The sequence below is a fragment of the Pokkaliibacter sp. CJK22405 genome, from assembly GCF_046614695.1.
Classification (GTDB): domain Bacteria; phylum Pseudomonadota; class Gammaproteobacteria; order Pseudomonadales; family Balneatricaceae; genus Pokkaliibacter.
In genome coordinates this window covers 115,344-172,170 of sequence record NZ_JBKKHQ010000021.1, presented here as the reverse complement: position 1 = coordinate 172,170, position 56,827 = coordinate 115,344, and the positions used below count along the sequence as shown (strand labels likewise).

At 56.2% G+C, this 56,827-nt stretch carries 54 protein-coding genes (2 of these 54 only partly in view); 41 read left to right on the top strand and 13 right to left on the bottom strand.

The genetic code is table 11. From position 1 onward, the window contains the following. Positions 1-144, top strand: the 3' portion of a protein-coding gene (locus ACKC9G_RS15710) for a PLP-dependent aminotransferase family protein (RefSeq protein WP_411407089.1). 1,242 nt of this gene lie to the left of the window's left edge; the window shows 144 of its 1,386 coding nt (coding positions 1,243-1,386); its start codon lies beyond the left edge, outside the window; its stop codon occupies positions 142-144. Positions 145-214: 70 nt separating this feature from the next. Here the strand turns inward: ACKC9G_RS15710 and znuA are convergent, their stop codons facing one another. Further along, a complete protein-coding gene (gene znuA, locus ACKC9G_RS15705; RefSeq protein ID WP_411407087.1) occupies positions 215-1,198 on the bottom strand; it encodes a zinc ABC transporter substrate-binding protein ZnuA in 984 nt (327 codons plus the stop codon). A 94-nt stretch (positions 1,199-1,292) separates the two neighbouring features. On the opposite strand from znuA, the gene ACKC9G_RS15700 reads away from it, so the two are divergent. The 6 genes from ACKC9G_RS15700 (at position 1,293) to ACKC9G_RS15675 (ending at position 9,404) form a co-directional block, all read left to right on the top strand. Further along, on the top strand, positions 1,293-1,787 hold the full coding sequence (locus ACKC9G_RS15700; protein ID WP_411407085.1) for a Fur family transcriptional regulator: 495 nt from the start codon (positions 1,293-1,295) through the stop codon (positions 1,785-1,787). A 10-nt stretch (positions 1,788-1,797) separates the two neighbouring features. Further along, positions 1,798-2,583 (top strand): zinc ABC transporter ATP-binding protein ZnuC, encoded by a 786-nt coding sequence (gene znuC / locus ACKC9G_RS15695; protein WP_411407083.1) that lies wholly within the window; start codon positions 1,798-1,800, stop codon positions 2,581-2,583. A gap of 94 nt (positions 2,584-2,677) precedes the next feature. Beyond that, entirely contained in the window at positions 2,678-3,475 is a 798-nt protein-coding gene (gene znuB, locus ACKC9G_RS15690) for a zinc ABC transporter permease subunit ZnuB (protein WP_411407081.1), read from the top strand. Further along, positions 3,476-4,807: an MATE family efflux transporter gene (locus tag ACKC9G_RS15685; protein ID WP_411407079.1), complete on the top strand. Its 1,332-nt coding sequence runs from the start codon at positions 3,476-3,478 to the stop codon at positions 4,805-4,807. 279 nt (positions 4,808-5,086) lie between these two features. Continuing rightward, positions 5,087-9,022 carry an RHS repeat-associated core domain-containing protein gene (locus tag ACKC9G_RS15680; RefSeq protein WP_411407077.1) on the top strand — a complete coding sequence of 1,312 codons (3,936 nt, stop codon included), beginning with the start codon at positions 5,087-5,089 and terminating at the stop codon, positions 9,020-9,022. Continuing rightward, entirely contained in the window at positions 9,009-9,404 is a 396-nt protein-coding gene (locus ACKC9G_RS15675) for a hypothetical protein (RefSeq protein WP_411407075.1), read from the top strand. The genes ACKC9G_RS15680 and ACKC9G_RS15675 overlap by 14 nt, the downstream gene beginning before the upstream one ends. 50 nt (positions 9,405-9,454) lie before the next feature. Here ACKC9G_RS15675 and ACKC9G_RS15670 read toward each other — a convergent pair whose 3' ends face one another. Next, positions 9,455-9,772 (bottom strand): hypothetical protein, encoded by a 318-nt coding sequence (locus ACKC9G_RS15670; RefSeq protein ID WP_411407073.1) that lies wholly within the window; start codon positions 9,770-9,772, stop codon positions 9,455-9,457. Positions 9,773-9,868: 96 nt separating this feature from the next. On the opposite strand from ACKC9G_RS15670, the gene ACKC9G_RS15665 reads away from it, so the two are divergent. Both ACKC9G_RS15665 and ACKC9G_RS15660 read left to right on the top strand, forming a co-directional pair. Beyond that, positions 9,869-11,212: an RHS repeat-associated core domain-containing protein gene (locus tag ACKC9G_RS15665; protein WP_411407071.1), complete on the top strand. Its 1,344-nt coding sequence runs from the start codon at positions 9,869-9,871 to the stop codon at positions 11,210-11,212. Then, on the top strand, positions 11,212-11,571 hold the full coding sequence (locus tag ACKC9G_RS15660; RefSeq protein ID WP_411407069.1) for a hypothetical protein: 360 nt from the start codon (positions 11,212-11,214) through the stop codon (positions 11,569-11,571). Before ACKC9G_RS15665 ends, ACKC9G_RS15660 begins: the two co-directional genes overlap by 1 nt. On the opposite strand, the gene ACKC9G_RS15655 is transcribed toward ACKC9G_RS15660, so the two are convergent. Together ACKC9G_RS15655 and ACKC9G_RS15650 are read right to left on the bottom strand one after the other, a co-directional pair. Next, positions 11,568-12,125 carry an RNA 2'-phosphotransferase gene (locus ACKC9G_RS15655; protein ID WP_411407067.1) on the bottom strand — a complete coding sequence of 186 codons (558 nt, stop codon included), beginning with the start codon at positions 12,123-12,125 and terminating at the stop codon, positions 11,568-11,570. The genes ACKC9G_RS15660 and ACKC9G_RS15655 overlap by 4 nt on opposite strands. After that, positions 12,125-12,478, bottom strand: a complete 354-nt coding sequence (locus tag ACKC9G_RS15650) for a helix-turn-helix domain-containing protein (protein WP_411407065.1) — start codon at positions 12,476-12,478, stop codon at positions 12,125-12,127. The genes ACKC9G_RS15655 and ACKC9G_RS15650 overlap by 1 nt, the downstream gene beginning before the upstream one ends. A gap of 131 nt (positions 12,479-12,609) precedes the next feature. Here ACKC9G_RS15650 and ACKC9G_RS15645 point away from each other — a divergent pair, with 131 nt between their 5' ends. The 3 genes from ACKC9G_RS15645 to ACKC9G_RS15635 all read left to right on the top strand — a co-directional run bounded on the left by ACKC9G_RS15645 (position 12,610) and on the right by ACKC9G_RS15635 (position 14,574). Further along, positions 12,610-12,810: a CHC2 zinc finger domain-containing protein gene (locus tag ACKC9G_RS15645; protein ID WP_411407063.1), complete on the top strand. Its 201-nt coding sequence runs from the start codon at positions 12,610-12,612 to the stop codon at positions 12,808-12,810. 400 nt (positions 12,811-13,210) lie between these two features. Further along, positions 13,211-13,573 (top strand): SseB family protein, encoded by a 363-nt coding sequence (locus ACKC9G_RS15640; protein WP_411407061.1) that lies wholly within the window; start codon positions 13,211-13,213, stop codon positions 13,571-13,573. A 503-nt stretch (positions 13,574-14,076) separates the two neighbouring features. Further along, positions 14,077-14,574: a rhomboid family intramembrane serine protease gene (locus ACKC9G_RS15635; protein WP_411407059.1), complete on the top strand. Its 498-nt coding sequence runs from the start codon at positions 14,077-14,079 to the stop codon at positions 14,572-14,574. Between the two features lie 181 nt (positions 14,575-14,755). Here ACKC9G_RS15635 and ACKC9G_RS15630 read toward each other — a convergent pair whose 3' ends face one another. Then, positions 14,756-15,445 (bottom strand): GntR family transcriptional regulator, encoded by a 690-nt coding sequence (locus ACKC9G_RS15630; protein ID WP_411407057.1) that lies wholly within the window; start codon positions 15,443-15,445, stop codon positions 14,756-14,758. Between the two features lie 398 nt (positions 15,446-15,843). Between ACKC9G_RS15630 and ACKC9G_RS15625 the strand changes: the two genes are divergently transcribed. The 8 genes from ACKC9G_RS15625 to ACKC9G_RS15590 all read left to right on the top strand — a co-directional run bounded on the left by ACKC9G_RS15625 (position 15,844) and on the right by ACKC9G_RS15590 (position 24,221). Next, positions 15,844-16,953, top strand: a complete 1,110-nt coding sequence (locus ACKC9G_RS15625) for an ABC transporter ATP-binding protein (protein WP_411407055.1) — start codon at positions 15,844-15,846, stop codon at positions 16,951-16,953. A gap of 21 nt (positions 16,954-16,974) precedes the next feature. Beyond that, positions 16,975-18,324 carry an ABC transporter substrate-binding protein gene (locus ACKC9G_RS15620; RefSeq protein WP_411407053.1) on the top strand — a complete coding sequence of 450 codons (1,350 nt, stop codon included), beginning with the start codon at positions 16,975-16,977 and terminating at the stop codon, positions 18,322-18,324. 144 nt (positions 18,325-18,468) lie between these two features. After that, positions 18,469-19,323: an ABC transporter permease gene (locus ACKC9G_RS15615; protein ID WP_411407051.1), complete on the top strand. Its 855-nt coding sequence runs from the start codon at positions 18,469-18,471 to the stop codon at positions 19,321-19,323. Between the two features lie 2 nt (positions 19,324-19,325). Then, complete coding sequence (locus ACKC9G_RS15610) at positions 19,326-20,141, top strand: ABC transporter permease (protein WP_411407049.1); 816 nt, start codon at positions 19,326-19,328, stop codon at positions 20,139-20,141. Between the two features lie 15 nt (positions 20,142-20,156). Further along, entirely contained in the window at positions 20,157-20,852 is a 696-nt protein-coding gene (locus ACKC9G_RS15605; RefSeq protein ID WP_411407047.1) for an aspartate/glutamate racemase family protein, read from the top strand. A 230-nt stretch (positions 20,853-21,082) separates the two neighbouring features. Then, a complete protein-coding gene (gene katG / locus ACKC9G_RS15600; RefSeq protein ID WP_411407045.1) occupies positions 21,083-23,260 on the top strand; it encodes a catalase/peroxidase HPI in 2,178 nt (725 codons plus the stop codon). 136 nt (positions 23,261-23,396) lie between these two features. Further along, complete coding sequence (locus ACKC9G_RS15595; RefSeq protein WP_411407043.1) at positions 23,397-23,789, top strand: BPSL0067 family protein; 393 nt, start codon at positions 23,397-23,399, stop codon at positions 23,787-23,789. 3 nt (positions 23,790-23,792) lie between these two features. Beyond that, positions 23,793-24,221, top strand: coding sequence for an STY0301 family protein (locus ACKC9G_RS15590; protein WP_411407041.1), 429 nt, complete (start codon positions 23,793-23,795; stop codon positions 24,219-24,221). Positions 24,222-24,301: 80 nt separating this feature from the next. Here ACKC9G_RS15590 and ACKC9G_RS15585 read toward each other — a convergent pair whose 3' ends face one another. Further along, positions 24,302-25,918: a methyl-accepting chemotaxis protein gene (locus tag ACKC9G_RS15585; RefSeq protein ID WP_411407039.1), complete on the bottom strand. Its 1,617-nt coding sequence runs from the start codon at positions 25,916-25,918 to the stop codon at positions 24,302-24,304. Positions 25,919-26,160: 242 nt separating this feature from the next. Then, complete coding sequence (ppnP, locus tag ACKC9G_RS15580) at positions 26,161-26,442, bottom strand: pyrimidine/purine nucleoside phosphorylase (RefSeq protein ID WP_411407037.1); 282 nt, start codon at positions 26,440-26,442, stop codon at positions 26,161-26,163. A 443-nt stretch (positions 26,443-26,885) separates the two neighbouring features. Here ppnP and ACKC9G_RS15575 point away from each other — a divergent pair, with 443 nt between their 5' ends. The 4 genes from ACKC9G_RS15575 (at position 26,886) to ACKC9G_RS15560 (ending at position 32,765) form a co-directional block, all read left to right on the top strand. Further along, complete coding sequence (locus ACKC9G_RS15575; RefSeq protein WP_411407035.1) at positions 26,886-28,343, top strand: circularly permuted type 2 ATP-grasp protein; 1,458 nt, start codon at positions 26,886-26,888, stop codon at positions 28,341-28,343. A gap of 3 nt (positions 28,344-28,346) precedes the next feature. After that, positions 28,347-29,279 (top strand): alpha-E domain-containing protein, encoded by a 933-nt coding sequence (locus ACKC9G_RS15570; RefSeq protein ID WP_411407033.1) that lies wholly within the window; start codon positions 28,347-28,349, stop codon positions 29,277-29,279. 78 nt (positions 29,280-29,357) lie between these two features. Further along, entirely contained in the window at positions 29,358-31,838 is a 2,481-nt protein-coding gene (locus ACKC9G_RS15565) for a circularly permuted type 2 ATP-grasp protein (protein ID WP_411407031.1), read from the top strand. Positions 31,839-31,874: 36 nt separating this feature from the next. After that, positions 31,875-32,765, top strand: a complete 891-nt coding sequence (locus tag ACKC9G_RS15560; RefSeq protein ID WP_411407029.1) for a transglutaminase family protein — start codon at positions 31,875-31,877, stop codon at positions 32,763-32,765. A gap of 125 nt (positions 32,766-32,890) precedes the next feature. On the opposite strand, the gene ACKC9G_RS15555 is transcribed toward ACKC9G_RS15560, so the two are convergent. The 3 genes from ACKC9G_RS15555 to hexR form a co-directional block, all read right to left on the bottom strand. Next, positions 32,891-33,496, bottom strand: coding sequence for a MarC family protein (locus ACKC9G_RS15555; RefSeq protein WP_411407027.1), 606 nt, complete (start codon positions 33,494-33,496; stop codon positions 32,891-32,893). Positions 33,497-33,795: 299 nt separating this feature from the next. Continuing rightward, complete coding sequence (locus ACKC9G_RS15550) at positions 33,796-33,990, bottom strand: PA3496 family putative envelope integrity protein (RefSeq protein WP_411407025.1); 195 nt, start codon at positions 33,988-33,990, stop codon at positions 33,796-33,798. A 336-nt stretch (positions 33,991-34,326) separates the two neighbouring features. After that, on the bottom strand, positions 34,327-35,199 hold the full coding sequence (gene hexR / locus ACKC9G_RS15545; protein WP_411407023.1) for a transcriptional regulator HexR: 873 nt from the start codon (positions 35,197-35,199) through the stop codon (positions 34,327-34,329). Positions 35,200-35,539: 340 nt separating this feature from the next. Between hexR and ACKC9G_RS15540 the strand changes: the two genes are divergently transcribed. From ACKC9G_RS15540 to ACKC9G_RS15470, 15 genes are all read left to right on the top strand, one after another. Next, entirely contained in the window at positions 35,540-36,631 is a 1,092-nt protein-coding gene (locus ACKC9G_RS15540; protein WP_411407021.1) for a TRAP transporter substrate-binding protein, read from the top strand. A 257-nt stretch (positions 36,632-36,888) separates the two neighbouring features. Continuing rightward, entirely contained in the window at positions 36,889-37,617 is a 729-nt protein-coding gene (locus tag ACKC9G_RS15535) for a sugar transferase (protein WP_411407019.1), read from the top strand. Positions 37,618-37,619: 2 nt separating this feature from the next. After that, the gene (locus ACKC9G_RS15530) at positions 37,620-38,246 is read left to right on the top strand and encodes a CpsD/CapB family tyrosine-protein kinase (RefSeq protein WP_411407017.1); all 627 of its coding nucleotides are present in this window, start codon (positions 37,620-37,622) and stop codon (positions 38,244-38,246) included. After that, on the top strand, positions 38,233-39,258 hold the full coding sequence (locus ACKC9G_RS15525; protein ID WP_411407015.1) for a polysaccharide biosynthesis/export family protein: 1,026 nt from the start codon (positions 38,233-38,235) through the stop codon (positions 39,256-39,258). The genes ACKC9G_RS15530 and ACKC9G_RS15525 overlap by 14 nt, the downstream gene beginning before the upstream one ends. 8 nt (positions 39,259-39,266) lie before the next feature. Further along, positions 39,267-40,799: a GumC family protein gene (locus tag ACKC9G_RS15520; RefSeq protein ID WP_411407013.1), complete on the top strand. Its 1,533-nt coding sequence runs from the start codon at positions 39,267-39,269 to the stop codon at positions 40,797-40,799. Between the two features lie 5 nt (positions 40,800-40,804). Further along, on the top strand, positions 40,805-41,902 hold the full coding sequence (locus ACKC9G_RS15515) for a glycosyltransferase family 4 protein (protein ID WP_411407011.1): 1,098 nt from the start codon (positions 40,805-40,807) through the stop codon (positions 41,900-41,902). Beyond that, complete coding sequence (locus ACKC9G_RS15510) at positions 41,899-43,263, top strand: O-antigen ligase family protein (protein ID WP_411407009.1); 1,365 nt, start codon at positions 41,899-41,901, stop codon at positions 43,261-43,263. The genes ACKC9G_RS15515 and ACKC9G_RS15510 overlap by 4 nt, the downstream gene beginning before the upstream one ends. Further along, the gene (locus ACKC9G_RS15505) at positions 43,260-44,252 is read left to right on the top strand and encodes a glycosyltransferase (protein WP_411407007.1); all 993 of its coding nucleotides are present in this window, start codon (positions 43,260-43,262) and stop codon (positions 44,250-44,252) included. The genes ACKC9G_RS15510 and ACKC9G_RS15505 overlap by 4 nt, the downstream gene beginning before the upstream one ends. Continuing rightward, positions 44,245-45,384 (top strand): glycosyltransferase family 2 protein, encoded by a 1,140-nt coding sequence (locus ACKC9G_RS15500; RefSeq protein WP_411407005.1) that lies wholly within the window; start codon positions 44,245-44,247, stop codon positions 45,382-45,384. Before ACKC9G_RS15505 ends, ACKC9G_RS15500 begins: the two co-directional genes overlap by 8 nt. 8 nt (positions 45,385-45,392) lie before the next feature. Further along, a complete protein-coding gene (locus ACKC9G_RS15495; RefSeq protein ID WP_411407003.1) occupies positions 45,393-46,415 on the top strand; it encodes a polysaccharide deacetylase family protein in 1,023 nt (340 codons plus the stop codon). After that, complete coding sequence (locus ACKC9G_RS15490; RefSeq protein ID WP_411407001.1) at positions 46,412-47,746, top strand: oligosaccharide flippase family protein; 1,335 nt, start codon at positions 46,412-46,414, stop codon at positions 47,744-47,746. Before ACKC9G_RS15495 ends, ACKC9G_RS15490 begins: the two co-directional genes overlap by 4 nt. Further along, complete coding sequence (locus tag ACKC9G_RS15485; RefSeq protein WP_411406999.1) at positions 47,743-49,722, top strand: hypothetical protein; 1,980 nt, start codon at positions 47,743-47,745, stop codon at positions 49,720-49,722. Before ACKC9G_RS15490 ends, ACKC9G_RS15485 begins: the two co-directional genes overlap by 4 nt. Continuing rightward, positions 49,719-50,381, top strand: coding sequence for an N-acetyltransferase family protein (locus ACKC9G_RS15480; RefSeq protein WP_411406997.1), 663 nt, complete (start codon positions 49,719-49,721; stop codon positions 50,379-50,381). The genes ACKC9G_RS15485 and ACKC9G_RS15480 overlap by 4 nt, the downstream gene beginning before the upstream one ends. Next, on the top strand, positions 50,378-51,517 hold the full coding sequence (locus ACKC9G_RS15475; RefSeq protein WP_411406995.1) for a GNAT family N-acetyltransferase: 1,140 nt from the start codon (positions 50,378-50,380) through the stop codon (positions 51,515-51,517). Before ACKC9G_RS15480 ends, ACKC9G_RS15475 begins: the two co-directional genes overlap by 4 nt. Continuing rightward, positions 51,517-52,716 carry a lycopene cyclase family protein gene (locus tag ACKC9G_RS15470; RefSeq protein ID WP_411406993.1) on the top strand — a complete coding sequence of 400 codons (1,200 nt, stop codon included), beginning with the start codon at positions 51,517-51,519 and terminating at the stop codon, positions 52,714-52,716. The genes ACKC9G_RS15475 and ACKC9G_RS15470 overlap by 1 nt, the downstream gene beginning before the upstream one ends. On the opposite strand, the gene ACKC9G_RS15465 is transcribed toward ACKC9G_RS15470, so the two are convergent. Continuing rightward, positions 52,677-53,333, bottom strand: coding sequence for a thymidine kinase (locus ACKC9G_RS15465; RefSeq protein ID WP_411406991.1), 657 nt, complete (start codon positions 53,331-53,333; stop codon positions 52,677-52,679). The two genes, ACKC9G_RS15470 and ACKC9G_RS15465, sit on opposite strands and share 40 nt — an antisense overlap. Before the next feature lie 216 nt (positions 53,334-53,549). Between ACKC9G_RS15465 and ACKC9G_RS15460 the strand changes: the two genes are divergently transcribed. Next, the gene (locus tag ACKC9G_RS15460; RefSeq protein ID WP_411406989.1) at positions 53,550-54,518 is read left to right on the top strand and encodes an aldo/keto reductase; all 969 of its coding nucleotides are present in this window, start codon (positions 53,550-53,552) and stop codon (positions 54,516-54,518) included. A gap of 57 nt (positions 54,519-54,575) precedes the next feature. Here ACKC9G_RS15460 and ACKC9G_RS15455 read toward each other — a convergent pair whose 3' ends face one another. Further along, positions 54,576-55,334 (bottom strand): TVP38/TMEM64 family protein, encoded by a 759-nt coding sequence (locus ACKC9G_RS15455; protein ID WP_411406987.1) that lies wholly within the window; start codon positions 55,332-55,334, stop codon positions 54,576-54,578. Positions 55,335-55,435: 101 nt separating this feature from the next. After that, entirely contained in the window at positions 55,436-56,053 is a 618-nt protein-coding gene (locus tag ACKC9G_RS15450; protein ID WP_411406985.1) for a MauE/DoxX family redox-associated membrane protein, read from the bottom strand. Positions 56,054-56,303: 250 nt separating this feature from the next. Between ACKC9G_RS15450 and pip the strand changes: the two genes are divergently transcribed. Then, a protein-coding gene (gene pip, locus ACKC9G_RS15445) for a prolyl aminopeptidase (RefSeq protein ID WP_411406983.1) crosses the window boundary here: on the top strand, positions 56,304-56,827 show its 5' portion. The gene runs 439 nt beyond the window's last position; only the first 524 of its 963 coding nucleotides appear in the window; it begins with the start codon at positions 56,304-56,306; its stop codon lies beyond the right edge, outside the window.

The following is a 56,827-nucleotide window of genomic DNA, read 5'->3' as shown; positions in this document are numbered from 1 at the left end:
TTCTCTGCCGGCAGGCAGATCGTGCATCAGGGGGTACGTTTGTCACTGAGCCACCCGGCCACGCTGGCAGAGCTGGAGCTTGGGCTCACGCGGGTGCGGGAGATTCTGAAGCGCGGCCCTGAACCGGCGCCCGGCGTACGCTAGCAACCGCCATAAAAAAGCCCGCTGAAGTGTGAACCTCAGCGGGCTTTTTTAGTTTTGAGCTGACTCGGACTTACTGCAGGCAGCTTTTGAAGCGACCGGCGATGTCATCCAGGAAATGCACATAACCCTGCGCGCTGACAGGAATATCGGTCGCCAGCGGGTCCAGCGCCGCCTGTTTAACATTCAGCCCGTGGGTGATGGACTCCACCACCGCAGGCACAAATTGCGGCTCGGTGAAGACACAACGCGCTTTACCTTCTTCCAGCTCATGACGAATTTCCGCCAGATGCTTGGCGCCGGGCTGGCGCTCAGGGTTGACCGTAAACTCACCCAGATGATTCAGGGCGTAGTGCTCTTCAAAGTAGTGATAAGCGTCGTGGAAGACGAAGTAGCCCGTGCTCTTGACCGGCGCCAGCTCAGCCTTGATCTTGGCATCTTCGGCATTTACCGCTTCTTCGAAGGTTTTATAGTTCTCGACATAGCGTTCGGCGTGCTCAGGGTCGAGCTCACGCAGACGATCGGCCAGTGCATGTGCCGCCTCTACGGCGAATTCCGGACTGGTCCACATGTGCGGATTGTAGCCGCCATGATGGTGATGATGGCCTTCTTCAGCCTCTTCCTCATGGTCATCGTGCCCATCATGATCGGCGTGTTCGTCATGGTCGTGGTCTTCATGATCCGCATGCTCATCGTGATGCTCGTCATGGTCTTCCTCTTTGCCACGCTCTTTGAGGTTCAGCACCTCGGCCAGTGTCAGCAGCTGCTCAGGTTTTTTCTGCTCGGCACTGCGAGCAACAAAGGCCTCCATATCCGGCCCCACCCACACCAGCAAATCGGCAGACGCCAGCTTGCGGCTATCGGAAGGCTTAAGGGCGTAATCGTGAGGCGATGCACCGGGCGCAACCAGCAATTCCGGCGCGGAGACGCCATCGGTAATGGCCGCAGCAATCAGCTGAAGGGGTTTCAGGGTAGTGAGAACCTGTGGCGCATCGGCGTGAGCACTGCCACTGGCAGCCAAAAGCGCAGCAAGTGCCATTCCGGCGGGGATCTTCATGTGAACTCCAGGGTGCAATGTAATAACATAGAGAGCGAATCGACGGTCCATATTTAATGTTATAATATTGCATTATTGCAAGAGGTATTTGGTCATGGCTGCAACAACACCCTGTTTTACGCCGCATAATCATCAGCGCTGCATTGATGGTGCGCTGAATACGGCGAAACAGTTATGCCATGATCGCGGCGTGCGCTTTACCCCCATTCGTGAACGCGTCCTGGAGCTGATCTGGCAGAGCCACAAACCACTGGGTGCCTATGAACTTCTGCCCCAGCTGGCTGCCGATGGTTTTAACTCTGCACCACCGACGGTCTACCGCGCGCTGGACTTCCTGCAGGAGCAAGGCCTGGTTCACCGTATTGCCTCGCTGAATGCCTTTATTGGCTGTAACTCCCCTGCCCATCAGCACACCGGCTATTTCTTTCTCTGCTCCAACTGCGGCGCCGCGCTGGAGATTGCCAGTGATGTGATCGAAACGGCTATTCAGCAGCAGGCTGACAAACAGTCGTTTAAGGTAGAACACCAGACACTGGAAGTGGTGGGTCTTTGCCCTGCCTGCCAGAAAGCAGCCAGCCCCTCGGCCTGAGTCGTTAGCCATGACAAACCCCTTACTTTCACTGGAAGGCATTGCCGTTCGCTATGGCGAGGATGCGGTGCTGGAAAATATCAGCCTGACCGTCCATCCCGGTGAAATCACTACCCTGATTGGCCCGAATGGCGCCGGTAAAACCACCCTCGTGAGAGTGGTGCTCGGTCTGTTAAACCCCACTCAGGGCAAACGCGAGTGCAGCGCCGGCCTGCGCATAGGCTATATGCCGCAGAAACTGCATCTGGATAACACCCTGCCCCTGACGGTGACGCGCTTTTTGCGCCTGTCGAAAGCATCACGCAAGCAGGATCTCACCGCGATTCTGGAACGCGTCGGCGCAGCCCATCTGCTCAATAAGCCCATGCACGGCTTATCCGGCGGCGAAACCCAGCGCGTGCTGCTGGCCCGCGCTCTGCTGCAACAGCCAAACCTGCTCGTACTGGATGAGCCGGTACAGGGTGTCGATGTGAACGGGCAGGTGGAGCTTTACGCCCTGATTGGCCAGCTGCGCCGTGAAACCGGCGTCGCGGTATTGATGGTATCTCACGATCTGCATCTGGTGATGGCGGAGACGGATCAGGTGATTTGCCTTAACCGGCACGTCTGCTGCTCTGGTTCGCCAGCGCAGGTCAGCAATGATCCTTCCTTTATTGATCTCTTTGGTCGTCGTGCCGCCGACACGCTGGCGCTGTATAACCACCATCACGACCACCAGCATGATGATCATGGCAACGTGATTGTCGATCATCCGGAATGCTGCCATGTCGAGGGGCACGAACATCACCATCACTGACGCTGAGTCAGAAGTAACCGCAATTCCGATCCGTTCTGGCATCCGCTGCGTGACCGCGTGATGCCCTCGCCTGCCGTATGAGGAGAATACCCAGGTGGATACATTTTTACTGCTGGCCCTGCTGGGCGGTCTTGGCGTTGCGCTGGTAGCGGGGCCATTGGGCTCATTCGTGGTGTGGCGGCGCATGGCTTACTTCGGTGACACCCTCGCCCACTCGGCCTTACTGGGTGTGGCGCTGGGGTTTCTCTTCAGCATCAATCTCAATCTGGCCGTGGTGCTGTGCTGTATCGGCCTCGCTCTGGTGCTGGTCAGCCTGCAACACAAGCGCTGGATCGCCACCGACACCCTGCTCGGCATTCTCGCCCATACCAGTTTGTCCCTGGGTCTGGTGGCGGTGTCTCTGCTGGATAATGTGCGTATCGATTTGATGAGCTACCTGTTTGGCGATCTCCTCGCCGTGCAAGCAGTCGATCTTTACTGGATTTACGGTGGCGGCGCCGTGGTGCTGGCGCTGCTGTCCTGGCTCTGGACACCGCTCCTTGCCATCACCGTGAATGAAGATCTTGCCAAAGTCGAAGGGGTTCCCGTTGAGCGCGTGCGTTTGGCACTGATGCTGCTGGTCGCGATGGTCATCGCCGTGGCGATGAAGATTGTCGGCGTGCTGCTGATCACGTCACTGATGATTATTCCGGCGGCGACAGCACGGCGCTTTGCCCACACCCCTGAGCAAATGGCCATTTTCTCCAGCATTATCGGCATGCTGGCCGTCTGCCTGGGGCTGGCCCTCTCCTATTACCACGACACGCCCGCCGGGCCGTCGGTGGTGGTTTGCGCTTTCCTGCTGTTCCTTATCAGTAATCTGGCACCCCAACGCCTGAGCCGCGCCAGTTAAATGCAGGCGGACAATTCAACAGCGCTGGAGGATCAGGCACCGGCTAAACGCCTGTGGCAATTGTCCTGGCCGATCATGCTCAGTAACGCCAGTGTGCCTTTACTCGGGCTGGTGGATACCGCTGTGGTCGGCCATCTGGATGACAGCCGTCACCTGGCTGCGGTGGCCCTCGGCGCCTCCGCCTTCAGCCTGCTGTTCTGGGCCTTCGGCTTTTTACGGATGGGCACCACCGCCACCCTGTCCCAGGCCTTTGGCCGACGTGACGGCACAGAACTTCGTCTTGGTCTGGCGCAGGCCATCGTTACGGCACTGTGTCTGGGCCTGCTGATGATCCTTCTGCAGCTGCCCTTAATGGCGCTGCTAAAGCTGATCTACGCGCCGGGCGAGTCCATCGCCGGTACCGTCGATACCTATCTGCATATCCGCATCTGGTCAGCACCCGCGACCTTGCTCAACTATGTGCTGCTCGGCAGCCTCCTCGCGCTGCAACAGGCACGCGCACCGGTGCTGATGATGCTGAGCGTCAATCTCACCAATATCGTGCTGGATGCCTGGCTGGGCCTCGGCCTTGGCTGGAACAGCGCTGGTGTGGCGGCCGCTTCGGTGATCGCCGAATATGTCGGCAGCCTTTGTGGCCTCTGGCTGGTCATGGGTCAGCTCAAACGCTTGCCCGGCGCATGGCCGACACGTCAGGCGCTGCAGCAAAGCCCCTGGCGTCGGCTGTTTAAAAGCCATCGGGATCTGTTTATTCGCACCCTTTGCCTGCTCGGCGTACTGACCTGGATGACCCGACAAGGCAGCCTGCTCGGCGCCAACGTCCTCGCCGCCAATGCCATTCTGCTGCAGGGCATGAGCCTGACCTCGTATGTGCTGGACGGTTTTGCCCAGGCCGTTGAAGCCCTGACCGGTGCAGCGTGGGGCCAGCAAAACCGTGAGCGCCTCACCCGCGTCATCAAGGCCGCAGCCTGGCTCTCCGGCCTCACCGCCCTTGGCTGGACATTACTCTTCGCCGTCGCGGGTTTGCCGCTGGCCCATTTACTGACCAGCGTGCCGGAAGTACTGGCGCTTATTGATACCTACCTGCCCTGGCTGATCCTGATGCCATTGGTCGCGGTGTGGAGCTATCTCTTTGATGGCTTACTGATCGGCACCAGTCAGTTCCGGTTGATGCGCGACTCCATTCTGCTCGCCAGCGCGGGCTTCATCCTCTGTTGGTATTGCACCCAATCCTATGAAAACAGTGGCCTTTGGCTGGCCTACTGGGTGTTCTTCATTATCCGAACAGGCGTCGTCTCTGTAATGAGTCTGCGACTGATTCGTCGCGGTGCGTAAAAAAGGAATTACAGAAGGGAACTTTCGGATACAAAATTTGACACACTTCCCTGAGCTATCTATTCTGCAGCTCCTTTTGAGGGTCCGGCCGGACGCCTGACCACCGCCACGAATCGCGCTTGTGGCCTCGAAAGTCTCGATACCACCTCACACTCAAGGAAGATCGCCCATGCTGAGGACGCCCGCCTGCACCTCGCTCTTTCGCCCGTTTTTCGGTGCTGACAAGCACCGCTTCTGTACTTGCGTCACTGGCGCTGAGCAGGTGAAGGAGGCACGGGTATGAGCTTTTTCCCTGACGATAAAAATACCTTCAAGAATTACGTCGAGAAGAGTAATCAGGAGAAAAACCGCGGCGCAGGTTATGCCTCGATCTCCTTTGATCCGGTTGATTACACCAGCTACGTCGTAAGTAGCGACAAGCAGGGCGGCTGCTGGGGTGTTTCATCCAATCCCATGCAGACCGGCCCCAGCAGTGCCGTGTTCAAAAATGTAGCGTCTGTCGCAGGCACTGACTCCGCCACCGCCCTTCCAGTCGGTGCAATGACGCTGGCGGGCGACCCGGTTTCCCTCGTTACCGGTGAAGAAATTCTGTCTCTGACGGACTTCAACCTCCCTGGTCTTTTCCCGCTGGAGTGGAAACGCACCTACCGTACTGCCCTTTGCACTCAGGATATTGGCCTGGGTAAAGGCTGGCTGACCCCCTTCCATCAATATGTACAGCTTATTCAGGGCGATAGCGATTCTCGCCAGCTGGTCTTTGTCGATCACGATGGCCGACAACATCTGTTTGGCTGGGTGGGTGCAGGCGGCATCAGCTACCAGCAGGCGGCGGGACTGGCACTGGAGCACCTGTATGACGACAGCGAAGAGCGCTCCTATTTCCGCCTCTTCCTGCCCAATGGCCAAAGCTGGGACTTTACCTGTCTGGAAGACGGTAGCGACCGCTTCCTGCTGACCCGTCTCTGCTCACCCCAGGGCCACATGCTCTACTGCCGCTACGATGATCAGTTCCGTCTGCATCTGCTCGACTACACCTATGGCAAAGCCGTGGAAGTCCAGTACGACGAGCACAACCGGATCACGGCGCTGCAAGCGGTACGCATGAGTAGCCACCAGATTGCCGAGCACCATCAGGTATTGGCGCGTTACAGCTACTCTGACCGGGGCGACCTGCTGACCGCGACGGATGCCTTTGAGCGCACTGAAAACTATCGCTATGAGCAGGGCCTGCTGATTCAGCGCCGCCGTGCATCGGGCTTCAGCCACTTTTTCCGCTGGGATTATGACGGCGCCAATCCGGTGGCCGCACGCTGCGTAGAGCAGTGGGGTGACCGGGATATTTACCACTACCACTTCGAGTACGACCGCGCGAACCGCATCACCACAATGACGGACAGCCGCGGCGGCCGCTTTATCTACACCCATAATGAGCAGTGGATGCCGGTGCGCATCGAGACGCCTTCAGGGGCCGTCACTCTTAAAGACTATGACGAGCAGCTGCGCGTTATCCGCGAGATTGACCCGCTCGGCCGTCAGACCCTGCACCGTTACAGCCCGCAAGGCCTGTTGCTGGAAACCCGTCATGCCGATGGCCACAGCGAGCTCTTTGATTACAACGAGCGTGGTCAGCTGGTCGCCCATCAGGACAGCGAAGGCCTGCGTATCAAGCGCGAGTTCAATAGCCTCGGCAAACTGCTGTGGGAAGAAAATGCCGATGGCCTGCGCACCGATTACCTCTACGATGAGCGCGGCCGTCTTTATCAGGTCGAGAGCGATCACCAACCGACGCTGACCTACCTCTATGAAAAGCAGCAGCCTGATCGTCTGGCAGCGGTACGCATTGGCGAGGCCCAGTGGCGCTACGGCTACGATGAACAAGGCCATATCAATGCGATTCTGAACCCGGATCAGCGCATCACCACCTTGCGCTATGAGCGGGGTCTGGTGGTTGAGCGGGCCGAGTTTCCCCAGGCCACACCGGATGAGCGCCTGGTCACTCGCTATGAGTACAACGAGGCAGGGCAGCTGACCCGCCAGACCGATCCTGATGGCAAGATCACCCAGATGGAATACGACGGCCTGTCGCAGCCAGTGGCTCAGCAGCTACCGGACGGCAGCCGTTTAACCCTGGAATATGATCAGGAGCGTAACCTCACCGCGATTCAGCGCAATGACGGCAGCCGCTACCTGCTCGACTACGATGGCGAGGAGCGCATCAGCCGCACTCAGGGCTTCGATGGCCGCGAGCAACACTACCGTTACGATGCCGCAGGCCAGCTACTGGCGTTAAGTGAGCAGGAGCGCCGGATTACACTGGAGCGCGATCTGGCCGGAAAAGTCACTCGTCGTATCGCGACGCTGAATGATCAGCAGCAGGAAGACCACTTTACCCCACGCCTGCGTCAGGGTTCCTCACAACTGGAAAACCCTCATGCGCGCTGGAACTACAGCTACAGCCCTGCCGGTCAGCTGCGTAACGCCACCCTGACCTCGCCTTTCCTCAGTGAAGCCCAGCGTTTTGAGCAGGAGTTTAACGCGCAAGGCCAGATCATCAGCCAGCAGCTGCCTGACGGCTCGCGCTGGAACTTCAGCTATGAATCTCATCAGCTGGCCAGCGTGCAATGGCAGGCTGCCGGTGCGCTGGAGCCAAAAACCATTCTCGAACGCTCGCTGGATGAGCAACTGCGTGAAGTTAAACGCCAGTGTGGCGAGCTGAGCCTGACCTCGTTCTACGATGCGCAGGGACGCCTGAAGGAACAACAGCGCCAGATCGGCGAGAAGCAGCAGAGCCGCCGTTACTACTACGGTGCAGATCAACAGCTCACCAGCGTCGAAGACTCCGAACTCGGCGACCAACGCTATCAGTACGATGCCCTTGCGCAGCTGGTAGAACATCATCAGGCGCTGGTCGACGCCCCCAAAGGGGCTTTTAATACCGCCCGCTTCGCCTTTGACAGTCAGGGCAACCCGCTGCACCGCGATGCTGAGTCGACCTTCGACCGCCTCACGCACTTTGGTGCCCTGCGCTACAGCTACGATGCCTACGGTAACCAAACTACCGTACGTCAGGCGGACAGCGATACTCCGCTGCAAACCCGTGAGTTTGATGCCCTTAATCAGCTCAGCAGCTTAAGCACCGGCGATATTCGCGTGCGCTATTTCTACGACAGCCTGGGCCGTCGAATCGCCAAGCAGGTCGAAACGCGTCAGCTGGTGCGGGAAGACGGTTACGATGAGGAGGATGACGACGCCTGGGTGACCCGTATTGACCGGGCAACCACGGTGTTCTTTTGGGATGATCAGCGCCTGATCGGTGAGGTCACCGATGACCAGTACCGCTGGTATCTCTACGAACCCAAGACCTTCCGCCCGCTGGCGCTGGTCGATCAGGGCCAGGTCTATACCTATCAGCTGGATCAACTCGGTACGCCCCAACGCCTGTGTGATCTGGCAGGCCGCACTGTCTGGCTCGCCAGCTATAGTGCCTTTGGTGAAGCTCATATCAGCCTTGAGGAAGTCAGCAACCCCCTACGCTTCCAGGGTCAGTACTTCGATGCCGAAAGCGGCCTACACTACAACCGCTACCGCTACTACGACCCACAGACAGGGCGCTACATCAGCCAGGACCCGATTGGCCTGCTGGGTGGACTTAACCCATACCGCTACACCCCAAACCCGATTAACTGGGTGGATCCGTTGGGGTTATCGTGTAAAGAGGGCTTATATGAAGAAATATCAGATTCAACACATTATTTTTATAAAAAATTAATGTCAACAACGACAGTTCCCGACCTTGCAAGCGAATTTGATGATGAAAAGAAATGGCCCCCTTTATCTCCACCTAATGCACATATTGATCAAAATATTGACGAAGCAAAAAGCCACTGGTCGCCTTTTTGGTTTAGGAATCAAGTAAAAAACAAGGGTCCTTGGGACTATAAACAACAAGGTTCGAAATACGAAGATTTTGGGAATTTTAATTATGGTGCGACAGGAGCCGCATTTGGATTCCCTAGCTCAATTCTTCTAAATGAGGCAGGATTAGCTCAAGAGGCAGCAGGCACATCTCAGCCGGACTGGGGTAAAAGTGGCACGCTACATCTTCCTTTTCTAGGAGAACCACCCTACAAGGATGATCCTAATGACCAATACTGGATTAAACAAGGCATTGATTATTATGAGCATCCGGAAAGATGGCATCATGAAAATGAATAAATACATAAAATATTTTTTTGGAATAATTTTATTTATTATTTTTTCTTTTACCTTACTAGCATTTATCTTTTTTAATACTGGAGGAGTTGTTGGCGATTGTGAAATTTCACCTATTGAAAAAATCTTTTCACCCACTGGAAACTCTTCCGTTAATATTAATAAAATCATGTGTGGCGCAACAACAAAAGACTCAATTTCTTTATCTATCTCTTCTGAAAACTCGAAAGATGATAAAGAGTTTTTCACAATAGAAAGCTTAGATACACCAAAAGTGATATGGAAAAACGATCAAGAAATAGAAGTTTTATATTCGAGGAGCAATAAGATTTTCTTAAGAAAAGAAAATATTAGCAATATTTCTATTTACTATAAAACAAAATAGATATTTTAATACTTGACGCATTCACTGGACTGAGTTGTAAGAAAGAATAGCTACATGGCCACCTGAAGGAGCAGCACCGCTAGAGTGGCGAGAAGCAGCAGAGCCGCCGTTACTACTACGGAGCCGATCAACAGCTCACCAGCGTCGAAGACTCCGAACTCGGCGACCAACGCTATCAGTACGATGCCCTTGCGCAGCTGGTAGAGCATCATCAGGCGCTGGTCGATGCCCCCAAAGGGGCTTTTAATACTGCCCGCTTCGCCTTTGACAGTCAGGGCAACCCGCTGCACCGCGATGCCGAGTCGACCTTCGACCGCCTCACCCACTTTGGTGCCCTGCGCTACCGCTACGATGTCTACGGTAACCAAACTGCCGTACGTCAGGCGGACAGCGATACTCCGCTGCAAACCCGTGAGTTTGATGCCCTCAATCAGCTCAGCAGCTTAAGCACCGGCGATATTCGCGTGCGCTACTTCTACGACAGCCTGGGCCGTCGAATCGCCAAGCAGGTCGAAACGCGACAGCTGGTGCGGGAAGACGGCTACGATGAGGAAGATGACGACGCCTGGGTGACCCGTATTGACCGGGCAACCACGGTATTCTTCTGGGATGATCAGCGCCTGATCGGTGAGGTCACCGATGACCAGTACCGCTGGTACCTATACGAACCCAAGACCTTCCGCCCGCTGGCGCTGGTCGATCAGGGCCAGGTCTATACCTATCAGCTGGATCAACTCGGCACGCCCCAACGCCTGTGCGATCTGACAGGCCGCACTGTCTGGCTCGCCAGCTACAGCGCCTTTGGTGAAGCTCATATCAGCCTTGAGGAAGTCAGCAACCCCTTACGCTTTCAGGGTCAGTACTTCGATGCCGAAAGCGGCCTGCACTACAACCGCTACCGCTACTACGACCCACAGACAGGGCGCTATATCAGCCAGGACCCGATTGGCCTGCTGGGTGGACTCAACCCCTATCGCTACACCCCGAACCCGATTAACTGGGTGGATCCGTTAGGGTTGAGTGCCAACACTCCAAAACCTTGTAAAGAAACGATTCCTGAATTTTGTGAAATGCCTACAGTAGATGGCATCCCTTTACCAGAATGCGTGAGCTATTCCCCCCCGACAGACGTCACGACTTGGACACACGTTAAAAGCTCGCTAAGAAGCTTTAATGATGGTCTTTTAAATACTTTGGATGCATTAGGCCCAGTAGGCGCAGAATTCGGAGCGGCGGAACAGGCCGTAATATGGGCCGGAGGTAAGACGATTACCGGCGTATCTAAAGTACTGACAGCGGCTGAAGAAGGTGTCGTTTACTTAGGGAATAAAGTTGAAACTGGCTATAATTGGGTGACATCCGCAGCGGGAAAAGTTACAAACAAAAACGTGATTGATGGATTGACTGAACTTGATCCTCGATTTATCCGCACTACACAAACAACTACGAAGCAGCAAGGCGCTACATTGCGTGCTTTAACCGAAAGCATGCAGAAAAATGGGTTTCAGGTTGAACCAGATAAGCTAATAGATATTGTTCGTATGCCGGATGGTGGCTTAACCTCTCTGGATAATACTCGGATAGTTGCGGCGGACCTTGCAGGAGTGAAAATTCAAGCAAGAGTCCATAATTTCGATGACTTATTGCCTAATGATGAGCAGTTTATTTCTCGCTTTATTGGTAGAAAAGGAGAGGTGCCAACTAATTGGGGTGAGGCTGTTAAAAACAGGATAAGCAATCAAAGCTCTTTGTTTAGAAATCCGTACCCTGAAGGCTCTCCATTTATTTCATACGGGAAAAAATATTGATGTACGAACTATTGAGTAGGGAGCTTTTACCTGAATGGTTTGAGTACCCCAAAAATCTTTTATGCCTGCTTGAAGATGATGAAATCGACTTTGGCCCTTGGCAGTTATTGCATGGAAAGTGGCTTAATGTCCGTCATGCAGGATTAAAAGAGCGCTACCCAAATTTGGACTTGGTTCCATTTGCTAGGCGTTTAGACGATGATGATGTAGCTTGTTTTGATGTCTCAGAAAATTCCTCCGTACTGAAAGTGAAAATTATTCATGATTTTGCATCTTCCGGATGGGAGGAAAGGGAGGAGTTAGAGAGCTTCGATATTTGGCTGCAGGAAGCCAAAGAGTTAGCAAAAGATTGGGATTAACTCTGGCTTATTAAGTAGGTACTAGGTACTGATTCAGTAAGCCAAACCCCATTCTCAGACTGATAAAATACAAAGCCCTGTTCATGCATGAGCAGGGCTTTTATTTTTAGAATTACTGGCTTGCCGTAGCGCTGCCCGACAGCAGTGGCTGTTTCAATATCTGTTGACAGATGCACGTACTGCCGCTGTTGCGGCTTTAATCCTTCCTGCAAGATGCTATTGAGAAACCGTGTCGCTGTACCGTGGTATAAAAACTCGGGTGGTGTTGCTGGCTTTAGCTGCAAATCCACATCGACCGAGTGCCCTTGGTTCGCACGAATACGTTGCTCGTCATCGGAAATAATAAATCGCTTCTTATCACTGGTATCGACCACTTCCTGAATCAAGGCGCGATCCAGATTGCTCACTTCCCCAGAAGTGTTCGCTTTATCAACCAGTTCATCAAGGTTAGCCCAGCCGTTGGCATCCAGTTCTAGACCGATAGACTCGGGTTTATGGCGTAAAACAAAACTTAAAAACTTGCTGGTTTTATTGAGTTGCTTGGAGGAAGCCATTACTTAGCCCCCTGCATCTGATCCGCAAAAGCTCGTTTGGCGTTGTGCTTAAGGATAAGGCTTTCCAATACCGCCTTGGCGACCTTGCGTTCCTCATCATCAAACTGGCTTAAGGCCTCAAACTGCAAGCGCAGGTCGTCGATAGGGCCGCGCTGATCCTCACCAAACACCAAATCATCCAGTGTTGTATGCAGCTCTTTAGCCAGTCGCACCAGTGTTTCCAGGGTAGGCTGTGCTGTACCTGCCTCGTACCGTTTAATCTGATTGACGTGTAGTTCAATAGCATCGGCCAATGCCTGCTGGGTCAATCCACGCTGTTTGCGTAGCTCTATCAGTCGTTTTACAAATTCCATGGGAGCAGCCAGATAATGTTGGTGCCCATAAGTGTACCCCTTGGGTATCGTTGACTGTTGATAAAGGTACAGTATAGTGTGTCAAAATTAACAATACAAGATACTTGACGGGGTTCAGGGGGAAACAAGGTATGACGAGACTATCTGATCAATTAATCGACAGGATCAAGCAAGAGGTATCGCTGGTTAATCTGGTGGAAGCTAAGGGCTTTACCCTGAAACCCCACGGTAGTGATTACGTTATGTGCTGCCCGTTCCATGATGACGATACCGCCTCATTGGTAATTACACCTTCAAAGAACCTCTGGCATTGCATGGGAGCCTTTCAGTAGGGTGGATCAGTGGTTGACTGGGTGATGAGAACCGAGGGGCTTTTAATACGGCACGCTTCGCCTTTGACAGTTAGACAGTTAGACAGTTAGACAGTTAGACAGTTAGACAGTTAGACAGAACTGAATGGTCGCATCGCTGAAGAGCTGTGTGCGTTCACGCTGACCGCGTGGCGTTCAGTGCCGGGTCATTTCTCGGTTCAGCCAGATCATCCATGACACGCGCGCTTTGAGCGCGCGTGTTGTAGGACTTCCAATTCATTATTTTGTACTTCGGGAAGCATGCTTATTCATGCCTTCATTTTGTAGTACGTGAACCTGTTTCGTTTTTTACAACAAAGCCTGTAGATGGAGTAATAGACAATAAATCAATAAAATTTATCCATCGATATGGAAATTACTAATGAGCAATTTAAAAAATCTTATTGAGTTAACCTCTAAAGAAAATAAAAACGAAAACTACATTGAAGTAATTAGCAAATTCATGAAGTCGGAAGTTTTCTTTAATGTAGGGAAAACAGAAGATGGACAGACAGTTCTACCATATGTAAAAAATAAAGATAATTTAAAGCTAGCTCTATTTTATACAGAGAAAGAAAATAGCAAACTTAACAAGCCTTATGCAGGAATGAATGGTGAGAAAGTTTTCAGAATGATAGCCAGAATGAACCATTTAGATGGCATTGTTATTGAAAATCAAGATGAATACTGGGTTGCGCTACAGAAAGAGACTATTGTAAAGGCGCTAAACATCATCGATGCTTAATTCAAGCTGCGAACTCAAATCTGAATTACGACACTCGCCTCAATACCCTGAAGGCATTCCTTGAACACTACTTCAGGATGTCTAAATTCCAGGCACTTACATAGCCGATGGTTCGATACTGCTTTTATCAATAGTAAGGCTTTATTCTTAATCTTTCATATAATGGTAATGGTGGCAGGCGAATAATCCAGTCAACACCGGATTACATTCCTTTTCTATTATGGGCGGATACTTATTATGACAGGTTTTTGCCTTTAGCGGGATGATGCATACGCCTTATAGTTTTCTAACCTAATATATAAGGGCGTTTTATTTAAAATAAAAATAACCATCAATAGAAATAACTAAGTTTCATATCCTCCTAACAGTCTATACAATCACTTCCCAGCATATTTTTTAACGAAAACTACAGCATCAAGATTAGCGCCGAAAATTATAAATATTGCAATGAGTAATCTCTAACAGTGAACAACCTAAAACTCCTAACCAGCACGCTGCTTATTATGCTGGCTCTTCAACTGGTCAATACCCTGACCCATTACTCCCTTAACCAGTGGGGATTGGTTCCTCGTACCTTGAGTGGTATTCCCGGTATTTTGTTTTCGCCTTGGTTACATGGCAGTTGGCAGCATTGTCTGGGGAATCTCGGCGGCTTTGCTGTGCTGGGTTCGCTGGTGGTGCTGGACTCGCGGCGGGAGTTTATTCGGGCCAGTATCTGGATCATTCTGGTGGAAGGCGCCTTGGTGTGGCTTTTTGGTCGTTCGGCGATTCATATCGGCGCCAGTGGCTGGTTGTTTGGCTTGTGGGGCTTATTGCTGGGCCGGGCGTGGTATCGGCGCAGCCTGAAGGATTGGTTGCTCGCAGCGGTCACGCTGTTTCTGTACGGCGGTTGGATTATCGGTTTCGTTCCGCAGAGCGGCGTATCCTTTGAGTCTCATATTGCCGGCGCTATCGCCGGGATCAGTTATGCAGCGTTCGCGGGAAAAGCCCAGCGCACCTAGTTCGCACTAATCATGCCCCATCACGTAATGAAAGGAATCTGGGAAGATGACTGACAAGGAATGTAAACAGGCGTCCATCGCCTATCGTTTGGCCGTTATCGGCTTTTTAATGGTGGCCGTGCTGACCGGCCTGTTAATCGGGCTATCGCTTTGGTTTTTCAGGCGGCGTGAAAACGGCAAGCTAGCGGCTGCCCATGTCGCCGAAGACTTCAAACAGATCCACCTGACTTTCCTCTCTCGGCCCCAGCTTCAGGCGTTGCTCGATCGCGATAAGGTGCTGCTCCATCGCCTGAATCGCAGTCGGTGCATCCTGCTGAAGGATCGCCTGAGCCAGAATGTGGTGCTCATCATGTGAGCACTGCACGCCGCTTCGCACTTCATACAGGGCGATGATCAGAGAGCTGCGGGCAATCAGGCTGTCGAGCATGTCCGCCAGCACCTGATTCCCGGCAATACGCGCCAGCATGCGATGAAACTCCCCGGATAAACGGATGAATTCGGGCTTGGCGGGATCATGTCCCAGCGCATCTTCTTTGCTGATGTGGGCCTGAATGGCTTTTTTATCACGTGCACTCAGACGCGCGACGGCCTGCTCAATAATGGCTTTTTCCACCACCCGCCGCGCCGCAAATACATCCTTGGCCTGCTCAGGTGAGGGTTCTTCCACAAAAGCGCCGCGGTTCATTTCGATGCGCACCAGTTTCAGATGCGCCAGATCCCGCAGTGCCGCACGCACATGATTGCGATTCGCCTTGAACACCTCAACCAGATTAAGTTCCGTCAGCCGCGTACCTGGCGGCAAACGCTGCTCAACAATCGCGTCATATAACGCGCTGTAGAGACGTTGCACTTCATCGGCGGCACGGCTCATGCTGAACTCTCCAGAGACGAAAAATTGTTAACAATCTAGCAAACCCATCACAGCGTTGCCAGCATGGAAACACCTTGCACGATATCGTGCACCCACGTCTGCAGGTTGCGCTTTTTTTGTTCACTTTGCGTTTCAGTTTCAAGAGAGTCTGGCTGTTTTTCCCTCATAAGAACAACGCAAACCAGTAAAAAACTCACTTTCACGCCAAAATCAGCCGAGTATGGCAGCCTTGGTGAGAAACTTTTGTTTCAAACAAAACCAGTAAACTCCGGTGTTTAGGACTATTTTCAAACCATAAGGTTTATTTTCAATAGAAGCCGCATGGCCATTTCACTGAATAAGTGGCACAGGCGTTGCTAACAATCGTTTTCATATTGTTAGCAATCTGGAAAGCCGTCATGCCAGGAAAAGGTCAGGTCGAGCTGGTCTCGGTGCATAAGAACTACGGAAACCGCCCCGCCGTCATGGATGTGAACCTTCGCATCCCCAGCGGTGCCTATGTGTGTCTGCTGGGGCCAAGTGGCTGTGGCAAGAGCACCACCTTGCGCATGCTGGCTGGTCATGAGTCTGTGAGCGAGGGCGATATCCTGATGGATAACCGCAACGTCACCGACTTCTCCCCGACTCAGCGCGGCACAGCGATGATGTTCCAGAGCTACGCGCTTTTTCCCCACATGAACTGTCTCGATAATGTCGCCTTTGGCCTGCGTATCGCCGGGATGAAAAAGAGCGAGCGTCAGGATCGTGCCCGCGAACTGCTGGCACTGGTGAACATGCAGGACTTCGCCGAGAGCTTTCCCGAGCAGCTTTCCGGCGGCCAGCAGCAACGTGTCGCCCTGGCACGCGCACTCATTACCGAACCCGATGTGGTCCTGCTGGATGAGCCACTTTCGGCCCTCGACCCCTTTCTTCGCATCAAGATGCGCAAAGAGCTCAAGGCCATTCAGCAGAAGCTCGGGCTGACCTTTGTTCACGTGACCCATTCGCAGGAAGAAGCCTTCGCACTGGCGGACATTGCAGTGGTGATGGAAGGCGGAAAGATCCGCCAGATTGCCCCGCCACGCACCCTGTTTGAACGCCCGGCAACGCCTTTCGTGGCCCAGTTTATTGGTGGTCATAATCTGCTGCAGGGTCGCCTTGGCCAGTCTCAGGCGGGACGAATTCGTCTGGAACTGGATGACAACACCGGCGGCTGGATTACCGACAACCAGGTCAGCAGCGACATCCAGCCCGGCGATGCACTGTCATTCTCGGTCCGTTGCGACCACCTTGCTTTGGCGCTGCCCGGCGATGCGCTGGAACACGAGTTCAGCCTGCCAGCGACTATCAGGGATATCGAGTTTCAAGGTGCGTTTCTCTATGTGGAATGCACCACCGCCAGCGGCGAAAGCCTGATGGCATACCTTCCCGAACGGGACTGTGGCCAGTGGCCACTGCAATGCGGCGATGCCGTGGTGCTGGGCTGGAAGGCCGAGCACATCAACCTGTTTCAGCAGCACCTCGCCTAAATCAACCTTGGAGATCGCACCATGACGCAGCAGTACGACGAACCCTCATCCCAGGCTTCAACTCCGGCTTCTGCCGAGGCCACGTCCACCTCATCCGGCCCGGTCCTTAGCCGTCGCGGCCTGATCAAAGCCGCGGGCGCCGCTTCTGCCGCTGCTGTGGGCTCAGGTGCGATCACCGGCTTCCCGATGATCTGGGCACAAAACATCAAGAACGTCACCCTGCGTCAGTTCGGGACCGGCGTCTCCAACCTCAACGATATTGCCAAGAAAGCCAAGGAAGACCTCGGCATCAATCTGCAGCTGACCGCGCTGGATTCCGATGCGGTGGCACAGCGTGCGGTGACTCAGCCGAACTCTTACGACATCGCGGATATCGAATACTGGATCTGCAAGAAAGTCTTTCCTGCCGGTGTCATGCAGCCGATGGATGTGCAGCGCCTGAAGAATTTCGACAAGATTTCCCCGCTGTTTATCACCGGCAAGCTGACCCCGGACAGCCAGATCGCGCAGGGTACGGCTCCCCATACCGTTGGTTTCGTGGAAAGTCAGGATTCCAAAACCTTTGCCAAAAGCCCCACCCAGTGGATGACCCTGATCCCCACCATTTATAACGCTGACACACTGGGTATCCGTCCGGATCTGGTCGGCCGTGAAATCACCAGCTGGGCTGACATCATGGACCCTGCGTTCAAAGGCCGTGCCTCGATTCTGAATATTCCTGCCATCGGCATCATGGATGCGGCGATGATCGCCGAGGCATCCGGCAAGATTAAGTACGGCGACAAGGGCAACATGACCCGCGATGAAATCGACCAGACCATCGCCATGCTGATGGAAGCCAAGAAAAACGGCCAGTTCCGCGCCTTCTGGAAGTCCTTCGATGAGTCCGTCAACCTGATGGCCTCGGGCGAAGTGGTGATTCAGTCCATGTGGTCACCCGCCGTTGCCGCCGTGCGCAGCCGTGGTATTGCCTGTAAATACCAGCCGCTGAAAGAAGGCTACCGCGCCTGGGGTGGCGGTCTGGGTCTGGCCAAGCATCTCAGCGGGCTTGAGCTGGATGCCGCTTACGAATACATCGACTGGTATCTGTCCGGCTGGGTTGGCGCTTACCTGAACCGTCAGGGTTATTACAGTGCAGCCCCCAGCACCGCGCAGAAATTCATGTCCGCCGATGAGTGGGGTTACTGGATGGAAGGCAAACCGGCGCAGGGCGATATTCTGAGCCCTGAAGGCAAGGTCATGGAAACCGCCGGCGCCGTGCGTGATGGCGGCTCCTACGAGGAGCGCATGGGCCATGTCGCCTGCTGGAACTCCGTCATGGACGAGAACAAGTACATGATCCGCAAGTGGAACGAGTTCATCGTTTCCTGATCAGACTGGCGTCCCCGGACGCTGAACCTGTGCGCGGTGGCTTCCACGCTGCCGCGCACTGTCCCTTCTGGTCAGCGTTTTTTCACTCTCAATGCGTTCACTTTCCGGTGCGCTCTGCCGCCGGCCCTTGTCACGGAGGTCTTCATGAGTCGCGGTGTACTTTCTGTCAGTCACTTGCAGTCATTGCCTTTGGCCGCCGTACTGATGGGTTTTCTGGTTTTCCCGATTCTGGTGATTCTGGTCGTCAGCTTTTGGGACTACGACTCTTTCCTGCTGATCCCGGACTTTATCCTCACCAACTATCAGGATCTGCTCACCTCACCGGTGACCTGGAAGGCCTATCTCAACACCTTCCAGTATGCCTTTCTGACCTGGCTGATCACCTTCGGCCTGGGTTTTACCATCGCCTATTATCTGGCGTTTCACATTCGCTCCACCAAAGCCCAGACGGTGCTTTTCCTGCTCTGCACCATCCCGTTTTTTACCTCGAACATCATCCGCATGATTTCCTGGATTCCCCTGCTCGGGCGTAATGGCCTGGTGAATCAGGGCCTGCAGGGCATGGGGCTGATTGATGAACCGCTGACCTTTTTGCTCTACAGCGATTTCTCCATCGTGCTGGCCTATGTGCACCTGTACACCCTGTTTATGGTGACGCCGATCTTCAACACCATGATGCGCATCGACCGCCGACTCATCGAAGCGGCCCGCGATGCGGGCGCCAAACCCTGGCAGATTCTGCTGCACATCGTTCTGCCTCTTTCCAAGTCCGGCATTCTGATCGGCAGTATTTTCGTGATCACCATGGTGATGGGGGATTTCGTCACTGTGCGGCTGATGGGCGGCGGTCTTCGCGCTTCGGTGGGCGTCATCATCTTTAACGAGATTTCCCTGCTGCAGTATCCGGCGGCGGCGGCCAGCGCCATCGTCCTGCTGCTGACAGTACTGATCATGCTGACGGTGCTGTTCAAACTCGTCGATATTCGCAAGGAGCTGTGAGCATGACCTCTTCACGCCCCCTGAGCTTTTATATTCTGAGCATCGTCTTTGCGCTCTTTATGCTGTTCCTTTACGGCCCGACCCTGACCATTGGCATTCTGTCTTTTCAGGGACCGGACGGCGGCCTGACTTTCCCGATGAACGGCGTCTCCCTGCACTGGTTCAAGAACCTCTTTACCGAGCAGCAGGTCGGCGACTTCGGCGGCTCTTTTCTGCGCTCATTGCTGCTCGGCCTGATGGTGATGGTCTGCACGCTGGTGTTCTCCCTGATGGCAGGCTTTGCCTACCGCCGACGCTTTGCGGGTTCCACGGTGCTGTTCTACCTGACCCTGACCAGTCTGATCATTCCTTCCATTCTGATCAGCCTTGGTATCGGTCTGATGTTTGATCGTCTGGGTATCTCGCCGAACTGGTTTTCGTCGGCGTTCGGCGCGCATCTGACCTGGACGCTGCCCTTTGGCCTGCTGATCATGTTCGCCGTCTTTAACCGCTTTAACCCGGCCTATGAAGCCGCCGCGCGGGATCTGGGCGCCTCCCATTGGCAAACGGTGCGGCTGATCGTCATTCCGCTGATCGCCCCAAGCCTGCTTGGCGTGGCGCTCTTTGGCCTGACCCTGTCCTACGATGAGTTTGCCCGCACCCTGATGGTCGCCGGTAGCTTTAATACCCTGCCCCTTGAGCTGTTCGGCATGACCACCAACGTCACCACCCCGGTGCTCTATGCCCTTGGCACCCTGACGACGATTTTCTCCTTCACCATCATTGCTCTGGTCGTGCTGCTGATGAGCCTGACCCGCAAGCGTCAGCATTCACACTGAGCGGAGCCTGAGTTCATGAAACTGCAAGTGATTAATCCCAACGCCTCCGTCAGCATGACCGCGATGCTGGAGGCCGAGTGTCGCCCGCTGTGTGCGCCCGGCACCGAACTTGAAGTCATTTGTCTGCCGGATTCTGTGGCCAGTATTGAAGGCAGTAGCGATGGGGCTGTGGCAGCCTTTCATCTGATGCAGGCAATTCGCCGTGGTGAGGCTCAGGGGGTCGATGGCTACGTCATCGCCTGCTTTGATGACACCGGCCTTGAAGCGGCGCGGGAGCTGGCGAGCGGCCCGGTGCTCGGTATTGGGGAAGCGGCGATGCATGCCGCCAGCATGTTAAGCGCGCGTTATTCGGTACTGACCACCCTGCCGCGCTCAATCCATATTCTTGAGCGCAATGCCCGCAGCTATGGCGTCGATCGCCGCTGTGCCGGGATCCACGCGGCCAATATTCCTGTGCTTTCACTGGAATCTGATCCAGAGAGTTACAGTACTTTGCGCACCCTGGGTCTGGCGCTGCTGGAAAAGGACCAGAGCGAATGCCTGGTGATGGGTTGCGCGGGTATGGCCAAATGGGCCAAAGCCCTGCAGAAAGACCTGAATGTCCCGGTGATTGATGGCGTGCAGGTGGCACTTAAGTGGGTGGAGTCACTGGTCAGCCTTGGGTTAGGCACCAGCAAATACCTGAGCTACGCCCCTCCCCGACAGAAATAGCCCGCCGCGTCCTCTGAGCGTCCTTCACCTTTTCCTCGCTTTTCTCGCTACCCGGCCTGTTAAGAGACTGCGCCGGGCATTGCTATTTCTATAAAAAATACCAATTAGATAGATCGGATATATAGCTCCCTGCTATGAAACATATTGAGGGAGTCAATTTGGAATCCCCCCGTCCGGCTACTAGTATCTTTTTCGTAGCTGAGTTCCTGAAACTTCCTCGGAGAGATGTAATGAATTCCAACGATAACAATTCAGGTGTAGGCAAATGCCCCTTTATGCACGGCGGCATGACCAGCACCGGCAAGTCCGTGATGGATTGGTGGCCCAATGCCCTGAACCTCGACATTCTTCATCAGCACGATACCAAGACCAACCCGCTGGGTCAGGACTTCAACTATCGTGAAGAACTCAAAAAGCTGGATGTAGACGCACTGAAAGCCGACCTGCGTGCGCTTATGACCGATAGCCAGGAATGGTGGCCTGCCGACTGGGGCAGCTATGTGGGCATGATGGCTCGTGTGACCTGGCACGCCGCAGGCTCCTACCGCACCAGTGATGGCCGTGGTGGTAACAACACCGGTAACCAGCGCTTTGCCCCGCTGAACTCCTGGCCCGACAACGTCAACACCGATAAAGGCCGCCGCATCCTGTGGCCCATCAAAAAGAAATACGGCAACAAGCTGAGCTGGGCGGATCTGATCGCACTGGCGGGCTCCATGGCCTATGAAGAAGCGGGCCTGAAACTCTACGGCTTTGCCTTTGGCCGCGAAGATATCTGGCATCCCGAAAAAGACACTTACTGGGGTGATGAAAAAGAATGGCTGGCCCCTTCCGATGGCCGCTACGGCGAAGTCGCCAAGCCTGACACGCTGGAGAACCCACTGGCCGCCGTGCAGATGGGTCTGATCTACGTCAACCCTGAAGGGGTGAACGGTAACCCTGATCCGCTGGCAACCGCCGCACAGATCCGTGAAACCTTCGCCCGTATGGGAATGAACGATGAAGAAACCGTCGCCCTGACCGCTGGTGGCCACACCATCGGTAAATGTCACGGTAACGGTAACCCTGCCGACCTGAGCCCCGATCCCGAAGAAGCCGGTCCCGAGTATCAGGGCCTTGGCTGGTTCAACACCAAAGGTCGCAGTATTGGCCGCGACCAGATGGTCAGCGGACCGGAAGGCGCCTGGACCACGCATCCGACGCAGTGGGACAATGGCTATTTTGAGATGCTGTTTAACCACGAGTGGGAGCTGTGCAAATCGCCCGCAGGTGCCTGGCAGTACAAGCCTGTCGACATCAAGGAAGAAGACAAGCCGGTGGACGTCGAAGATGACTCCATCCGCTACAACCCGATGATGACGGACGCCGATATGGCGATGAAGGTTGACCCTGCATACCGCGAGATTGCCCTGCGTTACAAAAACGACTTCGCGGCCTTCTCCGATGCCTTCGCCCGCGCCTGGTTCAAGCTGACGCACCGCGATATGGGGCCAAAGTCTGTCTACTTCGGCCCGGACGTTCCTGCCGAAGACCTGCCCTGGCAGGACCCGGTGCCCGCAGGCAAAAGCGACTACGACGTTGCCGCCGTGAAAGCCAGGATCGCCGCGTCTGGTTTGAGCCAGAGCGAGATGATCAATACCGCCTGGGACAGCGCCCGGACTTTCCGTGGCTCTGACCGTCGTGGCGGTGCCAACGGTGCGCGTATTCGTCTGGCACCACAGAAAGACTGGGAAGGTAACGAACCTGCGCGTCTTAAGAAAGTGCTGTCCGTGCTGGAGCCCATCGCTCAGGAATTCGGCATCAGCATCGCCGATACCATCGTACTGGCCGGTAATGTCGGCGTTGAGCAGGGCATCAAGGCTGCAGGCTTCAATATCGATGTGCCTTTCGCCCCCGGCCGTGGTGATGCCACGCTGGAGATGACGGAAGTCGAAGGCTTCGATGTGCTCGAGCCCAAAGCGGACGGCTACCGTAACTATCAGCAGAAAGACTTCATCGTGACCCCGGAAGAGCTGCTGCTTGATCGCACCCAGCTGATGGGGCTGACGGCACCGGAAATGACGGTACTGATGGGTGGCATGCGCGTGCTGGGCACCAACTACGGTGACTCCAAACACGGCGTCTTCACTGACCGCGTCGGTGTGCTGAGCACCGACTTCTTCAGCACCCTGACGGACATGCGCTACCAGTGGGTTCCTAAAGGCAAGAACCTGTACGCCATTGTCGACCGTAAGACGCAGGACACCAAATACACCGCGACTCGCGTGGATCTGGTGTTTGGCTCCAACTCCATCCTGCGCTCCTACGCTGAGGTGTACGCACAGGACGACAACCACGAGAAGTTCGTTAAAGACTTCGTCGCGGCCTGGACCAAGGTGATGAACGCAGACCGTTTCGATCTGCGCTAATACCGTAGCGGGCGCCAAAACGCCGCACTGATAAAAGCCCGGACAGCCCCGCTGCCCGGGCTTTTTTATACTTAAGGACTCACCTATGATGCGCACAGAGTTTGAGTAGTTTTTCATTACTGCAAAAGGAAATTGCATGAGCTACGTGCTGGCAGTCCCTGAGTCCGATGTTTTTGGTAAAGGTAAATATCAGAACAGTCGTGGTCATACCGAGTGTGTCGAGTTCGTCAGACAAACCACGACCGCACCTCAGACACCATTATGGAAGCGCGGTAAAAAAGTCAGTGACTGTCGTGCGGGAGAGATCTCCAGAGGCACCGTCATTGCGACGTTTGACAGTAATGGCAAATACCCTGTCGATGAGTTTGGCAAGCATGCCGCCATTTATCTGGAGCACAATGCGCAACGGATTCTCGTGCTGGATCAATGGAATGCTCAAGGGGAAGTGAAAGAACGCGCAATTCGCTTTAATCGACCCAAAGGCACCAAACGCAGTAACGACGCCGATACCTTCTACGTGGTGGAGTAATTGATGAAACACACAGCAGGCGTTCTCTCTTTACCTCTGGTATTCCTCCTCTGTGCTCCTTGTCTGGCCGACACCCTGCATTGCCCGGCGAGTATTACCGAGCAACCTCAGGTGCAGGCAACAGCGGCTCCCTGGGTGATAAAAACCGAGCAGGCCGCACGTCGACTGGATCGCGTGGAGATAGTTGTCGGGCCTTTGGAAGAGCCCAGCGTGCAGGTGCCGGATGCAACCACGACTGAGGGCACAACCCAAACCGATCGCTGGGAGCTGGTCGGTAATGGCGAGCAGGAATATCTGCTGGGCTGTCGTTATCTGGACACCTCAGCGGTGCTGTATCAGTCCTTGCCGGAGCACGACTCCGTATGCGAAGCCAGCTACCAGCTGACACCGCAAGGTCAGCGCCAGTCAGTGATCAGCGTGAACTGCCACTGATCACCTGACATCAGATAGAAAAAAGCCCGCGAGCCAATATTCGCGGGCTTTTTTGTCAACGTTGGCTACGTCGTCGACGATCAGCCTTTGAAGATGCTGACAGCGTTCGCCAGCTCCTGTGCGTGACCTTCCAGGGCCGTGGACGAGCTGACGGTACGGTCAACCGCACCCTGATTGGTATCCGTCATCGTGGCGATAGTCTCAATACGCTGAGCCATGTCACCCATCGCCGCCTGTTGCTGCTGCAGCGCAACCACCATGCCTTGCACGTATTCGTTGATCTGCACGGTATTGTTACGAATCCCGCGAATCGCCGTGCTGGTTTCTGCCGCCTGACCGACACCACGGGTCGAGGCATCAACACTCTGCCCCATGACTTTCACCACTTCGTCCATACCCTGACGAATACTTTCAATCTGAGAGGTGATTTCCACCGTTGCCGAACCGGTACGCGCCGCCAGATTTCGCACTTCATCGGCCACCACCGCAAAACCGCGACCGCTTTCTCCGGCACGGGCTGCTTCAATCGCCGCATTAAGCGCCAGCAGGTTGGTCTGGTCGGCAATATCATGGATTGTACGGGTAATGGAGGCGATTTCCTCGGTCTGGCGGTTAAGGTTGTCCACTTTCTCTGAGGCATTACTGATGTAATCAGCGATAGAGCGAATATCGTTGGCCGAGTGCTGAATCACATTTTCGCACTCGTTGATGGTGCCCTGAGCTTCTTCCGTCTGGCGTCCGACCACCGAAATTTCGCGGCTCAGCTGCTCAATACCCTGGAACAGCTCTTCAGCGGTAACCGACATGGCGCGGGTTGAGTCATTCTGAGTATGGACGCTTTTCTGCATGCCTTGCGCATCATCATTCAGACGGCTGGCGTTCTCTTTGACTTCCAGTGACAGCTGACGGATGTGGCTGGTCACATTTTTCAGCTGCTGCTGCATCTGTGACAGTGCCGCCATTAAACTGCCTTCACGGCCGTCAATCTTCTGCGTCAGATTACCCTTCGCAATTTCATTGGCCAGCGTCACCGCTGTCGCCGGCTCACCGCCCAGCATGCCGAAGATGCGGCGATACTGAACCCAGCCACCAAGACCTACCAGCACCGCCATCAGCAGCGCCAGACCGACAATCACGCTGCGCAGCAACTGCAGGTCATCCACCGTCTCTTCGCTGATATCCGCGATCAGGCCATCCACCTGCTTCAGCATAACCGCCATCTGTTCGGCCAGTGCCTCGGCACGGTCATCAAAACCGGTACCGGGGGCTTTCATAATGGCATTACCCGCTGCCTGACCCTGGGTGATATAAGTCTCCGCCATCTTCTGCCCGACCTCATAGTAGGTCGCCGCCAGATCACGGGCTTTGTTGATGTTGTCGGTCAGGCGCTCATCCGTCGCGATGATCTTGTCGAAGTTTTTAAGAAGCTCGGCATACTGCTCGGCTGCATCATCAAACCCGGCACGATCACCTGTCGCACTGGCATCCGTCAGAAACTGCTGGATCTGCACGATGTGAAAACGTGCATCCGCTGCATTCTTACCCAGACCACCGACAATACGGTGCTCATACTGGTTATCGTTCAGGATGTGATGAAGGCTCATGTAAGTCACTCCAGCCATGATCAGCAGCAGCACAATCATGATGGAACTAAAGCCTGCCAATAGTGGTTTTAACTTAGCGGGACGTTGAGACATAAGGCGCTTCCGGGCTTTCAGCTAAAAAGTGAGAGCCTCGGAGTGTGAAACCGGCAATGTAAAGCGTCAATCTGACAGTTCAAGAGGCGGTCAGAATGACCTAGAAGACGAGGTATATGGCAGGATTATTCGCTATTGATGGGATGAACGCCGAGAAAATGTCATGAAAGTCAGCCTAAAATGCGCAAGATGGCACCACTGGGTAACCATCTTGCCGTGATCAGGTTAACTGATGCAGAAACTTACAGGTACCGGCAGAGGTAAGCGGTATTGACCGCCACCTTGAGATCAAAGCTGCTGTCACCAGGGACAAAGAAGCTCTCGCCCTCTTCAAAGGTTTCCCACTCATCGGCTTCAGGCAGCAGCACCGTCAGTGCACCACTCACCACCGTCATTTCTTCAGGCTGGCCCGTGCCGAAAGTGTATTCGCCGGCAGCCATGACGCCCACGCTGGCGCGACCATCTTCTTCCTGAAATCCCAGCGACTTCACCTTGCCTTCGAAATATTCGTTCACATTAATCATGGTAGTGATCCTGAAAATAGCTGTTGCCGACGACGCGGACCGTGCTCAGGTTTTGCCCGTCAAAGCGGGCAGGTTTGAGCCGTCCACACTAAAGCATTCTACGGCTAGTCAGGCAAGACACTTCTGTGCGGACGACAGGGCACCAAAATGACGCGTTATGCACGCTTTTGTGCAGACAGGATTCCCATTTTGGCACAGGTCTACTATGTTGATTTTATGGCTGTAGGTGCATGAGGCGCCGCGGCGGTGAGCCGGAAGCGTTCCGGATCACAGAAACATTGCACTGCCCCTGTTCGAACGTTAGTGCCGTGGTCTTTTTTTCACGTACATGGCACCTGCCTTGCTTTGACTACTGGTGAATGCAGGTCCCTGTTTTAAGGCATTAACGGCTCAGGCGACAACGATGTATCAATGGAATTACAAAAACTAGGGAGTGTGCATCCATGTCAGACGCTTACGCACTCGGTCAGTATCAGCTTACACCCGGGTGTTTTGATGAACTGGTCGAATCGAATGGCCAACCCCGTCCGGAGGGCGCTCCGGTTACACGATTTATCGTTAACAAGGGCGAAGAAGAATTACAGCGCCGCCAGCAACAGCTGGATGCCACCATCCGCGCCATGGGCGTGTCCTTCACCGTCTATTCCGACAGCCAGAATATTGACCGCTCCTGGCCGCTGGATGTGATCCCCCGCACCATCTCCAGCAGTGAATGGCAACGCACCAGTGCCGGGCTTAAGCAGCGTCTTCGCGCACTTAATCTCTTTATCAACGATCTCTACAACGATCAGAAAGTGCTGAAGGACGGTATCGTCCCGGCGGATCTGATCCTTAACTCCAAAAACTTTCTCGCCCCCTGCAAGGGTATCCAGCCGCCTCATGGCGTATGGGCACACATTTGCGGAACGGATCTGGTCCGCGATGAAAACGGCACCTTCCTGGTACTGGAGGATAATCTGAGAGTGCCTTCCGGTGTGTCCTACATGCTGGAAAACCGTACGGTCATGAAGCGCGTCTTCCCTGAGCTTTTCGCGGAAAGCACCATTCTGCCGGTGGATGACTACCCCTATCAGCTGTGGCGCACCCTGGCGTCGTTGTCGCCGCGCAAGGATGTCACGCCGGTCGTCGTGCTGCTGACACCCGGTATCTATAACTCGGCCTACTTCGAGCACAGCTTCCTGGCTCAGCAGATGGGCTGTTACCTGGCTGAGAATTCCGATCTGTATGTCGGCAGTGACGACAAAGTCTATCTGCGCACCCTGCGTGGGCCGCTGCAGGTGGATGTGATCTACCGCCGTATCGACGACATCTTTATTGACCCGGAAGTCTTCCGCAAAGATTCGGTACTGGGTATCAAAGGGCTAATCCGCGCCTGGAAAGCCGGCAATGTGGGTCTGGCCAACGCACCGGGCTCAGGGGTTGCCGATGACAAGGTGGTCTATGCCTATGTACCCAAGCTGATTGAGTACTACCTCGGTGAAAAACCGCTGATCGACAACGTTGAAACCTATCTCTGCATGGATGACAAGGAACGTGAATACGTGCTCGCCAATCTCGACAAGCTGGTGGTCAAACCGGCCAACGAATCCGGCGGTTACGGCATCATGATTGGCCCGCGCGCCAGTGATGAGGAGCGCGCCAAGATGGCCGATGCCATCCGCAGCAATCCACGTAACTTCATCGCCCAGCCCACGCTGGCACTCTCGACCGCACCGACTCTGTGCGACGGCGTGCTTGAACCCCGTCACCTGGACCTTCGGCCCTTCATTCTGCAAGGCGAAGAGCTTTACTGCACCACCGGTGGCTTGAGCCGTGTAGCCCTGCGCAAGGGTTCGCTGGTGGTCAACTCCTCTCAGGGAGGTGGCAGTAAGGATACCTGGATTGTGAGCGACGAGGGCTGAACCATGCTGGCAAGAGTAGCCGAAAACGTATACTGGATGGGTCGCTACCTCGAGCGTATCGACGACACCGCACGACTGATCAACGCCACCACCAATATGTTGATCGACACCCACAAGGAAAGCCTGTTCAGCTGGCCGGTCCTGATCAACGTCCTGGGCGAGGATAACCGCCGCTTTATCAGCGAGTCAGGCTCCAGTGAGCGCGCCGTGATGAATTATCTCATCGCCGCCTCTGACAGCCCGGCATCTATCCGTTATTCCTGTACCCAGGTGCGTCACAACGCCCGTTGCGTTCGTGAAGTGATTCCGCGCGATATCTGGGAAGAGGTGAACTCCCTCAACCAGTTTATGCAGGCTGAATGTGTTCAGGCCTCCAGCCGACGTACCCGCTACAACCTGATGGTGGAGGTGATTCGCCGCTGCCAGATGGTGATCGGCGTCATGGACGGCACCATGCTGCGTGATGACACCTACCGCCTGTTCAACATCGGTCGCTACCTTGAGCGTGCCGACATGACGACCCGCATCATGGACGTACTGATTCTGCAGCAGCTCACTCCTGCTGCGGGCCTGAAAGGTCGCCGCACCTTCAAGTGGAAATCCGTACTGAACGCCTTGGGTGGTATTGAGTCCTATCAGCGCTATTTTGCCCAGGAAGATGGTGACGAGGCCGATGTGGTGAGCTTCCTGCTCAGCTATCAGGCGTTCCCCCGCTCCATCGTCTATTGCCTCGATAAGATGCAAAATGAAGCCAAACTCCTGCCACGTGCTGACAGCGTGCTCAAGACTATTGCAAAATTACGGGAAGAATTGGAATCTCAACCAATGAGTCAACTTTCTACCCATGATCTGCATAGGCTGATTGATGATCTGCAAGCCGGTTTGATTGATATCCATACGGCCCTGATCTCGGACTCACTGACCACTCCGGAGTAATGACTCGGGTGAGTCGCTTCGTGTAGATCAGTTCCCCGGCAGCCCGTCTGCCGGGTTTTCCCTGAGAAAGGTTTGCTGATGACCCAGCTTGAAAACGCCTCCCTGGCCAGCCTGATTGAGGCCTACCGCCCACTGGCTAAAGTGCGGGATGAATGGCTTCCCCACGTCCAGCAAAGTGCCTGGCAGGACGTCTATGGCTGGTTTGCCGATCAGGGCAGCGAGACCCTGGCAGGCTTAAGCACCGACTTGCAGCACCAGTTGCGCGAGCACGGCGCGACCTTTGACCCCCAGCGTCAGCAAAACCGCACCCTCGATATTCTTCCCTGGCTGATTGATGCTCAGGAATGGCAGCAACTGGAAGCCGGCTTGCGCCAGCGTCGTCGTTTGCTCAGCGCCGTTCTGAAAGATCTCTATGGCCCACAGGATTTGCTCAAGCTCGGCATTCTGCCGCCTGAGCTGATTTACCGTAATGCCAGCTTCCTGCTGCCCTGCCATCACCTGCTGCCCGATGAAGGCGAATGGCTGATGCTTATGAGCAGTGATGTTGGCCGTGATGCACAAGGGCGTTTCTGTGCCTTTCAGGACAGCTCACAGGCCCCCGGCGGCTTGGGTTACGTGCTGGAAAACCGCGTGGCCTTTAATCAGGTCGTGCCCGAGCTGGCCCGCCGTTTCCGCAAGCGTCAGCTGGCCTCCTTCTTCAAAGACCTGCAAAAATCCATGGTCGCGCACATGCCGTACAACAATGAGCCGCTGATTGGCCTCATGACGCGCAATTACCGTGACCAGCAATATTTTGAGCACGCCTTCCTCGCCAACTATCTGAACATCGCCCTCGTCCACGGCGCCGACCTGATGTACAAGGAAGGCCGCCTCTGGCTGAAAACCCTGAGTGGCCTGCAGCCACTCGATGGCCTGATGCGCTACATGCCAGACAATGTCAGTGACCCGCTGGAGCTGGATGCCGGTATCGCGGGCACTCCCGGTCTGCTGCAGTGTATCCGTCAGGGCAACCTCCTGTGCTGTAACCCGCCGGGCACTTCGCTGGTCGACAGTGGTTGCCTGCTGCCGTACATGGATACCCTCTGTGAATTTCTGCTGGAAGAGCCGCTGCTGCTGCCCTCGGTTGAGGCACACTGGTGCGGCAATGCCGAGACGCTGCCAGCGCTGCTGGATGAGGCTGAAAGCCTGATCATTCGAGATCTTGAGCGCCCCGGCGAACTGATCGCGCTGGCCAGCATCACCCGTAATGAGCGCGAAGCCTTTATCCAGCGGATTCAGCAGGACCCGGCACGCTATATGGCACAGAAGGCCCTGCCACTGAGCACCGTTCCTGTCTGGCAGCATAATGCGCTGGCACCGCGAAGTGTCGTACTGCGTAACTTCGTACTGCATCGCCAGAATGATGAAGACTGCGTACTTCCCGGTGGTCTGGCCCGTTGTCATGAACAGCCTCTGGCGCTGCAAACCGGGCTTGAGTCCATCTTCGTGGCCAAGGAAGTCTGGCTGCACAGCCGCTCCAGTCAGCACATCAGCCTGCTGCACAGTGCCATTACCAGTGTGCGCCTCTCTCGCCGCTCCGGCCTGTTGCCCAGCCGTGTGGCTGATCACCTGTTCTGGATGGGCCGTTACAGCGAGCGCCTCAACCTCGCCTGTCGTGCCTTGCGAGCCACCCTGCCGCTGGTCAGCACGGTGGCCCGTGAAGAGCAGATCGAAACCCTGACACCGCTGGTTGAGTTCGCCTGCACCATTAACGGCGGCACCTTCACCCCGACCGAATCAGCGGATGAACTCACCGGCCAGCTCAGTTCACTCTTCGCCCGCGATCGTATGGATGGCCTGCTGACGGTTATGCAGTCGCTGATCATGAATGCCCAATCCGTGCGCGAGTTCTTCAGTGAAGATACCTGGCACGTGCTTGAGCGCCTGCAGAATGCGCTGAATACCTTCCCGGCGCAGGGCTCGACCTCGCGCATGGTGCGCGCGCTGGATGATGTGATTCTGCTGCAATCGGCGATTTATGGCCTTAACAATGAAACCATGAGCCGTACCCAAACCCTGCGCTTCATGGATATTGGCCAGCATATCGAACGTGCCATGCAGACGACTTCACTGCTTGAAAGCGTGTTTGTGAAGAACCCGATGCCCACCGCCACCCTGATGGAAGCGGTGCTGCGCAAAGCCGATACCCTGATGACCTATCGCCGCCGCTACCGCACCGAGCTGCATCCGGTGGCGATTATCGACCTGCTATTACTCGATGAAGGCACACCCCGTTCCGTGGGCTATCAATGCGCCCGCCTGAAACGCCAGGTGAATCTGTTGCCGGATCGTGATTCGACCCTGCCCGGCCTCAATGCCGAACAGCGGCTGATGGTCGAGCTTGTCGCCCTGTTGCAACTGGTCGATCTGGATGCCCTGATGACCGAAACCGGCGAACCTTCCGAACAACTGGGCGAATTACTGGAGCGTATCCAGACGCTGCTGATCCAACTCTCGGACGCCATCACTCTGGCTTACTTCAACCATGCCGACATTCCCAAGCCGATTGTGCGGATCTAGGCCGGAGACGATGAGTACTGTGATGAGAACACATTCATGAAATACCAGATCAGCCATCTGACCCGTTATCGCTACCAGCAGGAAGTGGCCAACTGCTACAACCTGAGCTGTCTGTCGCCGCGCAAACTGGCTTATCAGAAGACTCGCCGCACACGCCTGGAAGTGAATCCGTCACCCAGCAGCCTGTACGATCATCTGGATTTCTTTGGCAACCGCCATACGTTTTTCCACGTGAATACCCTGCACAGCGAGCTTGAAGTCAAGATCAGCTCGCTGGTGGAAGTGCTGCCCCGTGCCGCACAGATTGATATCGAAGCTTCGATGCCGTGGGAACAGGTGATTCAGCATCTGGGCGAGTCCACCGATGCCCAGTCCCTGCATGCACGTCTGCTGCGTACCGCAACCAAAATGACGCCGATTGATCCGCTGTTTCGTGCCTTTGCCGAAACCGTATTCGAGCCGGACATGCCGATTCTGGAAGGGGCTCAACGTCTGTCTCATCTGATAAATTCCGAGTTTACCTACGATCCGGGCTTCACCACACTGGCCACGCCGGTGCATACAGTGCTGCAGCAAAAACGTGGCGTCTGTCAGGACTTCGCCCAGCTCGCCATTAGTGCCCTGCGCTCCATGGGCATCCCTGCACGCTATGTCAGCGGCTATCTGGAAACCCTTCCGCCACCCGGACAAGAGCGTCTGGTCGGTGCGGATGCCTCCCACGCCTGGTTCAGCGTTTTTGATCCGCAGCAAGGCTGGGTCGACTTTGACCCGACCAATGACCTGATCCCTGATGAACGCCATATCACTCTGGCCTTCGGTCGCGACTATGCTGATGTCGTCCCGCTAAAAGGTCTGATGAGTGGCGGTGGCCAGCATGAACTGACCGTCGAGGTGGATGTAATGCCGCTGCACGATGATGCGGATTGATGCGTGAAACCCTCGCAGCAGCAAATACCGGACGTTTTCACGGAAGATAAAAAATCAGGTCGCCAGCAAGTGTGACCTGATTTTTTTAGAAAGTGGCGCTACGCCAATCACTGAAGGGCATCGCCTCAGAGCGACTCCATAAAACTGCGGACACCTGCCAGAACAATCTGCGCGGCCATGGCCGCCAGAATCAAGCCGGTGATTTTACTCAGAATATTCAGACCGGTGCGGCCCAACAGACGCTCAAATGCACTACTTAGGTGCAGAATAATCGCCAGACAACCCAGTGCGGCCAGCATTCCCAGCAAGCCGATCAGCATGTCCCAGCCTTTCATTTCCGCACCGTAGACCAGGATCGCACCGATAGTAGCTGGCCCGATAATGGTCGGAATCGCCAGAGGCACCACGGCAATATCATCACGGTTTTCATTGGGCATGCCGGTCGCGTGGGTGCGCACACCATCACGCACCAGGGAAATCGCCGACAGGAACAGCAGAATGCCGGAGCCGATGCGAAAGGAATCCAGCGTGATTCCCAAAATATCGAACAGCGGGCTACCAAAGAACATCAGCACCACACTGATGATCAACGCCGCCACCAGCGCCCGGTTTGCCACCTTGCGTCGCGACGGTTCATCTTCGCCGCGGGTCAGAGACAAAAACATCGATACCACAAAGAACGGGGCGTAAAGAAAGAAGAACTTCACCCAAGTGGCGACAAACAGGCTCATGCCATTCTCCAGTGAGCAGCAAAAAAGACAGGGTGCCGGCCCATGCCGACAAGGAAAGCGCTAAGTGTAAGAGATCAGCGCAGGAATTTCCGCTGCGGCGCTATCAGACTTGTGAAATCAGAATCGTTTCACATCAAAAAGTAATTATTTATCAAAGAGATAGAAGAGCCAAACACACAAGACTTTCAAGAGGCAGGAAGGTGTCAGACAGGCAGGAGCAATGAATGGGCTGGGGGCTTAAAACGATAAAGAGCCCGCTGAACGGGCTCTTGGAAACAACCAGTCATGCAGGTCAGTGATTACTCATCAAACCAGTGCATGGCAGCGGCTTTCTCCAGGTCTTTCTCTTCGCGAAGGCGTTCAATAGTACGCCTTGCTTCCAGTGACTTCTTGGTCATAAAACGCTGCTTAGTCTGCCGCGATTCCCGCTCCAATGACGCATTGATATTGTAGAGTTCCGCTTGAACTTCCACCAAACGCTCAGATGTGTGCATAGAGTGCTCTCCTTTGTCAGGTCGCAAGACCTTGGACATTCAGGAGCCGCGCTGGCACGACCACATTCCCATGATCCCGTACTGAGCCCGAAAAACTCGCTTTCGGTCTGAGCACCTGACCGCTACCCCTGGTAGGACAATGGGAATACGTCCTGCCAAACCATCGACTCCCTGATGGGTCACTGGGTTGTTTTCACCCGGATATCTGCACTGCAGATACCATGAGAGTAGTTATGCAAGATGTCAGCCAGATTACAAATTGCACAACGTGAACTTTGTTTTAAACCAGCTGGATGGGGAAGGTCAATTACTGAACAACGAACTACGACAAAGGTCTCAGTCTTTTTTGAGCGGACGGCGTTCGTTGAGGCGAAGTGAGCGCAAACCACGGCGAATGGTTTTGAGATGATCAATCAGGGTCGGACCATGACGCATGGCAACACCGACAGCGAGAATGTCCATGACCACCAGATGCGCAACGCGAGAGGTCATCAGGGTATTGAGGTCCTTGTCTTCGGCAAGATCAATGTGAATGGCGATATCGGCCAGCTCTGACAGCGGCGTCTGACCCGGACACAGGGTAATCACCTGGGCACCGGCATCATGAACCAGTCGAATGGAATGCAGCAGATCTTTGGTACGGCCCGTCTGGGAGATGGCGACGACGACATCCTGCTCACCCAGTGTCAGGGCTGAAATCGCCTGCATGTGCGGATCAGACAATGCCGTTGAGGAAATCATCAAACGATAAAACTTGTGCTGGGCATCAGCGGCCACCGCAGCGGAAGCGCCAAAGCCCCAGAACTCGACCCGTCGCGCCTGCGACAGCACATCAATGGCCTGCTCAAGGGTGTCCGAATCCAGTGAATCACGGACATTCATCAGGTTTCCCACGGTCGATTCAAAGATCTTGTGCTTGAACTCCTGCACCGTGTCCTGATTGTTGAGGGAGAACTGCTCGAAATTGGCATTACTGGCGAGCACCTGTGCCAGACAGAGCTTAAAGTCCTGAAAGCCATCGAAATTCAAGGCACGGCAGAAGCGCACCACCGTCGGCTCGCTGACCTTTGCCTTAGCGGCCAAATCCACAATACGCATATGAATCACACCCTGCGGCTGCGCCAATACGAGGTCCGCAACTTTCTGCTCGGACTTGCGCATTTGCGCCCGGCATTCGGCGATATGCTTAAGAAGGTTTGGCTGTAGCAAAGACGTGATCCCGTCCGGTTATCCCACAAGCCTCCAGTTTTTCACCAGCGGCAGGCAATTGCCAGCGAAGTTTCCATGGATGGGCAAGAATCCTGAGGATCAGCGCTTCCGCTTCACTGGGTCTGCCATTATAGCGGCGCCCGGCCTAAAGCGCGCCCCGCAGGCAGATAAACCTCACCTAAGGTTCGATTGCAGGCTTCTTGACCCCATGCTAGGTTTTTTGCTGAGACACACTTTGTGACTAATTTCGTCCGAACTGATGCGTGATTCCTTCTCCGGCCACCGGGCCGCACGATCGCATCGGTAACAATGATAAAAACTGGACCAAGAGGGAAATCCTGTGAAACGTCGCGAACTTATCAAGGCGCTGGGTGTTGGCGCTGCAGCGGGCGCCATGGCAACCACCACTGCCGCTAAAGCCGATGAGAACAAAGTTTATAAGTGGAAGATGGTAACGACTTGGCCCAAGAACTTTCCAGGGCTGGGAACAGGTGCCAACTTCCTGGCAGAGATGGTCGGCAAGCTGACCAACGGCCAGGTTCAGGTCAAAGTCTACGGCGCCAATGAGCTGGTAGGCGCGCTGGAAGTGTTCGATGCCGTCTCCCGCGGTACCGCTGAAATGGGCCACGGCGCCGGTTATTACTGGAAAGGTAAAAGTGCAGCAGCCCAGTTTTTTGCCGCCGTGCCTTTCGGCCTGAACGCACAGGAAATGAACTCCTGGCTTTACCACGGCGGCGGTATGGAGCTGTGGAAAGAAGTTTATGCGCCTTTCGGGCTGGTTCCCACCGCTGCGGGTAATACCGGCGTGCAGATGGGCGGCTGGTTCAATAAGGAAATCAACAGCGTGGATGACCTGAAAGGTCTGAAGATGCGTATTCCCGGCCTTGGCGGTGAAGTGATCAAGCGCGCAGGCGGTACGCCGGTACTGTTGCCCGGCGGCGAGATTTTCCCATCACTGCAATCCGGCGCTATTGATGCAACCGAGTGGGTAGGTCCTTACAACGATCTGGCCTTTGGTCTGCATAAAGCGGCGAAATTTTACTACTACCCAGGCTGGCATGAGCCAGGTACCACCCTTGAGTGCTTTATCAACCAGAAAGCGCTGGAAGAACTGCCTGAAAACCTGCAGACCCTGGTACTCAATGCCTGTCGCATTGCCAACCAGGACATGCTGGCAGAACTGACAGCGAAAAATAACTCGGCACTCAAAGAGCTGGTCGAGAAGCACAATGTCCAGTTGCGCCGTTTCCCTGAAGATGTTCTGTCCGAGCTGAAGCGTCTTTCAGATGAGGTAGTGGCAGAAGAAGCCAAGCAGGACGCAATCACCCAGAAAGTTTATGACTCTTTTAAGGCTTTCCGTGATGAAGCGGTGCAATGGCACCAGGTGTCGGAGCAAGCCTACCTAAACGCCCGAAATCCCGAGGGAAAATAGCAGCATTATCTCCCCGCAATTCAACTAAAGGATGGCAGTCAATGGCTGCCATTTCTTTTTTCTTGCACATTCAAAAAGCAAAAAGCACAAAAAACCCTCTTTCCTGAAACTTTTTTAAATAAAAATTTACATAACCTCACCTATCTTTTCATTACCATGCGCGGCTGCTGCTTTGTGCAGGGCGCGGTCGCGCGCGTCTTGTACCAGCCTGAGTATCCCGTGCTCCTAGCCACCTATTGAAAAGGGTCTCCAGCGTTATGGACAAGCTGGTGCTGACGTCATCACTGACAGCCCAAAATAACAAACGCTCTAATCAACAACTCCGGGGAAAAATCGAACTCTCAATCAGGGAACTGGAAAAACGTCTTTCCGGTCGCACCTGGGGAGTTTCCGCTACCAAGCGCTATCTGGATGCCCTGGTGGCAGGTACTGCGTTACTGGCGCTCTCTCCTGTTCTGCTGATCATTGCTCTGTTAATCAAACTCACCAGCCGAGGGCCGGTGTTCTTTGTACAACAACGGACAGGCTACCGTGGCCGCCGCTTTGGTATGTTCAAATTCCGCACCATGGTGGTTAATGCCGAAGAGCTGAAAGCTCAGCTGCGCCATCTGAATCATCATGGCCCGGACTCAGTCGACTTCAAGATCAAACGTGATCCGCGTATTACCTGGATTGGTCGCTGGCTTCGAGGCACCAGTCTGGATGAACTGCCCAACCTGATTAATGTACTGCGCGGCGATATGCGTCTGGTGGGCCCACGCCCGACCTCCTTTGATGCCCGCACCTATCTGGATCATCATCTGGACCGCCTGAATGCCTATCCCGGCATTACCGGCCTCTGGCAGATTTCCGGTCGCAGCAATATCGACTTCGACGAGCGCGTCCAGCTCGATCGCCGTTATATCCTCCAGCAGAGTTTCTGGCTGGATCTTAAAATTCTGCTGAAAACCCCCATCAAGGTCATCAGCGGCGACGGAGCAGGTTAAGCATGTCGCACGTATCCCCGCGTCCTCAGCAGGCCAGTGAAGTTAACCTAGTCTCGCTGTTGGAAGACCCCGAACAGCAGGTATTCCTGATGACCGCTCCCGGCCCGCAAACCGGGACCACGACAGCAGCAAGGCAGCTGGCAGAGCAGCTTGCCCGAAGTGCCATGGGTCGTATTCTGCTGATCGATACCAGCCTGTCTGATCAAAGCCTGACCCGCGAGGCCGGGCTCGCTGAAGCGCCAGGGCTGATTGAAGCCCTGCAGCAACAAGCGATCAGCAGCGCGGTCACCTCTTCCCATTATGTGAGCTTTGATGTGCTGCCACTGGGCCGTCGTCAGTTCTGGCAGGATGGACTGTATCACCGTCAACTTCGCCCGCTGCTGAATGAGCTGCGAAGCCGCTACCGCTTTATCATCATCGACTCGGATGCAGTCTATACCTCCGCGGATACCCTGATGCTGAGCGCGCTGGTGGATGGCGTCATTCTTGTGGTGGCGGGTGAAAACACCCGCTGGGAAGTCGCACAGGCGACGGTTCAGCGCCTGCGTCAAAGTGGCGCCAAATTGCTCGGCACTATCTTCAATCGCCGCAAATACTACATGCCAAGGTGGCTTTATGATCAGCTTTAATGCCATCGGCAGACGCGCTCTTACGGCGCTTATTTGCCTTCTGCCGCTGGCAGGTTGTGGCGTTCAGGACAAGGCACGGATGCCCGTCAGCACGACCGTGGGCGATATCACCCCGGTGCTGAGCGAGTCTCTGCCGGTTGAATCCCTCCTGCGTCCGGAAGATCAGCTGGAAGTGATTTATCACCTCTCCAACCAGACCACCGGCAGCTATCACATTGAAGCGGGCGACCAGCTGGAACTGAGCTTTCTGACAGCACCCGAGCTGAGTGGCTCGCGTCTAGTATTGCCGGACGGCACCATCCCTCTGACCTATGTGGGCTCGCTACTGGTCGCCGGTCTTACGGTTGAAAAAGCCCGTGAAGCGGTGAATCTGGCTTATGGGCGGGTGCTGAATAACCCGCAGGTAACCCTGTCGATTTCCCGCTCCCAGACCTCGCTCGACAGCCTGCGCGAATCCCTGACCAATCCCAACACCGGCCTGAGCCATCAGGTCACTATCGCTTCTGATGGTTTTGCCAGCTTCCCGCTGATCGGCAGTTTACCCACTCAGGGCCTGAGCCTGAGCCAGCTGCAACAAACGCTTAACCAGCGTTATGCCGAAAACCAGCCACAGGTCAGCGTTGATGTGCTGCTGCAGGCCAGCGCCGCCAAACAGGTGTACCTGCTGGGTGAAGTCCAGCAGCCAGGCGCTTATCCGGTGACACACCCGATCTCGATTCTTGAAGCGCTGTCCATGGCACGAGGCACCAACATTGGTGCCAGCCTGGATTCAGTGGTGCTAATGCGCCGCCAGGGCAATCAGGTGCAAGCCCGCGTGTATGACGTGGAGGATGCTCTTGATGGCAAGGCCATGGCGATGCTGTACCTGCAGCCCGATGACCTGATTTATGTTCCGAAATCCCACCTGACCAAGGCTGGGGAACTGGCGCGCCAGATGGCCGACGTGATCCTGTTCCAGGGCGTCAACTTCGGCCTGTCGTACCGTGTTGATAATAAAAATACCGTTAACTAGAGCCTGTCATGACCAGTTCGGAAAACTATTTGCATGAGTTCCTGCGGATCTTTTTCGCCAACCAGCGACTGATCAAGCGGGTCTTTCTCGGCTTTTTTGCCCTGACCTGCGTTGCCGCATTACTGATGCCGACCCATTACGATGTTGGCGCCGAGGTGGTGGTACAGTCTAAAAAACTGTCCCAGCTTGACCCAAGCGCGGCGCTGACCTCGGATACCGACAAGTTCGTGCCGCCCACACTGGCCGACATGGAAACGGAAAGCGCCATTCTGCGCTCGCCTTCCCTGATCCGCGCCACCCTGGAGCCTTTGGTACAGCAAGGTGTGTTTAGCGCTGAACCCGGCCTGTTGAGCCAGTATGTGATTCAGCCCATCAAAGATCTGTTGGGTGTAGAGCCAAGCGACCCGCTCGCCAGCCTGACGGATCAGACACTGGATGCCCTCGACATCACGCCGATACCGGGCTCCAACGTTATCGGTATTCATTACCAGACCAAGGACACCGCCTTGGGTGTCAGAGTGGTCAATGCCCTGCTGGATCAGTACCTGCTGCAGCGCCAGAACCTGCAGTCAAGCGAACTCCCCACCAGCTTTTTTGGTCAGAAGCGTGAGCAATACGAACACCGCCTGCGAGATCTGGAAGATCAGCGTCTGGCATTGCTGCGTTCCCATCAGGCCGCTGATCCCTCGCAGGAAATCGCTCTGGCACTGACGACCGTTAACAGTGAGCAGCAGGCACTGGATCAAGCCAGGGATCTCAGTCTGCAACAGCGTCATCGCCTGGAATTTCTCAATCGCGCCCTCAAGGCGAGCAAGAAAGCCGCCGTCACGGCCTCTTCTTTCCCACTGGCGGTGGCAGGTAATGGCGATAATGCCAACCCGGCCGATGCCGAGCTGACCCAGCTCAGCACCATGCTGAATGAACAGATTGCCCGTTACGGTACCGTGGCGGCCACTTATCAGTCCGGCAGCATCCCTGAGAAGCAGGCACGTGCCGAAATTGAACGCACCCGCCAGCAGCTGGCCAAAGTGATCGCTCAGCGAATCAGTGAACGTCAGAACGAGCTTGCCATCACCGAGGCCCTGATCGACCAGAAAGATGTGCGTATCCAGCGCGAGCGCAAGCGGGTGGAACAGTTGCAACAAGTGGAATCCGGGCTGCGCCAGCTGGATACCCAGATCAATGCCCTCCAGGCGGCTTACTCCAGCTACACCCAGCGTTTTGAGGAAAGCAAAACCCAGCAGCAGGATACACGCGGCGCCTCCAACGCCCGCATCCTGAGTCGTCCTTATCCACCGACCAAGCCTTCCACCCCGAGCCTCATCAGTGTGATTATCTTCGGCGCCATCACAGGCTTACTGCTGGCACTGGCCGCGGGCTATATTCGTGAGTTCTTTGATCACCGCTTCAAGCATCCGGCGCAAATCGCCAGCCAGCTGGATTTGCCGGTGCTCATGGTCATCAATGAGACCGCTACTGAGCCCACGGCCCGACACCGCCGGGGCAGCAAAGCCTGGTGGCGTCAGTGGCTGACGGAGTAAAGAGGATGCAGGTGGTGCATCTGATCAGCAGTGGCGGCTTTTATGGCGCAGAGCGGGTGCTCTATGACCATTGCCGCCACGTGCCGGCTGACCACCGGGTGATCTTTCTGGATACCACCGCGCCGCTTCAGGCGCGTTTTCGCGATGGCGGTATCGAACAGCACCATTGCCAGGGCTTGCCGGCGCTATTGCAGCAGCTTCGTCAGCTTAAGCAGCAGAGCCGGCCACTGGTGCTGGTCAGCCATAACTTCAAAGCACAAATGCTCGGTACTGCAGCCGCCACTCTGCTACGTTTGCCGCTGATCGTGACTCAGCACGGCTTCACCCCGACCAGCAGCAAGCAACGTCTGTACCGGCGCCTGAGTCTGGCGCTATGCCACTGGCCACAGGTTCGGGCTGTTGCCTGCGTATCCTCCCTGCTGGCAAAGCAGCATCGTCAGTGGCGAATTGCGGCCAGCAAACTCCATGTGATGACCAATGCCCTGCCCGCCTCAGAGCCGCAATCAAGTAAGCATGGGGTAAGTAGCGTTAGCAGAGGCTCACTTCGCCTGGGTTATGCCGGTCGTCTCAGTCATGAAAAAGGCCCTGATCTGCTTTTACAGGCGCTGCCGCAGCTCATGCTGCGCTTTCCTCAGCTACAGGTTGATCTCGTGGGCGATGGCCCTTTGCGGGCGACACTGGAAGAAGAACTGAGCCAGCTTCAGTGGGGCAATCGCGTCACGCTGAGTGGCTATCAGGAGAACATTGCCGACTGGCTTCTGGGGCTGGATCTGCTGGTCATGCCCTCTCGCACGGAAGGCACGCCCATGATTTTGCTGGAAGCCATGCAGGCCGGCTGTCCTGTCGTGGCCTTTGCCGTCGGCGGGATTCCCGATGTACTGAATCAAGACAGCGGCTGGCTGGTGCCCGCCGAAGATGTGCAGGCGTTGGGCGCAGCACTCATTAGCGCGCTGACGGACGATGCAGCCCGCCAGCAAAAAGCCCTGAAAGCGCAGGCACGCCAACAGCAGCATTACTGCCTGAGTGTGCAGGGCCCGCGCTGGCAACAGCTTTATGCAGACGTTGCGGGGCTTTCAAGCACGCTTAAGGCGCAGCTGCCATGATTGCGCTGACGCTGATTGGCCTGCCGCTGGCACTGGCCGCGCTGGCGCTTTTGCTGGTCAAACCGATGATGGCTCCCGGCGTGATTGTCGGCGCCGGAGGCATGGCCGTGCTCTATCGCTGGCCGGCGCTGGCACTGCTGATGATGGGGGCGCTGGTGCCCTTTGAGGGTCTCTTTACCGGTCAGGTCACCGGCGCCAAGCTCGTGGGGCTGGCGTTGATTGTCATTCTGGCTTTGCGTTTTGTACTGCGCCAGATTCCCAATGAGGACTGGCAAAGCCCGCTCTGGCCCATCCTCATCGCCTTTATGACCTGGTACCTGCTCAGTCTATGGAAATCTGACCTGCGCCTGCTGTCCATTTCCACCCTCAAAGACCTGCTGGTTGGCCTGATCCTCTTTGTCAGCACGCTGATTTTTGCCCCGCGCATGTCCTTTCGCCATTTTGGTCAGGGTATCGCACTGTCAGTCGCCGCGACCTGCGTCATTGCCTTTGCCACCAAGGATCATCAGGTGGAAGGACGTGCGATCGGCCTGCTGTCCGACCCGAACTATTTCGCCCTGCTGGTCGTGGTCGCCCTGCCACTGGGTATGCTGACGTGGCTGCAACGCACGGAACTCTGGTGGCGACTGGGCTGGGGCGTGGTGATGGTCATTCTGCTGGCAGGCCTGGTGCAGTCCGGCTCCCGTTCGGCACTGATGGTGACGCTGATGTCGACGCTCATGGGCCTCTGGCACCACCGACGCCGACTGGTCAGCTTCAAACCCCGGCATGCAGGTTTTGTCCTGTTGGGCATTCTTATCATGCTGCCGGTGGCCTACAAGGCGCTGCCTGATGACTATCTCAAGCATATCCAGACGCTGATGCTGTTAAAAAAAGGGGTGGATGCAGTGCAGGACCCATCCCTTGGCCGCCGCACGTCCTATCTGGTGGTGGGCTCTGAGCTGGTGAAATCACACCCCTGGCTTGGCACAGGCCCCGGAACCTTCCCGGTGCACTACGCCCAGAGCAACTATGCCGCCGCCTTTTCCTTCGAGCCAGACCGCTCGGACCTGTTCCGCCCGGCGCATAACACCTATATGCAGCTGCTGGCTGAAACAGGCATTCCGGGCGGCGGACTCTTTGCCGCGCTGGTCGGTGCAGCGCTGCTGTGCTGCCTTAAGGCACGCCGACGTTTTCTGCTGCACCAGCAACAGGAAAATGCCGACCTCGCCGCTCACTATGGTCTGAGCATGCTGGGCATGGCGCTGTTTCTGATGTTCCTCAGTATTCCGAATCACAAGTATCTGTGGATGCTGCTGGCCCTGAGCTCCGTGCTTTACCAGCGCGCCAAACGCAGCCGGCCGGTGGAGGCCAGTTCATGAGTTCGGTCGCCATCATCATTCCTATGTATAACGAGGAAGGCCAGATTCTGCGCACCCTCAAGGCCGTGCGTGCCGCCTGTCAACAGTGGCAGGGGAGCAGCGAGGTGCTGGTGATCGATAACGGCTCCAGTGACAACGGCCCGCAGCTGGCAGAAAGCCTCGGCGTGCGGGTGATTGATGGTCGCGGCCTAACCATTGGAGCGATGCGCAACCTCGGCGCCTCGCTGACGGAGTCTGACTATCTGGCCTTTATCGATGCCGACATCGAAATGCCCGCGCAATGGCTGAGCCAGTGCGAAGCAACCCATAACGAGGATGGCAGTGCCCTGATCGCGTTGGCGATGAAAGCCCCGGCTCATGCGCCCTGGTATGCCCAGGTGTGGCAGGCGCGCCAGCACGGCTTTCACCGTCCTAAACAACGACTGAACTGGATTCCTTCCACCAATCTCTGGCTTACCCGTGAGGCCTTCCAGCGAAGCGGTGGCTTCTCATCGCGCCTGCGCACCGGTGAAGACAAAGCCTTTGGCCTGCATCTTCACGCGCTGGGCTATCAGCAGCAGCGGCTTTCCTCCCCGGTGGCGGTGAACTACGGCTACGAGCGCAGCTTCAGCGAATGGTGCGGCAAAGAGCTCTGGCGTCAGAACAATCACTTTCGCCTCTGTCAGGAGCAGCAACTGGGCTTTCGTGCCCTGCGCTTTCCGTTACTGGCCTTTGCTGTGGCGCTGATCAGCCTGCTGAGTCTGGGCAGTTATCTGCTCTGGGCAATCCAGATGAATCAACCCAACCCCTTTGGCTGGGCGGCCCTGCTACTGGCGCTGGCCAGCCTGAGCGCCGGCGGCATACTGGCAGCGCGCCAGTGCCTGAAGGTCAGACGACCGGGCTTACTCTTGCCGCTGTGGCTGCTGCATTGGGTGCGGCTGCATCTGGCGGCCTGGGCGCTGGCACTGAATGTACTCAATCAACACAGCAGGAGGCCATCGCGTGGCTGAGTGGATTTTCATCCTGAGCCTGGCCCTGCCGTTGTGGGCGTTTTTGGGATACCCGTTGATGGTGGCGGTGCTTGCACGCCTTTCGAAAGCACCGACGACGGGACAGGCCAGGGCCTATCGTGTCAGCATTATTATTGCCGCCCATAACGAGGCCCGGCACATTGCGCAAAAGCTGCAAAGCCTGCTGGAGCAGACCTATCAGGCCGAATCGCTGGAGATTCTGCTCGCCTCTGATGGCTCCACCGATAACACCCTTGAAGAAGCCGCCAGCATTAACGATCCTCGCATCCAGCGGCTGGACTTGCCGCGTCAGGGTAAGCAAGCCACATTGAACGCGGCCTTCGCGCAGTCTACGGGCGATATTCTGGTCTTTACCGATGCCGATAACCGCTGGCTGCCGGAAACCCTCGAACACCTGCTGGCACCGCTGAATGACCATGACGTAGGGGTGGTCGGCGGCAATATGCAGATCGACAAAACGGGTGACCATTTAAGTCAGGGCGACAGCACCTATCGCCGTTTCGAAAGCTGGCTGCGCAATGCTGAAAGCCGCTGCGGCTGTATGGTCGCGACTGACGGTGCGTTGATGGCTATGCGCCGTGAGCTGTTCACCAGCGTGCCCGGCGACTGCAATGATGACTTTCACCTCAGCACCTGCGCCCCGGCAGCGGGCAAGCGCATTGCCTATGCTGAACGCGCCATCGTGCTGGATCAGGGAGTCGATGACACCGGCAAGCAGTTTCGTCGCCGTATTCGTGTCACTCTCGGCGGCCTGCACAGCCTGACACGGCGGGCATCCCTACTGAACCCGTTACGTCATGGTCGCTATGCACTGGCACTGCTGAGTCATAAACTGCTGCGCCGACTGGCCCCCTTGTTCTTGCTGCCATTACTGCTCAGTACCGCGGCACTGGCATCGACATCCGCCTGGATGAATACGCTGCTCTGGCTACAATTAGCCGGGTATGGCACGGGCCTTGTGGCCCTGCTGCTCGGTCTGCGCTGGCGCTTGCCCAAGCCCCTGCGTCTGGCAAGTTTCCTACTGGTAAGTCTGGCCGGGATGGCCCTTGCCGTTTGTTATTACCTGACCGGACAGCGCCTCGGTGCCTGGAACCCACAACAGAATCGTTAGAGACACGGATGTTAAAAGCGACACTGACCCTCAAGCTCAAAGAGTGGCGCGGCCAGCGCTGGCTGCGCAGTCAGGCGGCCCGGCAACAGCTGCTGACCAATGGTCTGGTGCTGATGCTGCATCGGATCGTCGAGGATGAAGACGAAGCGGCGCTGCCCCATCGCAATGAGCTCTGTGTGGCGGCCTCGACCTTTGATCGCTTTCTCGGTTGGCTCGCCAGCGAATTTGACTGTGTAGCACTGACGGATCTGCTGGAGCAGCCCGCGGGCGGGAAGCAACCGCGAGTCGCCCTCACCTTCGATGATGGCTGGGAAGATAACGCCCGGCTTGCCCTGCCACTGCTGCAAAAGCATCAGCTCACAGCGAGTGTGTTTGTCACCACGGACTTTCCCGGCAATTCCACCACCTTCTGGTGGGAAAGTATTGGCGAGCGACTGTTCAACCTTAACTGCCCAACTCAGGACCCCGTACTCCTGCAGGCTTTAGCCGATGCCGGTATGCCGGTGCCCGAAGGTGTGCGACGCGCGGGGCTCTGCCCGCAGCAGCGCAGTTTTCACTTACAGCATTACCTCGCCAGCCTTAAAACCCTGAGCGATGACACCCTGATTTCGCTGGCAGCCCTTGCCGCCAGCGGCCAGCCTCAGGCCATGGACTGGCCAGCGATCCGTCAGCTTGAACAAAGCGGTCACTTCCGCTTTGGTGCCCATGGCGCCAGCCATGCCCTGCTGGATCGGCTCTCACCGCAGGAGCTTTCGCGGGAGCTGGATCACAGTCTGGCAGCGCTGGCACGTGAAGTTCGCCAGCCCTTGCCGATCTATTGCTATCCCAATGGCAATTACAACGCTGAGGTTCAGGCGGCGCTGCGACAGCGGCACATCCCCTGGGCGCTCAGCACCCGACCCGGACTGGTGACAGGCACTGCCGACCCTTTGGGGATTCCGCGCATCTGCCTGAGCCAGCGAGCGGCCGCCCGTCCCGGATTACTGGGCTGGCGTATCCGCATGGGGGCCAAAGCTGGAAGAAATCCATGAAGTTTAAGGGTTATCGTCGTCACCTCCTGCTCAGTCTCGGTACCCGTATCGCCATGACGGTACTGCGACTCCTGCGTAATGTGTTACTTGCCCGTATTCTCGGGCCGGGTGAGCGCGGGCTCTTTGCCCTCCTAAGTGCGCTGCCTGAACTGATCGCCGCCATCACCAGCGGCGGTCTGAATACTGCTCTTGGCTTTGAAGCGGCCCAGCATCGGCGGATGGGTATCCTGCTGGTGCAGGCCCTGTTCTTTGGCTGCCTGTTAGCGACCGGCGCCACGCTGCTGGGCGTCTCAGGCATGGTCAATTTTGGTCAGGCACTGGATGTCACTCAGGAGCTCGGCCAGTTGATCTGGCTACTGCTGATTGCCGTGCCGCTGGTCGTCCTCAAGGCCAGTCTGCTGACACTGCATAACGCCAGCGGTCATGTCAGCCAGTACAACCTGATGCGCTTGCTGGAGTCCCTGATTCCGCTGCTGGCGTTTTTGTGCCTGTTCATGCTCTGGGGAGATCATGCCCTGCTGGCCGCTATCAGCAGCTGGCTGATCGGACTGACAACCTCCGCAGTGATTGGCTGGTGCTGGATGAAGCGCCTGCAGCCTTTCGCTCTGGAATGGGATAAACCGGCCAATCAGGAATTGCTGAGCTACAGCAAGAAAAGCCATCCCGGTGTACTCTTCCAGCAGCTGATGGCGCGGGCGGATTACGTGCTGATTGGCCTGCTGATCGGCAGTGAACAGCTGGGTTATTACGCCATGGCCAGTGCCGCAGCAGAACTGCTCTCCATCGTGCCGGAAGCAGTCACCACGCCGTTAATGAAGCGCCTGCTGCGGCAGGAATCCGATATGCAGGCCATCACCCCGTTTGCCTTGCGCATGACGGCACTGACGATGCTGCTGGCCTGCGCCGCCATGGCGCTGGTCGGCGACTGGCTGATCGTCACCCTGTTTGGGGATGCCTATGAGCCCGCCTACTCGGCACTGCTCATCCTGCTGCCGGGCATGCTGTTTAACTGTTACTCCAGCATTCTGCGCCTGGATCTGCTCGGCAAAGGCAAACCCGGCGGTCTCTCGATCCGCGCCGGTATGGGAGCAGCCGCCAGCGTTATCCTTAACCTGATTTTGATTCCAACCTTCGGAATTGAAGGCGCCGCACTGGCTAACTCCCTTGCCAGCTTGCTGGTGTGTACACTGCTGCTACGCTGGTACTGTCAGCTCAGTGGCACGCCCTTGCATCACACCCTCTGGCCGCGCCGGAGTGACTGGGCAACCCTTAAGCATCTGACAGGATCGTCAGATAACCCCTCAGACAAGCATTCGGAACCGACAACATGAACGCCCTGCAACGGTGGTCTCACACCGGCGTCAGTCTGGCCCTCGCCATGACGATCAGCCTGTGGATGAGTATTGCAGATGCGGCTCCCCTGCAATGGCAGCGGCTGCGCGAAGGACATATGCTGATTCAGGTCAGCCAGGATGATCAGCTGCATCTTTCCTGGTCACCGGCCTGGCAGGCCGATGCCAATGAGGAGCATCTCTATGTCCTCGGGAATCAGGGTCAGCTGATGCAGGAGCTGGTGATTCCCGCCTCCTCCGTTCAGGGCAACCGCATCGTTGCGCTGCCCGCTAAAGACAGCCCCTATACACTGGTGATTCCCGGTTACAGCTTTCGCAGCTATCAGGTGGCCACCAAAAGCGGCCAGCTCCAGTTCGAACCGGCGAAACTGCATGTCAGTCTCTATGCTCGTGATGGGGAAAGCCTTTACTTCCGTCAGCCTGCCGGAGTGCCTGTACGTCTTGGGGGTAAGTATCAGCAAGGTGTGACGGGCTTTCAGGTAAAGAGTCTTGGCAATCAGGCCAGCCAGCAGCTGCGCTTGCAACAGCATACCCGCTACAGCGATTCCGACAGCCTGACGCTGCCTGCCAGCAATAAAGAGACCCTCTGGCAGCTAACGTTTGAGGGTAATGGCAAGGCAGGATTCTGGCTGGATGGCGCCGCCAATCGTTTTGCCAATAATCCACAGGCGCTGTTTGTACCGGAATCCCAACCCGGTGCCGCCACCATCAACGTCAGCGCCCAGGTCACCGGTAAATTACCTTTACTCGGCCTGGGGATGCCTTATCACCAGTTACCCGCAGCGAGTTATCAACAGATTCGTGAGACCGGCCCACGGCTGGCCGGGCTGTATTCCTTTGTGGATCTGATGGCAGAGAACCCTCGTCGTGAAGATGCCATGCGCCAGCAAATGCAGCAGCTGGGCATGGAGAACTCCGTGACCCTGCTGGCCGGTAGCCGTCGGCAGGCGTATCTGCAAGCTGACAGCACCACTCAACGCGCCCTGCATGCCTGGCTGGAGGCCACCAAGCGGCTGCCTAAAGACGGTCTGCACTATCTCGGTCTGGCCGATGAACCCAACCTGAATTATCCCGAATACGAGACCTTTGCCCGTTACTTCACCACACTGGCTGCCATGGTCGATGACGATGCCCGCGCGGCTGGCGTTCGGCTGATTGCTCCGGCCAGTTCGCGCTGGATCAATGGCCCGCTGAGCGATAATGCCGCCCAGCGTCGTGGCATCGACTGGGCACAACGCTTACTGGCCGAGCATGGTCGTGAGATTGATGCCGTGGCCTGGCACAGCTGGATGATTCGCGATCCACTGGATACCCGGCGCTACCGCCAGCAGGTCAATTCCGCTGCGGATCTGGTAGGCCGCGACAGCCGTGGGCAACCGGCAAAAACCCTGCTGCTGGATCAGACCAACATCGGCAGTGGCTCCACCCTGAGCCCTTATGAGCAGAATTCTTACTTTGCTGCCCTGTGGTGGACTTCCGTCGTCATCAATGCCTCCCGGGATGGTCTGCTGGGTGGTCTTAACTGGTTCCTCGCCGCCGATGAGGAAGGTTATCCCAAGGGCATGCTGACGCCTCACACGGATGGCACTTCCACCCTGAAACCCGTGGGCGCAGCTCAGGTCTTTATCCACAACCATTGGCTTGAACAAGCACTGTTTGTGGATAATCCCGCCTTTGAAGTGGATGTGCTGCCGATGCGCAGCGACGATGGCCAGCGTTTCAGCGTATTGGGAGCCAATAAAGCCAATCGCACCCAGCACCTGAACCTCAGCCTGCCTGCCTGTAACGATGGCACCGCTGTCACCCTGAGTGCACTGGCACCAAGCCAGCAGGATATGACTCTCGCCAGCGCAACACCGGTCACGACTCAGGCACTGCAATGCGTCGCAGGACACGTCCAGCTCACTATTGCCCCCTACCAGCTCTTTGCCCTGGGTTGGGAGGCCAATCCATGAAACTGAAATATGCCCTCCATCGCCTGCGTGAAAAAGGGGTGATGCGTTGTCTGGGTATTATGCGCGAGCGGCTGCTGTTTACCCGCTGGCACCTGCTGTGGATGGAACGTGAGCTGGACATGCCACTGAACCTTCGGCCCCTGTATCCGGGGCTGCAATGGCGCCGTGCCGACAGTGCCGGGGTACAGAGTCTCAAGCAGTACTTTCCTGCCTTTGCCCACCTGGCACCGGAGCTGCTGCATGAGCAAACGCCGGGCTATCTGTTGTTCCGCGAGGAAACGGTGGTCGGCTATATCTGGTTCAGCCTGCGGGATTATTACGACCGGCAGTTTTATCACTATCACTTCACCGTGCCGGAGAAGTCTGCCTTTGTGATCAACGTTGAGCTGCTGCCCTCCCTGCGCCGCCGCGGCACGGCCAGCGTCATTACCCGTATCTTTGCCGATCTGCGGGGCCGGGGAGTGGAGCGCATCAGCGCCGTCATTGCCGATACCAACCAACCCTCACTGGCACTGGCACTGGCAACCGGCTTTAACGAGCGCGGCACAATGCTACAAGTCAGCCGCTATTTCGGGGCTTTTACCCGGGCACAGGCGCTTAGCTACGAACCGCCCCTGCTTAGCCATCTTCGCCGCTACAAAGGTGAGAGCGCGGCATGAGTGCACATCTTCGCTGGCTGGATAGCCCCGGGAGCCTGAATGCAGAGGCCTACAGGCAGCTGTGGATAAACCATCCGCTGGCAACGCCCTTTCAGGAACTGGCGTGGCTAAGAGCCGCTGCCGCCGCATTACCGCCTGAGGCTGAAGTTCATCTCTTGCTGGTGGAGTCCGCCGCAGGCGAATTGCTCGGCTGCCTGGCATTTCAGCTGGAGCGTGAAACCCAGGCCGGACTGCCACTGCGGGTGCTGCGTTTTCTCGGGCACCCCCTGGCAGACCGACTGTGCCTGCTGCTGACGCCTGCTTGCGAAGCGCTGTTACCCGCCATCGGCGCAGCTATTCTGGCTCACTGCCAACCGGACCTGATTCAACTCCATGAACTGGATGCCCGGGACACGCTGGCAACGGGCTGGCTCGCGCAGTGGCAAAAAGGCATTTGTCTGCGTGAGCAACGCCTGATCTGTACACCGCCTGAACATCTCCTTTGCGAGGATGATCGTGAAGAAGTCAAAGGCAATGTGCGCTACAAGCTGCGCCGCGCCAGCAAACGCTGTCATGCCGCAGGTGTGAGCCTTAACCGCTACCAGCCGGGTGCGGATCAGTGGCCTGCGCTAATGGCCCGTATTGCCGAGGTTGAAGCCGCCAGCTGGAAAGGCGATCAGGGCGTTGGCGTCTTCAGCGGAGAACAACGCCTGGCGTGGATGCGCAATGGCCTCGCCGGATTGGCCGATCAAGGGCTGCTCTGCGTGGTCACCCATGAGCTGAATGGCCAGATCATCAGTTACCGGCTGGGGTTTCTGACTCAGGGCCGACTTTATGACTACAACCTGGCGTTTTTACCGGCCTATGGTGAACTCGGCAGTGGACGCTTGCTCCTGCAAGCCTGGTTTGACTGGGGGCTTGATGCTGGCTGGCAGGTGCTTGATGCCTCGCGTGTCAGTCTTGAGTCCAGTCATCAGCTGCATGAGCGCATGACGGGCCAACAGCGCCACGAACGCTGGAGTCTCTATACCATGCGCTGGCGTGGCGTGGCCGCCGCCGGTCTCTATCGGGGCTGGCGCTGGCTCAAGGCACGCAAGCAGGCAAAGCGCGTTGCAGCGGATAGCAAGGCGTCCGTTTCAAATGGGGAGACTGCCTGATGGCACTGAACTCCATGAACGCACAGGCGCCGAATAACCGCAGCGCCGAACTGATGGTAGACGTCATTATCGTGGGAGTGGGCTTTGCCGGCTCAGCCCTGGCGCACGCCCTGCGTCAGCGTTTACCGGAACTGGCGATTGCTCTGATTGATCCCCAGCGGCGATATCCGGATGCCTTTCGTGCAGAGAAAATCGAAGCGGATCAGGCCGAGCTGCTGCGGGAATTAAACCTGCTGGATCATCGCCGCCCCTGCCGTCCGGCCTTGACGCATATTCAGTGTCAGCGTCAGGGCGTAAGTACAGAGGAAAGTGTGATCGAACAGTACGGCATGGATTATGGCCCGACGGTGAATCAGCTGCGCTCCACACTTCCCACGGACTTGCTGTGGCTGTATCAGAAAGTACAGTCATTGCACCCTGACAGTCGCACACCTTCAGTCATTATGAAGGATGGCAAGAGAGTAAGTGGACGCTTACTTGTGGTTGCCACTGGCGGTAATCGCAGCAACCCTTTGCTGCAAGCGCTGGGGATTCACCAGCAGGAAGACCCGCACCTGACCTCTCTATCCTTTGCCTTTGAGCTGGCGTCCAGGCAGCCGCTGGCAGCCCTGACGAGCTTTGCTCCCTCACGGCAAACCGGCATGGATCTGATTACTCTTTTTCCTATTGGCCAGCGTCAGCGCGTCAATCTCTTTACCCAGTGGCCACGCAAGGATGCCCGTATTGCAGCTTTTCGTAAGCAGCCAATGAGCTATCTGGCGCGTCATCTTCCCGAGTTTTATCAGGCGCTGGGGGAGAGTGAACCTTGCACACCCATGGCGGCGTTTCCAACGCGCTATTATCGCCTCAAGGCTCCAGCCCGTCCGGGCATGGTGATTATTGGTGATGAATACCAAAGCGTCTCTCCCGCGACAGGTCGCGGCCTTTCCAAAGTGCTGACGGACGTGAAGGTCCTGGCCTCACTGGTGCCTGAGTGGCTGGAGCAGGGTCGTATCGAGCAGGCAGATACCCAGGGCTTTTATCTGCATCCTGAGAAAGTGCGGATTGATGAACAGGCGCACCGGGAGTGGCAATATCTGGCAGAAACAGCCCGCTATCCGGCCTGGCGAGCCACCATCAGGCGCCGCCAGCGTAAACTCAAGCGCCTGCTGGTGCGGGGTTACTCGGTATTATCCGCCAGACGCTCGCTTCGCTCCTGAGGTATCTGGAAGAACTGCACGCGTCCTTCGGACTTGGCCATCTTGTAATGTCGGCGACACAGGGACAGATAACGGTCGTTACCGCCGACCGCTACCTGATCACCAGCCGTCATCACCCGTCCTTCTTCATCCAGACGTACCACCATCGTGGCTTTGCGCCCGCAGTGGCAGACGGTCTTAATTTCTTCCAGATGATCGGCCAGGCCCAGCAGCGTTGCGCTGCCGGGGAAAGCCTGTCCAAAGGCATCAGTTCTCAGTCCGTAACAAAGCACCGGAATCCCCAGCTGATCAACCACATCCGAGAGCTGCCAGACCTGCTCAGCCTGTAAAAACTGAGCCTCATCGACCAAGACACAGGCCAGCGCATCCAGATGATGTTGCTGCTCTACCAGCTGGAACAGGTCCGTATGGCCATTAATCGACAAGGCCGAACGCTGCAAACCAATACGCGAGGCAATCCAGGCATCCGCCTCACTGGTCGCAGCAAACCGGGTATCCAGACTTGGGGCCAGCAACAATGGCCGCATCCCCCGCTCTTCATAGTTATAGGCGGCCTGCAGCAAGGTCGTGGTTTTACCGGCATTCATGGCCGAATAGTAGAAATACAGGGATGCCATCGCTGATTCTCCGTGCATTGCGGCTTCTGACGGCCTGCGGGCGAGGCTCAACCCTCTGATCCTTCTCCCGACACCGTTCGTTCATCATGATGAACTTTACCCCCATTACGCTTGAAATGCGCCTGCCCGGCGTCCAAGCAACTCCTTCATTCACCGGATTTATGCTGACTGCGCGGTGAGTCGCGCTCAGCACAGTACTGTCCATGGAGGTTCAGGATGCAATACACCCGTCTCGGTTCCAGTGGTCTTAAAGTTTCCCGCCTGTGTCTGGGCTGCATGACTTACGGCAGCAGCCAATGGCGTGACTGGGTACTGGAAGAAGATGCCAGCCGTCCTTTTATCCGCAAGGCGCTGGATGCCGGCATCAACTTTTTTGATACCGCGGACATGTACTCATTAGGCGGCAGTGAAGAAGTGCTCAGCCGCACCTTGCTGCAGGATGCCCGTCGTGAGGATGTCGTGCTGGCCACCAAGGTCTACAACCCCATGAGCGACAAGCCTAACGACCGTGGTCTGTCGCGCAAGCATATACTGGATGCCATTGATGGTTCGCTACGCCGCCTGAAAACCGACTATGTCGATCTCTACATCATTCACCGTTTCGACCCGGAAACGCCGCTGATGGAAACTCTGGAAGCGCTGGATACAGTGGTGCGCTCCGGTAAAGCCCGTTACATCGGCGCCTCATCCATGGCGAGCTGGCAATTCATGCGCATGCTCGGTATGCAGGAACAGCACGGGCTGGCTCGCTTTGTCTCCATGCAGAATCACTACAACCTGATCTACCGTGAGGAAGAGCGGGAAATGCTGCCACTGTGTCAGGAGCTGGGGATCGGCGTCACGCCCTGGTCACCGTTGGCAAGGGGCTTACTGGCAGGTTCGCGCAAGCACGACACCCTGCGCGCCCGCACCGATGAGCCGGCACTGCGCTGGTATGACCAGCATGAAGATGAGGAGCATATTGTCGCGGCGGTGGAACGGGTAGCCGCCGAGCGTGGTGTTCCGCCTGCGCAAGTGGCGCTGTCATGGGTCGCCTCACGTCCCGGCGTCACCAGCCCTATTGTGGGAGCGAGCAAACCCCATCATCTTGATGACGCACTGGCCGCCATGGAAATTCACCTGAGCGAGAATGAGGTAAGACTGCTGGAGTCCTGCTACCGCCCACGTCCGGTAGCCGGCCACTGACTCGCTTTTCGCTGAAGGAATCTGTTCGCTAACTGCGATCAATCAACGCGCTGGCCCTCAGGCTGGCGCGTTTTCATTGTGCTGCTGGCGCTTTAGCCTACGCCGCAGCAGCATATAGACCCCAAAGATCACCACGCTCAGCGCCGTCATCCACAACAGGCCTCGCTCAAGACTTTCGGTATCCTCACCAAAAATACCGATCAGGATCACCAGCGGCAAAATACCGATCAGGGTCGCTGCGCTGAAACGCCAGAGCCCCATACCGACAACTCCCGCCACCAGACTGATCGCATCATTGGACAGAAACGGACATACCCGAAAGATAATCACCGCCCAGAGGCCGTAGGCATCCATGTAATCCTGCAAACGCTGCTGGGTTGCCGGACTGATCACCCGCCGCTGCAGCGCCTGATTAGCCCGTCGGCCAATGGCGTAACCCACCAGGGAAGCCACTAACACTGCCACCGTTGAAATCAGACTGCCGAGCACCGGGCCATAGGCCAGCACGGCCACCACCATTAGCATCAGGGATGGCAGCACAATCAGGAACATCTGCACCACCATCGCCAGAATGATCAGTAATGGCCCCCAGAGGCCAAAGTCCTGCACCCAGGCCTGAATGCGCTGGTTATCGTTACTGGTCAGAATCTGAAAGCCTTCATTCACGCGGTCATGAATACCGGGCACCAGAAAATAGAGCATCACGATGGCGAGCAGGATCAGCCCGGACAGTAACGCCGCACCCAGAGAGGAGCTGGGCTTGGCCATGGAGGCGCCAGAGGAGGATGGCTGAAGGTCGGGCAGTGAATCTTTCATCCGTGAAACGGACTCCTTATCAGTAACTTTTCGCCATCAAGTGGCTCTTTACGCTGAGAGCCGTCAGGCTGTGCCAGCAATACATCATGAGGACAAGCGCACTATCCAAGCAGTGGATGATCTGGCAGGTACAGACACAGCATCGCCAGACCCAACAAGGCCATTACCGCATACTCTACTAACGTCACCAGATTCAGCGGCACACCCAGTAGGTTGCCCATGTTTGGACAGCTCATATCCAGACCACGAATCAACGCATCACTGACACCCAGCGCACTGAGGCTCATCAGCAATACCAGCGCCAGATAACTCTCGACCGGATAAAGATGCGCCAGCAGGGCTGTCGCCAGCACAATTTCCAATAGCGGGTAGAGATAGGCGTACAAGGGCACATGGCGGGCAAGCAGGTCAAAGTGCTGAAAGTTCTCCACAAAACCCTTGTGATTCAATAGTTTGAAGAGCGCCATTAACAGCAACATAAGACCGGTAAAGTCATGCAGCCAGGTCAGCGATTGCCAATGACCATCATAAGAGGCCTGCTTGGCCGTCGCAGCCACCGCCACCAGCGCAATCACGGCCACCACCGCAAACAGGCTTTGCTCCGGCTGTCGGGTGTTGCTGTGCTGAGAAGGCACCTTGCCTGCAGTTAACATTGAATCCTTGGAGAGCATGGGCTGAGGTCTGTCCGTAGTCCGCAGGTTTTTCACTCGCGTAGTCATATCAGCTCCGGAAATCACTATATCTAGGATTTTGGGGTGATCTTCCGCCAGCCCAAGAGGACGAAAACAGACCCATTTGCTTTGCAACAGTTGGAAATTCAGACACCTGAATCCGGGCGCTTTGCTGACGTTCCACCAGCAACGACAACGACCTGTTTCCAATGGTAATCAGCCCGTCGTCGGCCTTGCCCGAAGCAGCGCAAGGGCGTAGCTTGAGGGCTTCGTCCGCGAAATGTGTAAGGAACCCCTCATGTCTCTGCCACGTCGTCAGCTTTATCCCGAAATCACCCCCTACGCCCACGGCATGCTGGATACCGGTGACGGTCATCAGGTGTATTGGGAGCGCTGCGGGACGCCGGGAGCCAAGCCTGTGGTGTTCTTGCACGGCGGACCCGGTGGCGGCTGCGCACCAGCCCACCGACAGCTGTTTAACCCGCAAGCCTATGACATCCTGCTGTTTGATCAGCGTGGCTGCGGGCGCTCACTGCCCCACGCCAGCCTGGAAAACAACACCACCTGGCATCTGGTCGAGGACATGGAAAAGCTCCGTGAAGCCTGGGGCGTAGAGCGCTGGCAGGTGTTTGGCGGCTCCTGGGGCTCGACTCTCGCGCTGTCTTACGCTGAGACTCATCCGGAGCGTGTCACGGAACTGGTACTGCGCGGCATCTTCACCCTGCGCAAGGAAGAGATTCACTGGTATTACCAGGAAGGCGCGTCCAAGCTCTATCCCGACTTGTGGGAAGATTTTCTGGCCCCTATCCCGATGAAAGAGCG

Excerpts from the sequence above, each read along its gene's own strand:
- znuA (WP_411407087.1), bottom strand. The coding sequence starts at position 1,198 with ATGAAGATCCCCGCCGGAATGGCACTTGCTGCGCTTTTGGCTGCCAGT.
- ACKC9G_RS15700 (WP_411407085.1), top strand. The coding sequence starts at position 1,293 with ATGGCTGCAACAACACCCTGTTTTACGCCGCATAATCATCAGCGCTGC.
- znuC (WP_411407083.1), top strand. The coding sequence starts at position 1,798 with ATGACAAACCCCTTACTTTCACTGGAAGGCATTGCCGTTCGCTATGGC.
- ACKC9G_RS15685 (WP_411407079.1), top strand. The coding sequence starts at position 3,476 with ATGCAGGCGGACAATTCAACAGCGCTGGAGGATCAGGCACCGGCTAAA.
- ACKC9G_RS15680 (WP_411407077.1), top strand. The coding sequence starts at position 5,087 with ATGAGCTTTTTCCCTGACGATAAAAATACCTTCAAGAATTACGTCGAG.
- ACKC9G_RS15675 (WP_411407075.1), top strand. The coding sequence starts at position 9,009 with ATGAAAATGAATAAATACATAAAATATTTTTTTGGAATAATTTTATTT.
- ACKC9G_RS15660 (WP_411407069.1), top strand. The coding sequence starts at position 11,212 with ATGTACGAACTATTGAGTAGGGAGCTTTTACCTGAATGGTTTGAGTAC.
- ACKC9G_RS15655 (WP_411407067.1), bottom strand. The coding sequence starts at position 12,125 with ATGGCTTCCTCCAAGCAACTCAATAAAACCAGCAAGTTTTTAAGTTTT.
- ACKC9G_RS15650 (WP_411407065.1), bottom strand. The coding sequence starts at position 12,478 with ATGGAATTTGTAAAACGACTGATAGAGCTACGCAAACAGCGTGGATTG.
- ACKC9G_RS15645 (WP_411407063.1), top strand. The coding sequence starts at position 12,610 with ATGACGAGACTATCTGATCAATTAATCGACAGGATCAAGCAAGAGGTA.
- ACKC9G_RS15640 (WP_411407061.1), top strand. The coding sequence starts at position 13,211 with ATGAGCAATTTAAAAAATCTTATTGAGTTAACCTCTAAAGAAAATAAA.
- ACKC9G_RS15635 (WP_411407059.1), top strand. The coding sequence starts at position 14,077 with ATGCTGGCTCTTCAACTGGTCAATACCCTGACCCATTACTCCCTTAAC.
- ACKC9G_RS15630 (WP_411407057.1), bottom strand. The coding sequence starts at position 15,445 with ATGAGCCGTGCCGCCGATGAAGTGCAACGTCTCTACAGCGCGTTATAT.
- ACKC9G_RS15625 (WP_411407055.1), top strand. The coding sequence starts at position 15,844 with ATGCCAGGAAAAGGTCAGGTCGAGCTGGTCTCGGTGCATAAGAACTAC.
- ACKC9G_RS15620 (WP_411407053.1), top strand. The coding sequence starts at position 16,975 with ATGACGCAGCAGTACGACGAACCCTCATCCCAGGCTTCAACTCCGGCT.
- ACKC9G_RS15615 (WP_411407051.1), top strand. The coding sequence starts at position 18,469 with ATGAGTCGCGGTGTACTTTCTGTCAGTCACTTGCAGTCATTGCCTTTG.
- ACKC9G_RS15610 (WP_411407049.1), top strand. The coding sequence starts at position 19,326 with ATGACCTCTTCACGCCCCCTGAGCTTTTATATTCTGAGCATCGTCTTT.
- ACKC9G_RS15605 (WP_411407047.1), top strand. The coding sequence starts at position 20,157 with ATGAAACTGCAAGTGATTAATCCCAACGCCTCCGTCAGCATGACCGCG.
- katG (WP_411407045.1), top strand. The coding sequence starts at position 21,083 with ATGAATTCCAACGATAACAATTCAGGTGTAGGCAAATGCCCCTTTATG.
- ACKC9G_RS15595 (WP_411407043.1), top strand. The coding sequence starts at position 23,397 with ATGAGCTACGTGCTGGCAGTCCCTGAGTCCGATGTTTTTGGTAAAGGT.
- ACKC9G_RS15590 (WP_411407041.1), top strand. The coding sequence starts at position 23,793 with ATGAAACACACAGCAGGCGTTCTCTCTTTACCTCTGGTATTCCTCCTC.
- ACKC9G_RS15585 (WP_411407039.1), bottom strand. The coding sequence starts at position 25,918 with ATGTCTCAACGTCCCGCTAAGTTAAAACCACTATTGGCAGGCTTTAGT.
- ppnP (WP_411407037.1), bottom strand. The coding sequence starts at position 26,442 with ATGATTAATGTGAACGAATATTTCGAAGGCAAGGTGAAGTCGCTGGGA.
- ACKC9G_RS15575 (WP_411407035.1), top strand. The coding sequence starts at position 26,886 with ATGTCAGACGCTTACGCACTCGGTCAGTATCAGCTTACACCCGGGTGT.
- ACKC9G_RS15570 (WP_411407033.1), top strand. The coding sequence starts at position 28,347 with ATGCTGGCAAGAGTAGCCGAAAACGTATACTGGATGGGTCGCTACCTC.
- ACKC9G_RS15565 (WP_411407031.1), top strand. The coding sequence starts at position 29,358 with ATGACCCAGCTTGAAAACGCCTCCCTGGCCAGCCTGATTGAGGCCTAC.
- ACKC9G_RS15560 (WP_411407029.1), top strand. The coding sequence starts at position 31,875 with ATGAAATACCAGATCAGCCATCTGACCCGTTATCGCTACCAGCAGGAA.
- ACKC9G_RS15555 (WP_411407027.1), bottom strand. The coding sequence starts at position 33,496 with ATGAGCCTGTTTGTCGCCACTTGGGTGAAGTTCTTCTTTCTTTACGCC.
- ACKC9G_RS15550 (WP_411407025.1), bottom strand. The coding sequence starts at position 33,990 with ATGCACACATCTGAGCGTTTGGTGGAAGTTCAAGCGGAACTCTACAAT.
- ACKC9G_RS15535 (WP_411407019.1), top strand. The coding sequence starts at position 36,889 with ATGGACAAGCTGGTGCTGACGTCATCACTGACAGCCCAAAATAACAAA.
- ACKC9G_RS15530 (WP_411407017.1), top strand. The coding sequence starts at position 37,620 with ATGTCGCACGTATCCCCGCGTCCTCAGCAGGCCAGTGAAGTTAACCTA.
- ACKC9G_RS15525 (WP_411407015.1), top strand. The coding sequence starts at position 38,233 with ATGATCAGCTTTAATGCCATCGGCAGACGCGCTCTTACGGCGCTTATT.
- ACKC9G_RS15520 (WP_411407013.1), top strand. The coding sequence starts at position 39,267 with ATGACCAGTTCGGAAAACTATTTGCATGAGTTCCTGCGGATCTTTTTC.
- ACKC9G_RS15515 (WP_411407011.1), top strand. The coding sequence starts at position 40,805 with ATGCAGGTGGTGCATCTGATCAGCAGTGGCGGCTTTTATGGCGCAGAG.
- ACKC9G_RS15510 (WP_411407009.1), top strand. The coding sequence starts at position 41,899 with ATGATTGCGCTGACGCTGATTGGCCTGCCGCTGGCACTGGCCGCGCTG.
- ACKC9G_RS15505 (WP_411407007.1), top strand. The coding sequence starts at position 43,260 with ATGAGTTCGGTCGCCATCATCATTCCTATGTATAACGAGGAAGGCCAG.
- ACKC9G_RS15495 (WP_411407003.1), top strand. The coding sequence starts at position 45,393 with ATGTTAAAAGCGACACTGACCCTCAAGCTCAAAGAGTGGCGCGGCCAG.
- ACKC9G_RS15490 (WP_411407001.1), top strand. The coding sequence starts at position 46,412 with ATGAAGTTTAAGGGTTATCGTCGTCACCTCCTGCTCAGTCTCGGTACC.
- ACKC9G_RS15485 (WP_411406999.1), top strand. The coding sequence starts at position 47,743 with ATGAACGCCCTGCAACGGTGGTCTCACACCGGCGTCAGTCTGGCCCTC.
- ACKC9G_RS15480 (WP_411406997.1), top strand. The coding sequence starts at position 49,719 with ATGAAACTGAAATATGCCCTCCATCGCCTGCGTGAAAAAGGGGTGATG.
- ACKC9G_RS15475 (WP_411406995.1), top strand. The coding sequence starts at position 50,378 with ATGAGTGCACATCTTCGCTGGCTGGATAGCCCCGGGAGCCTGAATGCA.
- ACKC9G_RS15470 (WP_411406993.1), top strand. The coding sequence starts at position 51,517 with ATGGCACTGAACTCCATGAACGCACAGGCGCCGAATAACCGCAGCGCC.
- ACKC9G_RS15465 (WP_411406991.1), bottom strand. The coding sequence starts at position 53,333 with ATGGCATCCCTGTATTTCTACTATTCGGCCATGAATGCCGGTAAAACC.
- ACKC9G_RS15460 (WP_411406989.1), top strand. The coding sequence starts at position 53,550 with ATGCAATACACCCGTCTCGGTTCCAGTGGTCTTAAAGTTTCCCGCCTG.
- ACKC9G_RS15455 (WP_411406987.1), bottom strand. The coding sequence starts at position 55,334 with ATGAAAGATTCACTGCCCGACCTTCAGCCATCCTCCTCTGGCGCCTCC.
- ACKC9G_RS15450 (WP_411406985.1), bottom strand. The coding sequence starts at position 56,053 with ATGACTACGCGAGTGAAAAACCTGCGGACTACGGACAGACCTCAGCCC.